The organism is Novosphingobium anseongense, assembly GCF_037482895.1.
GTDB lineage: Bacteria > Pseudomonadota > Alphaproteobacteria > Sphingomonadales > Sphingomonadaceae > Novosphingobium > Novosphingobium anseongense.
In genome coordinates this window covers 112679-168857 of the sequence record NZ_JBBHJZ010000003.1, presented here as the reverse complement: position 1 = coordinate 168857, position 56179 = coordinate 112679, and the positions used below count along the sequence as shown (strand labels likewise).

Sequence of the window (56179 nt, the reverse complement as noted above, 5' to 3'; positions counted from 1 at the left end):
CTACATTCCCAAGACTCTCGGCTCGCAATCCGAGCTGCTCGACATCGACAGGGTCGAGGTTTTCCGCGGCCCGCAGGGCCAGGCCTTCGGCCATACCGCCGCCGGCGGCGCCATCGTCATCTCGACGACCGTGCCCGACGAGACACCCAAGCTGCGCGCCACCGCCTCCTACGGCAACTACAACGACTGGCGCCTCGGCCTCGCCACCTCGGGACCGATCGGCAAGGATCTCTTCGCTTCACTCGCGGTCGGCTACCACAGCCGCGACGGCCTCGACCGGCATCTGGTGACCGGCAAGGGCGTCAACACGATCGATCACCTCGAAGGCCGCGCCAAGCTGCGCTGGGTGCCCGACGACAAGCTCGACATCCAGCTCTCGCTCTATGGCATCCGCGACCGATCGAGCGCGCGCGGCGTGCAGAACCTGCTGTTCGACGATCGCGACGCGCGCAACCAGCTCTATCCGGCCCAGAAATTCGACCAGCTGACCGGCAATCTCAAGATCGCCTACGACATCGACGATCACCTGCAACTGCAGTCGCTGACCGGCGCCTATGGCTGGCAGCAGATCGTCCTGTTCGACAACGTCGGCGAATTCTACGGCCGCGGCAGCCAGTGGGTCGACTATCAGGACCGCACCTACCAGGAAGAGCTCAAGCTGACCGGAACCTACGACCGGTTCCAGTTCACCACAGGCCTCTATTACTACCATGAATGGTGGTACACCAATCGCCGCGCCAATACGGCCGCGGCTTTCGTCAGCGGCACGACTTCGATCGCCAGCAGCAACGTCCGCAGCCAGGTCCGCTATCGCCCGGTCTATTCGCTGATCAAGCAGAAGACCGACAACTATGCCTGGTACGGTGAAGGCAAGTTCGAGCCGGTGCCCGCGCTGACCTTGACCGCCGGGCTGCGCCTGAACCACGAATGGCACGAGAACGACAACACCCTGTCGAACCTCTCCGCCACCACCGCCACGGCCGACAACTTCGTGCAAGTGCTGTTCAGCGATCCCACCGACGTGATCTGGTCGGTCAAGCCGAACAAGAGCTGGACCACCTGGCAGCCGCGCTTCTCGATCGACTACAAGTTCACCCCCGACGTCATCGGCTATGCCACCTATTCGCGCGGCGCCAAGTCGGGCGGCTACGAATTCCGCGCGCAGACGCCCACCGCCGCCGGCGCGCGCCAGGCGCTTCTGCCGATCAATCCCGAGAAGGTCACGAATTACGAGATAGGTCTCAAGACCAAGTGGCTCGACGGGCGCGTCACCGCGAACCTCACGGGCTTCTACCTGACCTTCGACGACATCCAGATCACCACGACCGACAGCAATCCGCCCGATGGCTCAAGCCCGATCACGCGGCGCTTCAACGCCGGTCGCGGATCGGCACGCGGGGTGGAGTTCGAAGGCCAGGTGATCCCCGCCGAGGGCCTCGTCTTCGACCTGCAGGGCAGCTATCTCAAGACGCGGCTCGACCGGTACATCGGCGGCGCCAACGTGCCAACGGTCATCCCGGCCAACGCCTATTTCCCCAACGGCGCCACGATCAACAGCAACCCCTTCGTCGGCGCGCCGCTGGTCTATGCGCCCGAGTGGTCGGGCCGCGCCTCGGTCACCTGGGACCTGCCGCTAGCACTTCCCGGCAATCTCGTCGTCAATGCCGACCTCAACTACCAGAGCGAGTCCTATTCGAGCGGCAATGCCGCGATCACATCGCTGATCCCCGGGCAGACCTTCGTCAACGCGCGGCTAGCCTATACCACCAAGGACGAACGCTGGACCGCCTCGGTCACCGCGCGCAACCTGTTCAACAAGCAGTACGCGAACAACCCCGGCTACACGGTGGATGGAAATTCGGGCGCGGCGCGGCTGCCCGCCTGGCGGACCGCGAACTACAACGATCCGCGGACCGTGCTGTTCACCATCGCCTACAAGCGATAGCGACGCAAAAAGGCCGGCGCATCCGATGGGATGCGCCGGCCTTTTCCGTAACGTCTAACCGATCGCGGCGATCAGAACGCCAGCGCCATCACGCGCTTGACGCCCGGCAGCTTGCAGGCCTGGTCGAGCACAGCGGCCGGAACCGCGCTGTCGACCGAGGTCAGCAGCACCGCCTCGCCGCCCGCTTCACGACGGCCGAGGTTGAACGTGCCGATGTTGATGCCGTTCTCGCCGAGCAGGGTGCCGATACGGCCGATGAAGCCGGGCGCGTCCTCGTTGACGATGTACATCATCGGACCGGCCAGTTCGGCCTCGACCTTGATGCCGAACAGCTGGACGAGGCGCGGCTCGGAATTGTTGAACAGCGTGCCGGCCACCGAACGCTCGCCGTCTTCGGTCTTCACCGAAACGCGGATCAGCGTGTGGTAGTCACCCTCGCGCTCGGTCTTGATCTCGCGCACTTCCATGCCGCGCTCCTTGGCTAGGAACGGCGCATTGACCATGTTCACGCTGTCCGACTGGACGCGCAGGAAACCCGCCAGAACGGCCGCGGTGATCGGCTTGATGTTCAGCTCGGTCGCGGCGCCCTCGGTGTGGATCGAGATGCGCGGGATCGAACCCGTGGTGAGCTGGCCCACCAGCGAACCCAGCTTCTCGGCCAGCGCCATGTAGGGCTTGAGCTTGGGCGCTTCCTCCGCGCTCAGGCTCGGCATGTTGAGCGCGTTGGTGACGCCGCCGTTGACCAGATAGTCGGCCATCTGCTCGGCCACCTGCAGCGCGACGTTGACCTGGGCTTCGTTGGTCGAGGCGCCCAGGTGCGGCGTCGCCACGAAGTTGGGCGTGCCGAACAGCGGGTGCTCCTTGGCGGGCTCGGTGACGAACACGTCGAGCGCGGCGCCGGCGACATGCCCGCTGTCGAGCGCATCCTTGAGCGCCGCCTCGTCGATCAGGCCGCCGCGCGCGCAGTTGACGATGCGCACGCCCTTCTTGGTCTTGGCGAGGTTTTCCTTCGAGAGGATGTTGCGCGTCTGGTCGGTCAGCGGCGTGTGCAAGGTGATGAAGTCGGCACGATCGAGCAGCTGGTCGAGCTCGACCTTCTCGACGCCCATGTCGACGGCGCGCTCGGGGCTGAGGAACGGATCGAAGGCAACGACCTTCATGCGCAGCCCCAGGGCACGATCGGCGACGATCGAGCCGATGTTGCCCGCACCGATCAGGCCCAGCGTCTTGCCGGTCATCTCGACGCCCATGAAGCGGTTCTTTTCCCACTTGCCCGCCTGGGTCGACAGGTCGGCCTCGGGGAGCTGGCGGGCGAGCGCGAACATCAGTGCGATGGCGTGTTCGGCGGTGGTGATCGAATTGCCGAAGGGCGTGTTCATCACGACGATGCCCTTGGCCGAGGCGGCCGGGATGTCGACGTTGTCGACGCCGATGCCGGCACGGCCGATGACCTTGAGGTTGGTCGCGGCGTCGATGATCTCCTGCGTCGCCTTGGTCGAGCTGCGGATCGCGAGGCCATCGTACTGGCCGATGATCGCCTTCAGCTCTTCGGGCGTCTTGCCAGTGATCTCGTCGACTTCGCAGCCGCGCATGCGGAAGATCGCGGCGGCATTGGGGTCCATCTTGTCGGAAATGAGGACTTTGGGCTTGGTCATGTCAATGTTCCTTCGTCACCCCGGACCTGATCCGGGGTCCCGCTTGTCGGCGCGGGCGAGGTGAGGAAGCGGGACCCCGGCGCAAGGCCGGGGTGACGCCAATCTTACTTCTTGAGGCTCGCGTAGGCCCAGTCGAGCCAGGGGCCGAGCGCTTCGATATCGGCGGTGTCGACCGTGGCGCCGCACCAGATGCGCAGGCCCGCAGGAGCATCGCGATAGCCGGCCACGTCATAGGCCGCGCCTTCCTTCTCGAGCAGTCCGGCGAACTGTTTGATGAAGTCGGCGTCGGCGCCTTCGACGGTCAGGCAGACCGAGGTCTTCGAGCGGATGGCTTCGTCCTCGGCGAGATGGCCGAGCCACGAGCGCTCGGCGACGATCTTGTCGAGCGCGGCGGCATTGGCGTTCGAGCGCGCCTGCAGCCCTTCGAGACCGCCGAGACCCTTGGCCCATTCGAGCGCGAAGATCGCGTCTTCGACCGCGAGCATCGACGGGGTGTTGATCGTCTCGCCCTTGAACACGCCCTCGGCGAGCTTGCCCTTCGAAACGAGGCGGAACACCTTGGGCAGTGGCCAGGCGGGGGTGTAGCTTTCGAGGCGCTCGACCGCACGGGGGCCGAGGATCAGCACGCCGTGGCCACCTTCGCCGCCCAGAACCTTCTGCCAGGAGAAGGTGGCGACGTCGATCTTCGCCCAGTCGATGTCGTAGGCGAAGACCGCCGAGGTCGCGTCGGCGAAGGTCAGGCCTTCGCGATCGGCGGGGATCCATTCGGCGTTCGGCACGCGCGCACCCGAAGTCGTGCCGTTCCAGGTGAACAGGACGTCGGTGGTGAAGTCGACCTGGCTCAGATCAGGGACCTGGCCGTAGTCGGCACGGATCACCGTGGGATCGAGCTTCAGCTGCTTGGCGGCATCGGTGACCCAACCTTCACCGAAGCTTTCCCAGGCCAGCGTGGTCACGCCGCGCGCGCCCAGCATCGTCCACATCGCCATTTCGAAAGCGCCCGTGTCCGAACCGGGCACGATGCCGATACGGTGCGTCTCGGGCAGCTGCAGCACTTCGCGCATCAGGTCGATCGCGTATTGCAGACGCGTCTTGCCGATCTTGGCGCGGTGCGAGCGGCCCAGCGATTCGGTGGCGAGTTTTTCGGGGGCATATCCGGGCGGCTTGGCGCAGGGACCGGAAGAGAAGAACGGGCGCGCAGGCTTGCGCGCCGGGTACGTTACGTCAGACATTTAAGTCTCTCCTTGCAGAGAGCACGCGCGGCGTTGGGACCGCGTGGCCCAGCGCCGCGTTTAGAGGCACGAGGGCGCAAGTCAAGTCATGCGCACAAGTTCTGCCGGGAACTCATCCGCATCCCGCCTGCAGGCAACGGTTCGCCGCAACGTCAATATCTTATTAACCACGATCGCGGAAATTCCCTGCGTCATGCGGCGAATTCTCTCTCTTCTTCCGCTTCTCGCAGTCCTTGGCGGCTGCATGGACATTCCGCAGGCTTCGGCGCCCAAGCGCCAGGCGGTGCGGCAATCGACGCAGAGCTTCACGCCGCGCCCCGAGGCGCGCCAGTGTCTCGCGAGCCTGGGCATGACCAAGGCCAGTTTCACGCCGCTGCCCGACCAGTATTTCGGCGCCGGCTGTTCGACCGTGAACACCGTGCGGCTCGCCAGCCTGCAGGGCGACAATGCGGCTTTCGCGCTGTCCAACCTCGGCCCGGTCGCCTGTCCTCTGGCCAACACCTTCGCCGCCTGGGCGCGCTTCGGCGCCGATCGCGCGGCCCGCCAGATCCTCGGCTCTGCCCTGGTGCGGATCGAGACGATGGGCTCCTACAATTGCCGCAATGTCGCCGGATCGAGCCGGCGCTCCGCCCATGCCACGGCCGAGGCGATCGACGTATCCGCCTTCGTCCTTGCCGACGGCCGCCGGATCAGCGTGCTCGACGACTGGCGCGGCGGCTCACCCGCCGAACGCCAGTTCCTCCAGACCGTCCACGCCAGCGCCTGCAAGCGCTTCGGCACGACGCTGGGCCCGAACTACAACGCGGCCCATGCCAACCATTTCCACGTCGAACTGAGCGGCAGCAGCTTCTGCCGCTGATACGAAAAAGCCCCCTCCCGACAGGGAGAGGGCTGATCGCGTTCCAGCCTTTCGGCGTGGATCAGAACGTCAGGTTGTAGAACCGCACCGGGTTGTCCTGCAGAACCTTCTTGGCGGTCGCCTTGTCGTAGCCCGCGAAGACGTCCTTTAGGTGCTCCTGCACGCCCGGATAGAGCGAGGTCGGGTGCGGGAAGTCGGTTTCGAACATGACGTTGTCGACGCCGATCGTCTCGAGCAGCAGCTTGGGACCGACCTTCTCGAACCAGAAGCTGCACATGAACTGGTCGTGGAAATATTCCCACGGGCGGCGCTGCAGCGTCTTCGAGAAGCGCGGCAGCATCTCGTTGAACTGGTGTTCGAGCGCTTCGACCGCGAAAGGCACCCAGCCCATGCCGCTCTCGATCAGGCCGATCTTGAGCTTGGGGTACTGGTCGAGACGGCCCGAGACCATCCAGTTGCCGAGCGTGGCGGCATTGCCGATCGAGAACATCGTCGCGACGACCGACAGCGTCTGTTCGAACTGGAAGCCTTCCCAGGTCAACGTGTTGGGATCGACTGCCGAGTTGAGGTGGAAGTTCAGCGAGGTTCCGGTCGACTCGCACATTTCGAGCACGCCGTCCCAGTAGTCGTGGCTAAAGCTGGGCACGCCGACGCGCTCGGGCGTGTCGGGCAGGACCAGGCCCTTGAGGCCCATGTCGATGCAACGGCGCAGTTCCGTTTCCATGTCCTTCTTGTTCCAGAAGGGCAGATGGATCATGTTGAAGATGCGCTGGCCGCTCTCTTCCTGGAAATCGCGCGAGGCGTCGTTGTAGAGCTGGACGATCGTCTTCGCGAGATCGAGATCGCCGAGGCTCATCAGCGAACCGGCCTGGGTGACGCCCGAATTCTGGAAGGCGATCTGGGCGTAGATGCCCATGTCGTCCATCGCCTGGAGGCGTTCCTTGACGAGGTGGCCGCCGGGATGCGCCTGCTCGAGCTTCGGGAAGGCCAGGCGGCCGAGCAGCTTGTTCTTGTCGGCGCGGATGACGTTGCCGCCCATCGAACCGAAGTTGCGGTCGCCGACATACCAACGCTCGACGCCGTCGGCATCCAGCTTCACGTGGGGGACCTTGTCCTTCAGCGCCGCGGGTGCGCGGCTGGTGAAGAGGTCGGGCGCCTCGGTGATGTGGGTGTCGCAGTCGACGATCTTGATGCCGGCGAACTCGGGGAACAGACCGCCCGACTGGGTGGCATAGTCCACTTCGCGGATCACGCCGCCTTCGGTGTAACCTTCGGCAGACCAGTATTTCCTGGCGTTCTGCGCAATCTCCTGAGTGTCGACATCATCGGCCATGACCGTTCTCCCGGAATGAGGAATTAATGGGGTCCATGTCGCAGTCCGGCGCCGCGATTTCAATGGACATGCCAACGCCGAAGCGATGATTCACCGCCGTGGACAGGTAAAATGCTCTATGGAGCGGCGTGATGAAACCCGACTCCCGCCGCTCCGCCCCCGCGACCCAGCGCAATCGCGACCCGATTCTCGACGTGCTCCGAACACTCCTGCCCGAGACCGGGCTGGCGCTGGAGGTCGCAAGCGGCACGGGCGAGCACGTGATCCATTTCGCGCGGGCCTTTCCCTATCTGCGCTGGCAGCCGAGCGATCCCACACCCGACGCGCGTGCTTCGATCGCCGCCTGGACGGAGACAAACGGCCTGATGAACGTGCTGCCGCCGCTCGATCTCGATGCCGCAGCCGATGCCTGGCCGGTCGCGAGCGCTGACGCCCTGCTATGCATCAACATGATCCACATCAGCCCCTGGGAAGCCACGGAGGGGTTGATGCGCGGCGCAGGACGCCTGCTGAACGCCGGGCAGCCGGTCTATCTCTACGGCCCCTATCGCCGCGCCGATCGTCCGCTCGCACCGAGCAACGCCGCTTTCGACGCCGATCTCAAACGACGCGACTCGCGATGGGGCCTGCGCGAGCTCGATGACGTGGTAACCTGCGCCGAAGCCGAGGGGCTTGCGCTCGAAGCCGTGATCGAAATGCCGGCGAACAATCTCTCGGTGATCTTCCGCAAGCGCTAGCGCCTCGTCGCGCGCAGAACTCCGTTCATCGTGGTTTGCAATTTGATGAACAGGTGGCTCCGCAGCCGTTCAGGCGAGTCGAACGATAAGTTCCTCAACGACCGCACAAACGTGGAGGATCTTATGCGTAAGCTCATTCTTGGTGCAGCGATGGCCGCGCTGCTTTCCCCGCTCGCCGCTACGGCGGCCTCGGCCCAGCCCTATGGCTACGGATATCGCGGCGGCAGCAACGAAGTGCGTCGCGAGGTGCGCGAGTGCCAGCGCGAGTTGCGCCGCGCCGACAGCCGCCGCGAATACGAGCGCGAACGCCGCGAATGCCGTCGCGAGATTTCGCAGGCTCGCCGCGAAGTCCGTCGCGATCATCGCGACTGGCGCCGCGATCGCGACCGGTACGGTTATGGCTACAGCAACAACAACGGTTACTATCGCGGCTGGTAAAGCCGCATGACGCAGAGGCCGGAGCGATGCTCCGGCCTTTTTGTCAGAACACCAAGGCCGCGCCTTGGGCGCCGGCCAGAACCTTGCCTGCATCGATCAGCGACTGCTCGGCGGTCAGGAAGTGGGCGTTGCCGGCCTGGATGTCGCGGACGGTCCGCTGGATACGGCTGCCGTTTCGCACCGCATGCGTCGTGCTGGACGCGAAGGCCCTCTGCGCCACCCGCGTCGCAACCACAAAGGCGTGACTGGTCGACAGGCGGCCATCGAGCCGCAGATCGTCGACCAGTGCTTCGCCAGCGAGCGCGGCGGCGTACAACCTCGCGAACGTTCCGCGGAACCAGGCTTCGGCCGCGCGGAGATCGGCGCACGCCACGGCGAAGTCGCGCTGGAAGGCCTCGCTCTCGGACATCGGCTTGCCGTTGCCACGCGGCTTGCCCTTGGCGAAGGCCAGCCATTCGTCGAGCGCGCGCCGCGCCGCGCCGATCGCGAAAGCGCCGTGCGAGATGCAGGGCAGCGCCATGAAGCCCATGCGATAGAGCGCGCCGCCGCGGCGATGCAGGGGCGCCGCCGTGTTGTGGAAGAAGTCCTCGTGGAGGAGCTGCTCGGCCACTTCGAAATCGTAGGAGCCGGTGCCGCGCAGGCCGATCACATCCCAGTTGCCGAGGAAGCGGACGGTCTCGCGCGGCGCCAGACCGATCAGCATGACCGGCGCGCCGTGGTCCGACAGCACCGGCCTGATGCCATCCGGGCCATCCTCGTGCAGAACATAGCCGCCGACGATGAACTGCGCGTGCGGCGTGCCCGATCCGAACGAATAGCGGCCCGAAATCCGATAGTGATCGCCCTCGCGCACGGCCTTGCCCGTCGGCGCGGCCTGGCCGGCGGCGCGGACGAACTTGCCGCCCGGGAAGATCGCTTCCACGGCCTTGTCGCCGAGGAAAGCGCCGGCGACCGAGCCGCCGGTCATCACCGCATGGGCATACCAGCCCGCCGAACCGTCCCAGTAGGACAGCTCCGAAATGACGTCGATCAGCTCGGTCGGCGTCGCCTCGCTGCCGCCGACGTCGCGCGGCGCCATCATCGCGAAGACGCCGAGATCGTCGAGCATTCCGACCACTGCCGGCGACAGCTCGGTCGCCAGCGGATCGTCAGCCGCGGCCTGGTCGATTGCAGGACCGATCGCGCGGACCTTGTCGAGCCAGCTCATGCGGCCGTGAACGCGATCGGCAGGCCCTTCATGCCCCAGACGCCGGGAAACGGCCGCCAGCCGATCTCTCCCGCGAAGCGCGGTTCTAGCATGCGCTTGGCGATCGCGTGGATGCCTTCCTGCAGCTGCGTGCGGGCAATGTACTGGCCGAGGCACATGTGCTTGCCGAGGCCGAAGGCGATATGGCGCTTTTCCGCGACGATGGTGCGATCGGGATCGAACGCGTCGGGCCGGTCGAACACGTTCGGATCGTGCCCCGAAATGCTCAGCGGAAAGAACAGCATCGTGTCCTTGGGGATCAGCACCTCGCGATATTCGACATCGGTGGCGGTGCAGCGGAACGAGGTGCCCGGATTGAAGAAGCGCAGCGTCTCTTCCACCACCTTGCGGCAATATTCGATATCCTCGGCGCAGCGTCGATAGATGTCGGGCTGCTCGATCATCAGCGTCATCATGTAGGTGAGGACATTCTTCGAGGTATCGTAGCCGGCGACGAACAGGAAGATCAGCAGGTCGACGATCTGGCGGCGGGAGATATCGTTCTCGCGCCCCGCTTCGAGCAGCATGTCGAGCAGATCAGGCTCGCTACCTTCAGGCTGCGGATTCGCCTCGCGCTCGGCCAGCAAGGTACTGGCGAAGTCATCCATGTGGAGGAAGGCCTTGTCGAGCGCGGGCACGCGGGTCGGGTCCATGCTGAAGGCGAGGCCCAGGGTTTCCATCGACTGGCGCAGACCAGGAATCACGCTGACCGGCGCGCCGGCCATACGGGCGGTGACCGAGATCGGATAGTAGGAGGCGAATTCCTCGAAATCGATGCGTTCGCGCGGAGTCCATTCGTCGAGCAACCGTTCGATCGCTTCCTGCATCACAGGACGGAGCGAATTGGCATAGCGCGGCGAGAACTTCAGCGCGAAGGCCCGCCGCAGGACTGCATGCTCGCGGCTCGGCAGAGCCAGCATCTGCTCTTCGGCGAAACGGCCCCAGGGCGATCCCTTGCACCCCATGATGTCGACCACGCCGTCGAACGACGGGCGCATGTGATCGTCCTGGATATAGAGCGCCCGGATTGCCTGGTAATCGAACACCACGTAGCCGGCATCGCATTTCGCGATCCACGGATGCTGGGCGCGGGCCTTGGCGAATTCGGGCAGCGGGTCGGCCGCGAAGGCGGGCTCTTCCCAGCGCAGATGATAGAGATCGAGATCGGCGAGCGCCTGCATGGGGTGGTTCCTCCGGCTTCCTCAAGGTCTCGTTTGTGAGACTCGTTGGCTCGGATGTGCCGCAAGCCACGCCCCGGCGAAAGCGCGAATGCACGCAAGGCGGCGTCGGAATGGCGAGACTGCGGCCCGGATCAATCGGCGTGGGCCGAGGCTTCGGCCGGACGCCAACTTGCCTAGCGATCACAAGGCGATAGGATGGCCAAAAGGGGCGGCATCCGCCACCCGCGGAGTGCTTGGATTGACCGCGACCATCGATCTCGAACGCCTGAGAGGCCTGCGCCTCTTCATCGGCACGCCGATGTATTCGGGGCAATGCTGTTCGGTCTTCGCGCTGTCGCTCGCGCAGCTCACGGCGCTCTGCACCCAGATCGGCGTCGAGCTACGCTTCTTCTTCGCCTGTCACGAGGCGCTGATCACCAAGGCGCGCAACGTCACGGCCGACGAATTCCTGCGCTCGGGCGACGACGCGCTGATGTTCATCGACGCCGACATCGGCTTCGATCCGCAGGACGTCCTCCGGCTGCTGGCGTTGCAGACGGGGCGCGAAGGTGCCGCCTTCGACGTCATCGCCGCGCCCTATCCGGTCAAGACGATCGCCTGGGAGAACCTGCGCGAGGCGGCCAAGCGCGGCTTCGCGGATGGCGATGCCGGCGCGCTCGCGCGCTTTGCCAGCCCGGTCGCGGTGAGCCCCGCGCGAGACGCCCCTTTCGCGCTCGACCATCCCGTCGAGGTCAGCCAGGCCGGAACCGGCTTCATGATGATCCGCCGCGCGACCTTCGAGCGCTACCGCCAGGCCTGGCCGCTGCGGCGCTATCGCCCCGAACGGATCGGCATAAGCCTTGACGCCTCGGACGAGATCCCCGCCTTCTTCGAGACCGAGATCGACAGCAAGCACGACAACCTGCTTGCCGAGATGCGCGCCTATCGCGCGCGCTTCCCGCAGGCCACGGCCGACGAACTGGCCGCCTTCCTCGAAAGCGAGGATTCGGCGGTACGCGAATACAGCGCCATGCACGTCTCGGAGGACTATGCCTTCTGCCGGCGCGTGCGCGAGGCCGGCATGCAGGTCTGGTTGTGCCCGTGGATGGAGCTGACCCATACGGGCGAACAGACCTTCGTCGGCCGTCTGGCCGATCTCGCAACGATCGACGCCGTCTGATGAAGATCGGATTGATCGGCGCCGGCCGCATGGGCCGGCCGATTCTCGACCGCCTGGCCGCTGCCGGACACGCAACCAAGGTTCTGGTGCGCCAACCCGAGGCGCGCGAGGCAGCCCTCGCCGCCGAGCTCGATTTCGCCACCACCATCGTCGATACCGTGCGCGAGGCCGACATAGTGTTTTGCGTGGTGCTCAACGACGCCCAGGTCCGTGAGGTCTGCCTGGGCCCCCGCGGTGCGATCGCGGCGATGAAGCCCGGCGCCGTGCTCGTGCAACACACGACCTCCGACCCCGAAACCGCACAGCTCCTCGGCGTGGCGGCGGCGGAACGCGGCGTGCACGTCCTCGACGCCGCGCTCTCGGGCGGACCGCACGACATCGCCGCGGCCCGGCTGACGCTGTGGGTCGGCGGCGACGCGGCGCTGCTCGACGAACTCCGGCCGGTCCTCGCGGCCTATGCCGAGCCGATCCTCTTCGTCGGCCCGCTGGGCAACGGGCAGAAGGTCAAGCTGGTCAACAATGCCCTGTTCGTTTCGCAGGTCGGCCTCGCGGTCGAAGCGGTGCGGCTGGCCGGCGCGCTGGGCATCGACGAAGCAGCGATCCTAGCCGCGCTCCAGCATGGCAGCGGTGCCAGCCGCGGCCTCGCCGTCGTCGCGAGCGGCGGCTCGGTCGCCGCCCTCGCGCCGCGGATCGGCGCGCTCATGGCCAAGGACGTCGCGACGGTGCGCGCGGTCGCGCAGAATGCTGGCGTGGACCTGGGCGTGATCGGCACAGTGCTCGCCTCCGATACGGTCGGACGCGACGTGCTCGGCGGCTGAAGCCTAGTCGGCCGCGGGCGGCAGGTCGAAGCTGTAATCGGGCAGCGATACGAAGGCGCGGCGCAGCGCCTCGCCCCAGGTGGACGAGATCGCGCGGAAGTAAGGATCGCCCACTTCGATGCGGCGCTCGTGCAAGGGCTCGAACTTGTCCTTCTCGATCACCAGCAGATCGAGCGGCAGGCCGACCGAGAGGTTCGCCTTGATCGTCGAATCGAAGCTGACCATCATCAGCTTGACCGCGTCCTCGAAGGTCATGTCGGGTTCGTAGCCGCGCAGGATGATCGGGCGACCGTACTTGGTCTCGCCGATCTGGAAGAAGGGCGTGTCGGGCTGTGCCTCGATGAAATTGCCTTCGGGATAGATCAGGAAGATCCGCGGCTCCATGCCCTTGATCTGACCGGCGACGATGATCGAAGCCGTAAACTGGCCCGATCCGGTCATGCCGTTGTCGGCGTCACGCTCGTGGATCGTCTCGCGCAACAGCTTGCCGACGATCGAGGCCACCTGGAACATCGTCGGCGCTTCGAGCACGGTGTTGTGCCGCTCCGATGGTGCCTTGTTGCGCTCTTCGAGCTTGGAGATCACCGACTGGGTGGTCGCGAGGTTACCAGCAGTCATGATCGCGACGACGCGCTCGCCGGGCATCGACCAGTGGTGCATCTTGCGAAAGATCGAGATGTTGTCGACGCCCGAATTGGTCCGCGTGTCGCTCATCAGGACGAGCCCGCGCTCGAGCATCATGCCACAGCAATAGGTCATGCGCGCGATTCCCCTTTTCGTCCCCCTGGGTTCGCTACTGCCCCATCATCTGCTGCGCAACGGCCAAGCGCACTTCGAGCGCGGTTTGACCGGCGCCGACGCTGATTCCGGTGATCGGTGCGGCATCGCGATAGTCGCATCCCGTGGCCAGACGGACATAGCGTTCGTCGGGGCTGATCGCATTGGAAACGTCGAAGCCGACCCAGCCGAGGCCGGGGATATGAACCTCGGCCCAGGCGTGCCCGGCCTCCTGGTCGATGCGGTCGTTCATCATCAGGTAGCCGCTGACATAGCGCGCAGGCCGTCCCAGCAGCCGCGCCGCGCCGATGAATATGTGGGCGTGATCCTGACAGACACCTTGCGCAGCGCCCAGCGACTCTTCCGCACTGGTTCCGACGTCGGTCGCGCCGATCGTATAGGCCACCGTATCGCGGACCGCCGTGCTCAGCGCGTGCAGCGTCTCAAGCGGTTGCGCGCGAGCGGCGTCGAGCCCCGCGACCAGCGCGCGCAGCCGCGGACCGGGCCGCGTCAGCTCGGTCTGGCCGAGAAAGTGCCAGAGCGGCAGATGGCCGACATGCTCGCCGACGATGCCGGCGCTGTCGGCCGTGTCCACCGTGCCGCTGCACACGACGGTGACGGCAGTGGCTCCCGGCTCCACCGAGACCAGGGCCGTGCGATTGCGGTGATGATCGTCGTACTCAGCCTCGAGCCGAACGCCCTCGAAGTCCATCGTCCAGTCGATCACGCTCTGCCCGTGCGAGCTCTTCGGCGTCAGCCGCAACCGCTGCAGGCCGTGGGCTACGGGCTGCGAGAAGCCGTAGCGGGTGGTGTGGCTGATCGAGAGACGCATGGGCCGGGCTCTACTCTATGAAACGGTATTCGGCGGCGATCGCCTGATTGATACGACCGGTATCGGCGATGAATTCGGTGATGAATTCGTGCAGACCCCGTTCGATCACGCGGTCGATCGTCGCCTGCTGGAGCTTGGCGCGCGCGGCCTGGAGCAGCGCGTGCGCCCGCGTCTCGCCGCCGTACTGCCGTGCGAGACCGGCCATGTTACTCGCCAGCTTCTCGTAGGCAAAGGCGAGACTGCGCGGGAAGCGGCCGTCGAGAATCAGGAACTGGGCAATGCCGCGCGGATCGAGCCGGCCGGCGTTGAGCCAGCGATAGGCCCGGTCGCCGGCGACCGAGCGCAGCACCGTCTCCCATTGCGCATTGTCGAGGCTCGAGCCCACCCAAGACAGCGAGGGCAGCAGCACGTAGTATTTGACGTCGAGGATGCGCGCGGTGTTGTCGGCACGCTCGATGAAAGTGCCGAGCCGCGCGAAGTTGAACACCTCGTTGCGCAGCATCGTGCCGTCCATCGCGCCGCGCACCTGCGTAGTCTGGCCGCGGATCGCCGAGATCACCTCGCCGATATTCCCCTCGCGCACGGGCCGCGCGAGCAGGTCGCGCAGTTGCATCCAGGCCTCGTTGGTCGCTTCCCAGGATTCGCGCGTGAGGCCGGTGCGCACCGTGCGGGCATTGCTCCGCGCATTGTCGAGCATGCACAGGACCGATGCGGGGTTGTCGGGGCCGCGCAGAATGAAATTGAAAACCTGGGTGCCGACATAGTCGTCGAACCTTGCGCGATAGCCGGCGTCCTGGCCGATCGTGACGAGCACCGAGCGCCACTCCTCGCTCGCCGCCTGCGGCCCGCGGGTCAGCGCCATGCGGAAGCCGACCTCGAGCAGACGCGCGGTGTTCTCGGCCCGCTCGAGATAGCGGGTCATCCAGTAGATGCCGTTGGCGCTTCTTCCCAGCATCAGTCTTCCAGTACCCAGCTATCCTTGGTGCCGCCGCCTTGGGACGAGTTCACCACCAGCGAACCTTTCTTGAGCGCGACGCGGGTCAGCCCGCCCGGCGTGATGTCGATCCCGCCCGGCGAGACGAGCACGAAAGGCCGCAGATCGACGTGCCGCGGCGCGAGCCCGGCCTTGGTGAAGATCGGTACGGTCGAGAGCGACAGCGTCGGCTGGGCAATGTAGTTCTCGGGCCGCGCACGCAGCTTCTTGGCGAAGCGGGCGATCTCGCCCTTCGACGAGGTCGGGCCGATCAGCATGCCGTAGCCGCCCGAACCGTGGACTTCCTTGACCACCAGCTCTTTGAGATTGTCGAGCACATAGGCCAGCGAGTCCGGCTCGCTGCAGCGCCAGGTCGGCACGTTCTGGAGGATCGGCTTCTCGCCGGTATAGAACTCGACGATCTCGGGCATGAACGAGTAGATCGCCTTGTCGTCGGCGATGCCCGTGCCCGGCGCATTGGCGATCGTCACGCGACCGGCGCGATAGACGTCCATGATCCCGGCGACGCCGAGCGCCGAGTCCTTGTTGAAGGTCAGCGGATCGAGATAGTCGTCGTCGACGCGGCGATAGATCACGTCGACCGGGCGATAGCCCGTGGTCGTGCGCATGGCGATGCGCCCGTCGACGACGCGAAGATCGCTGCCCTCGACCAGTTCGGCGCCCATCTGGTCGGCAAGGAAAGCATGTTCGAAATAGGCCGAGTTGTAGATGCCCGGCGTCAGCACGGCGACCACCGGCCGCTGGCTCGCGCAACTGGGCGCGCAGGCGGCGAGGCTGCGCGCGAGCCGGCGCGGATAGTCGGAGACCGGACGCACCGCCACCCGGCTGAACAGCTCGGGGAACATCGCCATCATCGTCTCGCGATTCTCGAGCATGTAGGACACGCCCGAGGGCGTGCGCGCGTTGTCCTCGAGCACCATGAATTCGTCGGGCCCGGTGCGAACGAGGTCGATGCCGACCACATGGGTGTAGACGTCGCCCGGCGGGGTGAAGCCCGCCATCTGCGGCAGGAAGGCATCGTTGCCCTGGAGCAGGCGCTCGGGCAGACGACCCGAGCGGACGATCTCCTGCCGGTGGTAGAGATCGTGAAGGAAGGCGTTGAGCGCGCGCACCCGCTGCTCGATCCCGCGCGAGAGCTTGCGCCACTCGTTCGCGGTGATGATCCGCGGGATCATGTCGAAAGGGATCAGCCGCTCTTCCGCCGCGTCGTCGCCATAGACGTTGAAGGTGATGCCGGTGCGACGGAAAAAGCGCTCGGCCTCGCTGTCCTGCCGCTTGAGCCAGCCGCTGTCCTGCGCGTCGTACCAATTGCGAAAGCCGGCGTAAGCTGGCCTCACCGACCCGTCCGGATCGAGCATCTCATCGTACTGCGCGCGGCTGCCTGACTGCATTGCGACTCCCTGATGGCAGGACGATGCCGCAACATCGGGAGCTTGCCAAGCGATTATGCTGCACCTGCGAAACAGGCGCTCCTAGCCACATGAAACGATCGAACGCCGATGGCGTTGCAGATCCGATTCAGCGCTGTCGCATCTGGTAATCGATCCGAATGCGTACCCATTCGCCGACACGGTACTGGCCGCCGACGCGCGGGGGGCGCACGCGGAATTGCCAGGCCGCGGCGAGCACGGCGCGGGCGATGTTCGATCCGTTCGGATATTCATCTACCCTGACGCAATCCTCGACGCGATAGTCGGGCGCCGTGCGACAGGCAATCAGCCCCCAGCCCGGCCCCGTCGCGGTCGAGAGGTAGCCGTTCAGTTCGTCGGGATAGGGCTCGCGATACCAGGCCGCGGCATAGAGCGGCTCGCCGTTCGGCCCCGAACCCGAGACGCGCGCACTGTCGGCCGGCCCGGGGCGGGTATCGACCGGCCCCATGCGCGAGCGCGCCGGCGCCGAGGGCGGGCTCGGTGCGCGGCTGATGTCGGAAGCCGTCATCTGCGACGGCGAAAGCGGGATCAGCGCCGGCGCGGGCGGCTGCGGGCGCGGCTGAGGCTGGACCGGCGTCGGCTCCTCGCGCTCGGGAGTCCGGCTCGCCTGTTCGGCCGGCCGCTGGATCGTTTCCTTGCGCGGCTGCTGCTCTTCTTCGGTAGTCTGCGCCTGCTTCTGCTCGGGCGCGGCGCGGAAGCGGATCGACACCAAGCCCTTCTCGCTGCCCTCCGGGCCGGAGATCGCCGAGCCTATCGACAGGACAACGAGCACGAGCAGCGCCTCGACCGCCACAGCGAGCAGTACGCCCATGGGGCGCACGCGCCTAGGCTTGCGCTGACGATCCGAAAATGCCGCCCCGGCGCGGAATGACTCGAACAGAAAACCTCGACCTTGAAAGTCGCGGGAACCCTGTCGGCACCCGCAGCGGCAGGCCTCGCGTTAGGCCCGCCGCGGATCGAGCACAAGCAACCTTGACGGGACGTGTACCGGTGGACCGGCGCGCCCGCTCAGGCGTCTTCGAAAACCTTGGCCTCACCCTCCTCGAAGGTGAGCGGCAGGCCCTTGAGGCCCCAGGCGCCGTAGAACGGACGATGCCCGACCGTGCCTGCGAGCTTGGGATGCTTCATGCGCTGGGCGATCTGGTGGAGCGCCTCCTGAAGCTGCGCGCGCGCGATGTATTGACCGAGGCACATGTGCTTGCCGAGCGCAAAGGCGATCTGGCGCTTCTTGGGATCGATCGCGCGATCGGGGTCGAAGCGGTCGGGCTCGTCGTAGCTGCCGGGATCTCGGCCCGAGACGCTGAGCGGGAAGAACATCATCTGATCCTTGGGGAAGACGACGTCGCGATAGGTGAATTCCTTGTCGACGAAGCGCGCGACCGTGCTCGGGTTGAAATAGCGCAGCCCCTCTTCGATCACCTTGCGGCAATAGTCGTGATCCTGCGCACAACGTTCGTAGATCTCCGGATAGTCGAGCAAGGTGTACATCAGATAGGTCAGGACGTTCTTCGACGTGTCATAGCCGGCGAGGAAGAAGAACACGATGAGATCGGCGAGCTGCTGGTGCGTGACGTTACCGTCGTCGCTCGTGTTGATCAGCAGGTCGAGCAGATCCTCCTGCTTCTCGTGCGGATCAGCTCGGCGCTCGGCTATGATCCTCTCGACGTAGGCTTCGAGGCGCACCATGCCCGCCTGGATGCGCGGGAAGAGGTCGTCCTGATAGGAGTGCGCCAGGCCGATGACCTCGAGATCGTCGCGCAGCTGGGCGATGTCGTCCTGTGGCGCGCCGACCAGCGCGAACATGACCGAGATCGGGAAGTTCGCCGCGAATTCCTCGAAGTCGATGTTCTCGCGCGGCGCCCACTGATCGAGCAGCTTGGTGATGTTGGCACGCATCAGCGGGCGCAGTTCGTTGGCGTTGCGCGGGGTGAACTTGGCAGCGAAGGTGTCGCGCAGGAAGCGATGGGTTTCCGCCGGCAGCGCGATCATCTGCCGCTCGGTGAAATCGCCCCAGGGCGTGTTCTCCTGGCCGAGCACCTTGACCACGTCGGCATAGGGCGCGCGCAGTTCCTCGCGGCCGAACAGGTCACGCATGGCCTGGTACTCGGTAACGACGATGCCCAGGTCCGTGCGCGCAAGGAAGGGGTGCTTGGCGCGCGCCTCGGCGAAATGGGGATAGGGATCTGCCGCCAGAGCCGGATTGGTATACTCGAGGTAAGGCAGGTCGAGCTCGCCCAGAGTCTGCATTCGCGAATCCTTCTCCCAGCGCCTTCCGAGCGCTTGCTGACCAACTTATTAGCATCGGGGCTGGCCATGTCAATCTGAGGCGGCTAGGCAGGATCAAGGCTAACAGGAGATCGGTACGACATGGCGACGCGCAGGATGGGACTGGAGAATTCCTCCTCGCGCACGGCGCTGATGGACGGCGTCGAAGCGGTGATGCGCGAGGACGGCTATGCCGCCCTCACCGCGCGCAGCGTGGCCGAACGTGCGGGCCTCAAGCACCAGCTCGTCTACTACTACTTCCAGACGATGGACGACCTGCTGATGGCGACATACCAGCGCCACATCGCCCGTGTGCAGGAGCAGATCGAGACGGCATTTCGGGATCCGCGGCCGCTGCATGCCTTCTGGGATGTCTGCTCGAACCCGCACGACGCGCGGCTCAACATGGAATTCATGGCCATGGCCAACCACAACGCCGCGATTCGCGCGGAGACGGTCCGTTTTGGCGAGCACATTCGCCAGGTCGGGCTCGACCAAGTCGGCGCGCAGATCGAGACCTCGCCACATCGTGAGGAAGTATTCTCGCCGCGCGCAGTGACTCAGGCCATCGCGGCGATCGGCAGCACCGTCGGCATCGAGGGTGCACTGGGTATCGCCGGCGGCCACGACGAGACGCGCGCGATGGTCGCATGGTGGCTCGATCGGCTCGAGCCGGAGTGAGCCCTTAGCGCTCGGGCTTCCAGCCCGGCAATTCGGCCGGCCCTGCGCAGGCCGCTTCGGCGCCGAGCGCCAGGCGATCCTGCCATTGCAATTCGTGCCAGCCGAGCACGCGGTCGTCGTGGCCGCGGATGGTGATCTGGCCGATCGGCCGGTGATCGCGCTTGTCGACGAGCACCGGGTTCGACGGCACGCCGAGCCCATGCTTCTCGCCCCATTGGCGCAGGGCGAGCATGGCCGGCAGCAAGTCCACGCCCTTCTCGGTCAGCCTGTATTCGACCTTCCGGCGATCCTCTGGGCACGGCTCGCGACGCATGATCTCGTGCTCGACCAGTTTGGCCAGGCGGTTCGACAGGATGTTGCGGGCAATGCCGAGCACGCCGAGGAACTCCTCGAAATGGCAGACTCCATTGAAGGCGGCGCGCAGGATCATGAACGACCAGCGCTCTCCCATCACTTCGAGAGCCAATGGCAGCCCGCAGGTGGCGCCGATTTCCTCCAGCGGTTCGCGCAATTTCGTCATCCAGCCATCACCCTACTCGATTTCGCGCGCGATGCGCGACCCAAAATACATTTCTAGTTGCAACTTAAAACCTAATATCATAAGTTGCGAATCGCAACTGGTTTAGGGAACCTCCGATGCGCACGAATTTGAAGGCACTGGCCGCGGCAGGCCTCGTCGCGGCGAAGCTGGCGCTTGTCGTCACGCTTGTCGGCCATCATCCGGTCGAGGCGGCAGCGCGTGGCGGCAGCAATGTCGTCTCGCTGACCAATCCGCTCGAAGCGCCACGCCAGGCGATCGTCGGAGGCGTCCTGTGGAAATGCGCGGGTTCGAACTGCGCCGCGCCGGCCGACGGCTCGCGACCGGTGCTGGTCTGCCAGCGCGTCGCCAAGACTTTCGGGCCGATCGCCCGCTTCACCTCGCCCGCGGGCGAGCTCTCGAGCGAAGATCTGTCACGCTGTAACGGCCAGAGCTGATCCCCCAATCGGGACGGTCGCCCCCTCGCCGTTCCGAGCCCCGGCTCTGGTAAGGCCCCCGCCTCGCGGGGGCCTTTTCGTATCAAGCCCGAAAAATCAGGCGATCAGGCCCCGCGCGCGCAGGTCGGCGGCGAGCGTTTCGGCGTCGTGGAAGTGGTGCGCCTGCCAGCCACAGGCGCGGGCGCTCTCGATGTTGTCGCGGTTGTCGTCGATGAACAGCATGGCTTCAGGCGCATGGCCGAAGCGCCTGGCGGCAAGCGCGTAGATCGCGGGATCGGGCTTGACCAGCTTCTCGACGCCCGAGACGACGACGTCGCGGAAGCGGTCGAACACCGGCTGGGTCGGACGGAACACCTGCCAGAACTCGTCGCCGAAATTGGTGATGGCATAGAGCGGCACGCCTGCCGCATCGAGCGCCTCGACCAGTTCGAGACTGCCGGGCACGGGGCCGGGAATGGTCTCGTTGAAGCGCTGGGTATAGGCCTGGATCAGATGACCGTGATCGGGGAACAGCGCGGTGCGCTCGGCCGCCATGTCGGCGAGCAGGCGACCGGCGTCATGCTCGAAGTGCCATTCGACGGTGACGACGTTCGCGAGGAACCAGTCGAGCTCCGCCGGATCATCGATCAGCTTCTCGAACAGGCAGCGCAGTTCCCACTGGAACAGCACCTTGCCGACGTCGAAGACGACGGCTTCGATCGGTCCGCTCGATAGGGTCATGCCCGAGATCCCCGATTGTCTTCCCGGTCCGGAAGCGGCACCAGCCCGCTCCCCCACCTCGCCGCCCGACGTGCCGGGGCCGCGAAATGGGGAAGCGGGCTGGAACTATGCGAGGTCAAAGGCGAAGCCCCCGACCGTCAGCATCAATGGATCAGCCCTGACGCGCCTTGAAGCGGCGGTTGGTCTTGTTGATCACATAGGTGCGGCCACGACGGCGAATCACGCGGTTGTCCCGGTGGCGGTCCTTGAGCGACTTGAGGCTGTTGCGAATCTTCATGACTATCTCTTCCAAGGGCGCGTACCGCCCGAAAATCGAAGCCGGGCCGTTAGGGGGCGAATCGCTCGAAGTCAAGCCGGGGACCGTGCTGCGAACGCATTTGCGGCTGTTCATTCGCGGGCAAGCGGGAAAGGCCTAGCGCCGGTTTCCGGGGAAGGCGATGCCCGCTTGTTGGAGCTTCTATGCGCGATCGATCGATATTTGCCCTCCTCGCCGTCCTGGCCGCTGCCGCCGCTCCGGCCACGGCCATGGCGCGCCCCGGCGGCTGGGACGGACCGAGCTGGGGTGACTCGCGCTGGGACAGGCCCGGCTGGCAAGACAACCGCTCCTCTGCGCGGAGACTCGAAAGCCGCCGCAGCGATGAAGGTCGAGTCCAGGTCGCGCGCTTCGTCGCCGAGGGCGATGCCGCGCAGGCGCTCGGCCACGGCGCAATCGCCGTCGCCTCGGGCACCGAGGGCCAGGACTACGTGCCGCAGGGCAACCGCGCCGCCTATGAGGCCGCGGTCGTCGATCAGCTCGTCCACGCCGGCTACGAGACCGCCAAGGCCAGCCAGACCGACGGCCAGCTCGCCGAGCTCACCGTCACCCGCACCGTGATCCAGCCGGCCGAGGCCAAGCGCAACCCGGTCAGCGGCGAGGCGGCCGTCTCGGTCGGCAATCGCGGCACGGCCTATGGCCTTGCAGTCAACGTCGACTTTACCAAGCCGCTGCCGCCGCTGGTCTCGACCCGGCTCGAAGCCCGCATCCGCGACCGCGCGACCAACACCGTGCTCTGGGAGGGCCGCGCCGAAGTCGCCTCGCGCGAAGGCGCTGACGGCTGGGGCGAGCAGGAGATCGCCGCGCGCCTCGCCGAAGCGCTGTTCGACGGATTTCCGCGCGCAAGCGATTCGCCCCGGCTTGGTGGCTGAGGGCTCGGCGGATGAGCACGCTCTTGCGCTCGCGCGCCGCAGGCCGCACATCTGGCGCCGTAATGACCAAGTCGCTCAGCCTCGCCGCTCTCCTCGCGCTCGCCCTCACCGGCTGCGTCGCGCCGGTCGGCCCGGTCGAAGTGACGCGCTTCGTCGCACCGAACGGCCCCGGCCTGGCGCGCGGCACGATCGCGGTCGAGCCCGCGCCGGGCATGGTGGCCGACAGTCTCGAATGGCGGACCTATGCGGCCGCAGTCGGGCGGCAACTGGCCCTGCTCGGCTATGGCGAACAGGCGCCCGGTAATGGCACGCAGGTGGCGCTCGTCCGGCTCCAGCGGCAGACCTATCGCCCCGAGCGTAGCCGCGGCCCGGTCTCGGTCGGGGTCGGCGGTTCGGCCGGCAGCTACGGTTCGGGCGTCGGGCTCGGCATTGGTTTCGATCTCTCGGGCCCACCTGCCGACGTGGTCGAGACCGAGCTTGCGGTGACGATCAAGGACCGCGCCAGCGGCCAGTCGCTGTGGGAAGGCCGCGCGGCTTTCACGGTCACGGCCAAGTCACCGCTTGCCAACAGCCAGCTCGGCGCGGCGAAGATGAGCGAAGCGCTGTTCAAGGGCTTCCCCGGCCGCTCGGGCGAAACTATCCAGGTGAAATGACCGACATCCAGATCACCAGCGCGTTCGATTCCGGCAACATCGAGGTCGTCCAGATCTCCGGTGCCAAGGCGGTGCTGAACATCCGCCGCGACCAGGATTCGGATTTCTTCCAGTGGTTTCACTTCCGCGTCAGCGGCGGCAAGGGGCGTGAACTCCAGCTCCGCCTCTCGGGCCTGGCCGAGGCCGCCTATCCGATGGGCTGGCCCGGCTATCGCGCCGCGGTCTCCGAAGACCGGCTCTACTGGGGCCGTGCCGAAACGACCTGGGACGAAAAGCTCGACGGCGGCACCCTGACGATCCGCTACACGCCCGGCTCCGACGTCTGCTGGTTCGCCTATTTCGCGCCCTATTCGATGGAGCGGCACCACGACCTCGTCGCCGAGGCCGCGGCGAGCGAGGGCGTCGACTATCGCTGCCTCGGCACCAGCCTCGACGGCCAGCCGATCGACTGCCTCGAAATGGGCGAAGGCCCGACGCAGGTCTGGCTCTACGCGCGCCAGCACCCCGGCGAATCGATGGCCGAGTGGTGGATGGAAGGCGCGCTAGAAGCCCTGACCGATCCGGCCGATCCCGTCGGTCGCCTGCTGCGCAACAAGTGCCGGCTCCATGTCGTGCCCAATGCCAATCCCGACGGCTCGCGCCGCGGCCACCTGCGCACCAATGCGGCGGGCGTGAACCTCAACCGCGAATGGGACAACCCGACCGCCGAGCGCGCGCCCGAAGTGGTCGCGCTGCTGCAGGCGATGGATGCCAGCGGCGTCGATTTCTCGATGGACGTCCACGGCGACGAAGCGATTCCCGCGGTGTTCCTCGCTGGCTTCGAGGGGATACCCTCGATCAAGGAAGAACAGCTTGCGGGCTATCACCGCTATCGCGAGCTCCTGACACGGCGCACGCCCGACTTCCAGATGAAGCGCGGCTATCCGGTGACCCCGCCGGGCCGCGCCAACCTGGCCATGTCGACCAACCAGGTCGCCCACCGCTTCGGCGCCGTGGCGATGACCCTGGAAATGCCGTTCAAGGACAACGACGACCTGCCCGATCCCGCCCAGGGCTGGAGCCCCGAGCGCAGCCGCCTGCTGGGCCGCGAATGCCTGGCCGCGCTCGTCGAATGGCTCGAAACGCGCTGAGCCCGCGGGGTCTGCGCGTCAGACCTTCTTGGCGAACCAGATGGTGTGCTTGGGACCCTTGCCATTGTCGCGGGCGCGAACGAACACCTCGGACACCTCGAACCCGACATCGGCCAGCCGGCGCGTGAACTTGGGATCGGCCTGTGCGGACCAGATGGCGAGGATACCGCCCCGCGTAAGCGCCTGCTTCGCCGCCTTAAGTCCGCGGCGCGAATAGATCCGGTCGTTGGCCTCGCGCGTGATGCCGTCGGGCCCATTATCGACATCGAGCAGGATTGCGTCGTAGTCCTCGTCGCCCCCGTCGATGATCAGCGCGACGTCGGCCTGGAGCAAGGTCACGCGCGGATCGTCGAGGCAGCCGGCGGTGAGTTCGGCCATCGGCCCGCGCGCCCACTGGATGATCTCGGGGACGATCTCGGCCACCGTCGCGCGCGCGCCGGTATCGAGCACTTCGAGGGCGGCGCGCAGGGTGAAGCCCATGCCGTAGCCGCCGATCAGCAGGTGCGGCGACTTGCGCCCGCCCAGCCGCTCGATCGTCATCGTCGCGAGCGCCTTTTCCGAGCCGCTCATGCGCGTGGACATAAGGTCCGAGCGCTGCAGCGTGATCATGAAGTCGCGGCCGTGGCTGTAGAGCTGCAGCTCTTCGCCATCGGGCACCCGCGCGGTACCGAGCAGTTCACGGATAAGCATGGCGGCGCTGATACACGCCCCGGGCAAGGAGGCAAAGGCTGTGCTAATCGGCCTGCGGCACCCGCACGCAGACCGTCAGGCCGCCCGCGGCCGCGGGCACGAACGACAGTTCGCCGCCGAAGCGGCGCAGCAGCAGATGCGCGGTCGGGATTCCCAGGCCGAAGCCTGCGGTCGTGCGGCGACGCGCATCGTCGAGCCGGAAGAACGGCGCGAGCACGTCCTCGAAATGATCGGGCGGGATGCCGGGGCCGTCGTCGCTGATCGCGATGATCCAGTCGCGGCCGTCGCGGTCGATCACCACCTCGGCCTGATCGGCGAAGCGGCTGGCGTTCTCGATCAGCGCGCGCAGCGCGAGCAGCAGCGGCTCGCGATAGGTGCGCAGCTGCGCGTGATGCGGAACGGCCAGCCGCACTCTGTCGCCATAAGGCGCGACGAGGTCCCGCACCGCCGCGCCGAGATCGACCAGTTCGGGCTCGGCGGTCAGGTGCTGCGCGCGGAGGAACTGCTGGAGCGACTGCAGCAACGCTTCCATTTCGTCGGCGCTGTCCTCGACGATCTCGCGGATTTCGGTATCGGCGATGAGTCCGGCGGCGACCTTCTGCCGCGCGAGCGGCGTGCGCAGGTCGTGGCTGATCGCCTCGAACGACTTGGCCTGATCCTCCATCAGCTTGGCGATGCGGTCCTGCATCTCGTTCATTGCATGGGCAAGGTCACGCAGGTCGGCCGGACCGTTCTCGCGAATGGTCACCCGGCGTCCCTGGCCGATCGCCTCGGCGGCTTCGGACATGCGGCGCAGCGGCTGAGTCAGCAGGCGGATCGCGATCAGCCCGACACCGAGGCAGGCCGCAAAGGTCAGCAACGTCATGATCATGGCGCTCAGCGCGATCGGCCACATCGTCGATATGTCGTGCGACTGGAAGTTGAGCCAGGACCCGTCGGCCACCTGCATAGAGCCGACGAGATGCTGTCGCCCGCCACGCTCGCGCAGCAGCGCCAGGTGCAGCGGACGCTTTGCCAGGCCCGGCTCCCAGGCGATGATCTGCCGCGTGATCGGCGCGAGCGATTCCTGCGAATGCGTCACGTTCGGGCGCGCGGCGACGGCAATCCGCAGATGTCGAGATGTCATGATCGCAGCAGCCAGGGTGCCGTCGCGCAGATAGACGCGGTCGCTCACCACCAGCAGTTCGGCGATGCGGCGCGCGTGGTCCTCTCGCAGGGTCTGCTTATCGATCGCCTGGTAGAACAGCAGGCTGCCAACAAGCTGGATCACGCCGACGACAAGAAGGAGCAGCGCTGCATATGCTGACAGCCGCCTAGGTTGCAGCCTGGCCAATCGCTTTGCTTCCTCTCCCAACGCCCGTCCGGCTCTCTTCCGGCGCGCCTGCTTCGTCAATCGCGCCGTACGCGCAGCAACGATTTGACACAGGAGTGCAGCATAGCACACGAGCGGTGCAAAGCCCCGCGATTGTTCCTAGATAGGCGCCATGGCCGATCTCTTCGCCGGCGACATGCCGGCCCAGCCCAAAACCGACGAACCCAGCGCCGACGCTCCACTGGCGGACCGTTTGCGCCCGCGCGACCTGTCCGAAGTCGTCGGGCAGGAGCACATCACCGGCCCCGAAGGCGCGATCGGGCGCATGGTCGCGGCTGGCCGCCTCTCTTCGATGATCCTCTGGGGTCCGCCGGGCACGGGCAAGACCAGTACCGCCCGGCTGCTCGCCGATTCGGTGGGTATGCGCTTCGTCGCGATCTCGGCGGTGTTCTCGGGCGTCGCCGATCTGAAGAAAGCCTTCGCCGAGGCCGAGGTCGCTACGAAGGCCGGCCAGCGCACCCTGCTGTTCGTCGACGAGATTCACCGCTTCAATCGCGCGCAACAGGACGGCTTCCTGCCCTTCGTGGAGAAAGGCACGGTGACCCTGGTCGGCGCGACCACCGAGAACCCGAGTTTCGAACTCAACGCCGCGCTCTTGTCGCGCGCACAGGTGCTGATCCTGCGCCGGCTCGACGCCGATGCCCTCGGCCGCCTGCTCGACAAGGCGGAAGCGCTCGAAGGCCCGCTGCCGATCACGCCCGCGGCGCGCGAGGCGCTGATCCAGTCGGCCGATGGTGACGGCCGCTTCCTGCTCAACCAGGCCGAGACGCTCTATGCGGCGAAGATCAAGGAACCGCTCGATCCCGCGGGGCTCGGCGCGTTCCTCCAGCGCCGCGTCGCGGTCTACGACAAGGACCGCGAGGGGCACTACAACCTGATCTCGGCGCTGCACAAATCCTTGCGCGGCTCCGACCCGCAGGCCGCGCTCTACTACATGGCGCGGATGCTGACCGCGGGCGAGGAACCGCTCTACGTGCTGCGCCGGCTCGTCCGCTTCGCCAGCGAGGACGTCGGCCTCGCCGATCCCGAAGCGCTGGTCCAATGCCTCGCCGCCAAGGAGGCCTACGACTTTCTCGGCTCGCCCGAGGGCGAGCTGGCGATCGTCCAGGCCTGCCTCTATCTGGCGACCGCGCCCAAGTCGAACGCGGCCTATGCGGCGCAGAAGGCGGCGTGGAAGAGCGCGCGCGAGACTGGTTCGCTGATGCCGCCGCAGAACATCCTCAACGCGCCGACCAAGCTGATGAAGGACATCGGCTACGGCAAGGACTATGCCTACGACCACGACGCCGACGAGGGATTCTCGGGCGCGGACTACTGGCCCGAGGACATGGCACCACAGACCTTTTACAAGCCGGTAGAGCGCGGCTTCGAGCGTCAGGTGATCGAACGCATGGCCTATTGGGACAAGCTGAGCGCCAAGCGGCGCGGGGAGTGACGGAGCGCTTCCAGCATTATGCCGCGATCGACTGGTCAGGCGCCGTGGGCGAGCGGCACAAGGGCATTGCTGTGGCGATCTGCGCAACGGGTGATGCGGCGCCCGAACTCGTCCGCCCCGGTCACCGCTGGTCGCGACCAGAGGTGCTGCAATGGCTGACCGAGGACCTGCCCGCCGACACGCTCGTCGGCATGGATCTCGGCATTTCGCTGGCCTTCGCCGATCGCAGTAGTTTCTTTCCCGGCTGGACCGACAGCCCCGCCGACGCCCGCACGCTCTGGGCCCTGATCGATCGGACCTGCGCCGACGATCCTCATCTCTCGGTCTCGAGTTTCGTCGACCACGCTGAGATCGCCCGCCACTTCCGCCGTCACGGCGGGCGCGAGGGCGATCTATTCGGCGGCGGCAGAGGCCGCTTCCGCGTGGCCGAGACCGCGCAGCAGGCGATGGGCTGCAAGCCCTACAGCAATTTCAACCTCGTCGGCGCGGCGCAGGTCGGCAAGTCGAGCCTCTCGGGGATGCGGCTGTTGCATCGACTCGCGGGTCGACTGCCCGTCTGGCCGATCCATCCACTGCCCGAGCGCGGCTCGGTGCTGGTCGAAATCTATACGACGATCGCGGCGATGGCGGCGGGCCGCCGCCCCGAACGCTCGAAGATCCGCACGGTCGAGGAATTGAACCGGGCGCTCGCCGCACTCGGCAGCCGGCGCGTGGCATACGAGGGCGCAATCGACGACCACAAGAGCGACGCGCTGATCACAGCCGCCTGGCTGCGCCGCGACGCCCACCGCGCGGAACTGTGGAACCCTCGCGGACTGACTTCCGAAATCGCGCGGACGGAGGGCTGGACCTTCGGCGCGGAATGACAGAAGTGTAAGCAACAATTCGCGCACCCCGGGGAGAACCATACGATGAACCGCACGCTGCTTTCGGGCCTGGCCGGACTGGCGCTCGCCACGGGCATGGCCGGCCCCGCCCTCGCCGCCACGCCCAAGACGCAGGCCCAACCCGGCCTCGCCTGGAAGGACTACGTCGCCAAGACGATCGCCGACTGGATGGCGATCTCGCCCGCCGATGCCGTCTATCAGGGCGCCCACCAGTACGACGGCAAGATGCCCGACTGGAGCGAGGCCGGGCTCAAGGCCAGCGCCGATTTCTACCGCCAGGCGATCGCCGGCGCGAAGGCCTATCGCAGCCTGACCGGCGCCGAGGCCTTCGAGCGCGACTATCTGGTCCAGGTCTTCGCGGGCAAGCTGTTCTGGATCGAGGATGCCGACCAGCCGCACACCAATCCGGCGTTCTATGTCGGCGGCGGGCTCGATCCCAACGTCTACGTCAGCCGCGACTATGCCGACAAGCCGACGCGGATGAAGGCGATGATCGCCTTCTTCGAGACGATCCCGGCCGCCGCGCGCAACATCCGCGCGAACCTCAACAAGCCCCTGCCCGCCAGCTTCATCAAATACGGCGTCGCCGGCTTCGGCGGCTTCGGCGAATACTATCGCGGCGATGCCCGCGCGGCTTTCGCCGACGTGCAGGACCCGGCGCTGCAGGCGAAGTTCCGCACAACTTCGGAAGCTGCCGGACAGGCGATGGCAGACCTGTCGACCTGGCTCAAGGCGCAGCCCCCCGCGCCCGAGGGCAGCTATGCGCTCGGCGCCGATCGCTTCGCGCGGATGGTCAAGGCAACCGAGGGCGTCGACGTGCCGCTGGCCGAACTCGAGCGCGTCGGCCGCGCCGATCTCAAGCGCAACCAGGATGCGCTCAAGGTGGCCTGCAACCAGTTCGCCCCGGGCGCGACGATCATCGCCTGCTTCGACAAGCTCAACGCCGACAAGCCCAAGGAAGGCCCGGTAGCGGCAGCGACGCGGCAAATCCCCGAGCTCAACGCCTTCGTCCGCCAGCACGATCTGGTGACGATCCCCGGCACCGAACAGGCGCTCGTGCGCGAATCGCCGCCCTACAACCGCCAGAACAGCGCCTACATCGATCCCGCCGGCCCGCTCGAGAAGGGGATTCCCTCGATCTACTACATCTCGCCGCCCGATCCGGCTTGGTCGCAGGAAAAGCAGCTCGAATACATTCCCGGCGAGAAGGACCTGCTGTTCACTTCGGTGCACGAGGTCATGCCGGGCCACTTCCTCCAATTCCTCCACTCGAACCGCACGCCCTCGCAGGTCGGTCGGCTCTTCGTCGGCTATGCCTTCGCCGAAGGTTGGGCGCACTACAGCGAGGAGATGATGGTCGAAGCCGGGCTCGACGGCGGCGCCGCGGTCACCCGGGTCGGCCAGATCTCGAACGCGCTGCTGCGCAATTGCCGCTATCTCTCGGCGATCGGGCTGCACAGCGGGACCCTGACCCAGGCGCAGTCGGACGAGATGTTCCGCAAGGAATGCTACCAGGGCGCGGGCACGGCCGAACAGCAGGCAGCGCGCGGGACCTACGATCCGGCCTACCTGAACTACACGCTGGGCAAGCTGATGATCCGCAAGCTGCGCACCGACTGGACCGCGAAGCACGGCGGGCGCGGGGCGTGGAAGGCGTTCCACGACCAGTTCCTGTCCTACGGCGGCCCGCCGGTGCCGCTGGTGCGCAAGGCTATGATGCAGGAGCCGACCGCGAAGGCGGTGTTCTAGGGGATAACATCCTCTCCGCTCGCGGGGAGGTGGCAGCGGCGCAGCCGCTGACGGAGGGGTGTAACCGCCGGCGGGGACACCCCTCCACCACCGCCTACGGCGGCGGTCCCCCTCCCCTTACAGGGGAGGATCTTTCAGCTCAGAACACCCGCGTCAGCATATAGAACGCCGCGCCCACCGCGGCGGAGGCCGGGATCGTGATGACCCAGGCCACGACCACGCTCTGTGCCACGCCCCAGCGAATCGCCGAAGCGCGCCTGGCCGTGCCCGCACCGATGACACAGCCGGTGATCGTGTGCGTGGTCGAGACCGGGATGCCGAGCAGCGAGGCCGAGAAGACCATGATCGAGCCGCCGGTCGAAGCGGCGAAGCCCTGGTGCTGCGAGAGCTTGGTGATGCGGCTGCCCATCGTCTCGATGATCTTCCAGCCGCCGGACATCGTGCCGAGCGCGATGGCGATGTAGCACGAGATCGCCACCCAGTGCGGCACCTCGAACTTACCCGAGAGATAGCCGGTCGAGTAGAGCAGCACGGTGATGATGCCCATCGTCTTCTGCGCGTCGTTGAGCCCGTGGCTCAGCGAATAGGCGGCCGAAGAGAACAGGTGAAGGAAGCGGAACGAGCTTTCCGCCGTGCGCGAGGTCGAATTGCGGAAGGCCCAGGAGGTCAGCAGCATGATGAACATCGAGAGGATCATGCCGAGCACCGGCGAAAGCACGATCGCGATCAGCGTCTTGTTGAGCCCCGACCACTGGATGCCCTCGATGCCGGCATGGGCCGTGCCCGCGCCGATCAGCCCGCCGATCAGCGCGTGGCTGCTCGACGAGGGAATGCCCTTGAGCCAGGTGACGACGTTCCAGAACATCGCCCCGATCAGCGCGCCGAAGACCACGCCCGGCGTGACCAGATGCTGCTCGATCAGGCCCGAGCCGATCGTCTCGGCCACCTTGTGCAGGGCGGGAAACATGATCGAGAGGAAATAGGCGGCGAAGTTGAACACCGCCGCGAAGATGACGGCCTTGACCGGGCTCAGCAGCTTGGTCGCCACCACGGTCGCGATCGAATTTGCCGCGTCGTGGAGGCCGTTGAGAAAATCGAAGGCCAGCGCGACGAGGATCAGCCCGACAAGCAGCGGGAACGCCAACTCGTGCGTCATGCGTGATCGATCACGATGCCGTCGATCTCGTTGGCGACGTCCTCGAGCGCGTCGACGATCCGCTCGAGATGCTTGTAGACCTCGCGCACGACGATGAACTTCATCGTCTCGTTCTCGCCGCACTGGGAGAACGCCTTCTTGAGGCCGCGATCGTGAATCTCGTCGGCATGGCCTTCCATGCGCACCAGCCGCTCGGTCAGCTCGTGCAGCCGCGGGCCGTTGCGCGCGACGTCGCGCAGCAGCGGAATCGCCTCGGCGGTGACGCGCGCGGCATCGACGATGATCGCGGTCATGTCGCGCATCTCTTCGCTGAAATCGACGAAATCGTAGAGCGCGACCGCACCGGCAGCAGCGTTCATCTCATCCACGGCATCGTCCATCGCACCGATCAGACTGGTGATCGCACCGCGGTCGAACGGGGTCAGGAAGGTCTTGCGGACCGTCTGCAACACCTCGCGGATGATGTTGTCCGCGTCGTGCTCGCGTTCGTGGATCTCGCGGATGTGATCGACCCGCGCGCCGCCACCCTGGAACAGACGCGCCAGCGCATCGGCCGCAGCGACGATCGTCACCGCATGGGCCTCGAACATATCGAAGAAATTACCGGTTTTCGGCAGGAGCCGCTGAAACCACGCGAACATGTTACTCACCTTGGATTTTTGCGCGACGAGGTGGAACACGCCCGTGCGCCTCGCCGCTGCTTTGAATTCCGATGACGCGAAGGTGCGCATGAGGTCGCGCAGGTCGGTCTCGTCGACCGCCTCCGCCGCCTCGGGCAGCGAGAACCAGCGCCGCTCGCGCTGCCCCTGCTCCTTCCACTGGTCGAACTCGTCGGTCACCGCGAGCGGGAACACGTCGACGTCGACCATCAGCGACGCACCATTGTTGCGCCGCTTGCGATAGCGATAGGAGCCGAGCGGAATCGGGCAGACCGATCCCGCGATGCCGGCTTCCTCCTCGGCCTCCAGCGCCGCAGCGGCGTGTGGCGTTACGCCCGTGGGGACGTTGCCTTTGGGAATCACCCACCGCCCCGTGCCGCGCGAGGTGATCAGCAGAATCCGCACCGACGCGTCGAGCGCTGATCCTTCGGTGCGATAGGGCAAGGCGGCAATCTGGCGGATGCGGGTTTCCCGTGGGCGTTGAGTCCCTTGAACGCGCCGTTGCCCCAAACCGTTCAATGTTACAATTTTATTGCAGCATCAAACTGTGCGAAATCGGGCCGGACTGGCGCAGGACGCATCCTGGAGCCATAATGGGTTCAATGGAATCCGATATTGCCACTCTCGGCCTGCTCGACGACGAAGAGATCGAACTCGACAACGCCGCACTTCTGCTCAGCGAGCTCGATCACGACGGCATCGCGCTCGAACCCTACTATGCGATGCTCGACGACATCGGCGATCGCCTCGCCGCCTTCGACATGGCCGATACGCCCGCCGAACAGGGCGAAGCCCTGGCGCAGGTGTTCTTCGACGAGTTCGGCTTCACCGGCGATGCCGACAGCTACGACGCGCCGCTCAACGCCGATCTGATTCGCGTGCTCGACCGCAAGCGGGGTCTGCCCGTCAGCCTCTCGCTGCTCTATGTCGCGGCCGCGCGGCGCATGGGCTGGACCGCGCATGCGACCGATACGCCGGGCCACGTGCTCGTGCGGCTGGGCGACGGCCCGCCCTATCTGATCGACCCGTTCCACGACGGTGAGCCCGTGCCGGGCGATCGCCTCGCTGCGCTGCTCGAGGGCGCGCTTGGGCCTGGTGGCAAGCCGGGTCCGCAGCATGTCGCGCCGATGTCAAACCGCGCGACACTGGTAAGGCTGCTGCTGAACCAGGCGACGCGCGCCGAACGCGGTGGTGACGCGCTGCGTGCGCTGGCGCTTTACGAACGCATGACCGCGGTCGCGCCCGACCATGCCGACGCCTGGTGGGAACTCGCGCGGCTGCAGCTCCAGTTGCAGAATGTCGACGCCGCGCGCGGCAGCCTCAGCGCCATGCTCGAGGTGACGCGCGACCCGAAGAAGCGCGAGCTGATCACCACCACCCTGCGGGCGATCGCCGAAAGCTAGGAAATACGCGGGCCCACCGTGCCGCGCCGGAACCAGAAGCTCCACACCGCGAGGCTGCCGAGCAGGACCAGCGCCAGGCCCACGGCGGTCATCACCAGACGATAGACCAGCCCGCCGACCTTCGCCGCGTGCAGCGGATAGAAGGTGTAATAGCCGCGCACAGGCGCCGGCAGCGCCAGGGCATCGCGCGCTTCGACCAGCCGGCCGCTGTCGGCGGCGAAGTAGAGCATCGTGCGGCCATTGGGCAGCCACTCGCCGGGCTGTTTCATGCGCAGTGTGACGAGGCCGTTGTTCTGGCGCGGCAGACTCAGCGTGCGCAGTTGCGCGTCGGGGAAGCGGGCATGTGCGGTGGCGATCACCGCCTGCCAGTCGTACCGCTCGGCCAGCTCGGTCTTCTCGACCTTCGGCGCCTTGCCGGCCTTGGCGATGGCCGCAGGCGCCGAGGGACCGAGCACCAGCGCGCTCACCGGACGAAACACCATCGCGGCGCCGGTGAAGGTGACGAGCAGGACCAGCGGAGCCACGACGATGCCGAGATCGCGATGCTGGCGCACGATCGCCGGTCGGCTGATACGCCTCGGCCAAAGGCGGAACTCGAAGGTCTTGCGTGTGCGCCACCAGAGGAACACGCCGCTTACCGCGAAGAACACGCCGGCGAGCCCCGCCAGGCCGACCACGATCTCACCGGTATCGCCGGCGAAGAGGTGGTGGTGGAAATCGAACAGCCACAGTTCGGGCCGCTCCCACTGGCTCGACCAGCGCGTGACCAGGTTGCCCGCCTGGTCGACATAGGCGCCAGCATCGTCCTTGAAGGACAGGCGATGCAGGCCGAAGTCGTCGCTCGCGAAGCTGATGCTGCGCGGGCGCGCCGCCGGGTCGGCCATGATCCGCTCGACCGTCGCCGCGATCTGCGCGCTATCGGCGACGCGCGCATCGCCGGCATGCGGGAGCATGATCCAGACGTCCTCGTGCACAAGGATCGCCCCCGACAGCCCGAGCAGCGCCAGCACCAGCCCGAAGATACCGCCGATCCAGCGGTGGAGGAGGTCGAGCGTCTTCAGAACCTGTAGTCCCACGACAGTGTGAAGGTCCGGCCGCGGCCCGCGAAGAAGGCGAGGTTGTCGGTCGGCAGGCGCGTGTCGCTCGAATAGTCGATGTAGAACCTGTCGAACAGGTTCTGCACGCTCAGCGTCAGACCGCCCAGACCCTCGGTCTGATAACGGATCGAGGCGTCGGTGACGTTGTAGCCGCCGAAGTTGTTGCGCTGGTCGGGCCGCGGCTTGGTCGCATCGGCATTGAAGGTGCGCGATAGATAAAACTGCGACTGCAGCAGCGCCGAGATCGGCCCCTTGACGAAAGTCGCCGAAAGATTGACGCGATCGGGCGAGATGTTGACGCCATCGAGATCGGTATCGACGATCCCGTCCGCCTGCGACACGCCGTTGACGACGCGGGCCGCATCGCTATCGAACCGTCCCTTGATATGGGCATAGCCGATGCCGAGCTTGAGCCCGTCGATCGGGGTCTGCGTGCGCAGGTTGACCTCGACGCCCTCGATCTCGACCCGCTGGCGCTGCACGTCGAAATTGCGGTCGGCGCCCTGGATCAGCAGTTGGCCCTTGTCGCTCGACGACCAGAAATAGGTCGCCGAAGCGTCGAGCGGACCGCGCTTGACCTCCAGGCCGATCTCGCGGTTATTCGAGATGATCGGTTCGATGTCGAGCGCATTGTCGATGTCGATCCCGGTCGTGCTGAAGGCACGGGTGATACGGCCGATATCGGGGACGGTGAAGCCCTCGGCATAGGAGGCATAGGCACGGATGCCTTCCCACGGCTCGACGATGACGCCGCCGTTGATCAGCGCATCAGAGAACTTCGGCTTGCCGCCCGAGACCGCGACGCCGCCATAGGTCGACAGGCCGCAATTCGTCGTGACGGTCGCGGAGCATGCGACATAGGTGGTCGAAGCCAGCGTACGGAAGTCGTCGATCTTGATCTGGACGTTCTCCCAGCGCACGCCGCCGGCGAGGCGCAGCTTGCCGTCGAACAGCTTGAGGTTGGCCTGGCCGAACGGCGCGAGGCTGCGGAAATCGCTCGGCGGCACCCAGACGCGGCCCGTGGCGATCAGCGCCTGCTCGGTCTTGTCGAACAGCGCGTCGAAGCCGATCGTCGTGGTCAGCGCATCGAGGATCGTGCGCTCGTAGCTGAACTTGGCGCCGAGCTTGCGCGAGCGGTTCTGCGACTGGTCGAACAGCGTGTTCTGCGGCGCGATCGTCGGGTCCTGGAAGGTCGCCTGGATCGCCACCTCGCCGCCGAAGGTGTCGCGGCTGCGGTTGAAGAACACCTGGCTCATGAAATTGCCGCCAAGGAAATCGCTGTCGGCATAAGTCAGCGAAACGGACTCGGTGCGGTTGGCCGCCGGCTTGCCCGGAGGCGCGCCCGCCACCGCGCTCGTGGGTACGCCCGTGGTGCGATTGCCCGCAAGCGGGACGAAATCGCCGTCGACCTTCATCTCGAATCGGCTGGCGATCAGGTCGAGCCGCCCGCTCGGCGTCACCTGATAGCCGAGCCGCGCGAACAGGTTCGTCGTGTTCGAATCCTGCGTCTCACCCTGCGTCAGGTTGAGGCCGACGCGGCGGTTGTCGCCGTCGTAGAACACGCCGCGCTTCTCGTAGACCGCACCCACGGTCACGTCGAAAGCGCCGGCCTTGTACTGCAGCAGGCCGCCACCCTTGTAGCCGATGCCGTCGCCGGTGAAGCCGTTGTCCGCCGTCGCCTGGAGCAGGGTGCGCCCCGACAGGCCCTCCTCGCGCGGCGCGCCGACCGTCACCTGGTTGACGATGCCGCCCGTGCCGCCGATGCCCTGGAGCGCGTTCGAGCCGAAGATCAGCTCGACGCGGTCGATGAAGAATCCGTCGATGGTGAAGCCGTCGCGGCTGCCGTCGCGCAGCGGGGTCGACTGCGGGATGCCGTTGATCGCGTAGAGCGGCGAGCGGCCGCGCAGGGTCTCGCCCGCGCCCGAAAGCTTCTGCCGCGTCGGCGAGAACGAGGGCGTCAGGGTCGCGACGGCATCGGTCACCGAGCCGCCGATCGTCATCTGCTGGTCGAGCACGTCGCGGCCGATGATGTCCACGGTCAGCGGCAGCGCGTTGAGCGGCAGCGCTGTCCGCGCGGCTGTGACGATGATCGTCTCGCTGGGCGCGAGCACCGCGTCCTGCGCAAAGGCAGGCGCAGCGGTTATCGCGATCAGCGCGGAGGAGACGAGGAAAGACGAGCGAAGCATGGCGGACACCCCTGGAAATCAGGGGCCGCCTAAACCTCAGCCGATGCTAATGCAATCGACTCTCATTAACCGCCAGCACCACGCCAGCGACTGTGGCAAATTCACAACAATGTCAGCTGCGCGCGCCGAGATCGCCCTGGCCCAAAGTGCCGCTGGCCATCTCCAGCATGGCGTCGAGGCTCTTCTTCGCGGCGAGGCGCAGGCCTTCCTCGATCTCGATCCGCGGCGTCAGGTCGCGCAGCGCGAGGTAGAGCTTTTCCAGCGTGTTGAGCGCCATGTAGGGGCAGATGTTGCAATTGCAGTTACCGTCGGCCCCCGGCGCGCCGATGAAGGTCTTGTTCGGCAGCGACTTTTCCATCTGATGGATGATGTGCGGCTCGGTCGCGACGATCAGCTTGTCGCCGGGCATCGTGTTGGCATATTGCAGGATGCCGCTGGTCGAACCGACATAGTCGGCGTGATCGACGATGTGCGGCGGGCATTCGGGATGCGCGGCGATCGGTGCTTCGGGATGCTCGGCCTTGAGCTTGAGCAGTTCGCGCTCGCTGAACGCCTCGTGGACGATGCAGACGCCGGGCCAGAGCAACATCTCGCGGTCGAACTTGCGGCTCAGATAGCCGCCGAGGTGGCGGTCGGGACCGAAGATGATCTTCTGGTCGCGCGGGATCTGCGAGAGGATCGTCTCGGCGCTCGACGAGGTGACGATGATGTCGCTGAGCGCCTTCACCTCGGTCGAGCAGTTGATGTAGGTCAGCGCGATGTGATCGGGATGCGCCTCGCGGAAGGCCTTGAACTTCTCGGGCGGGCACGAATCCTCAAGGCTGCAGCCGGCGTCGAGATCGGGCAGGACGACGATCTTCTGCGGGCTCAGAATCTTGGCGGTATCGGCCATGAACTTGACGCCGCAGAAGGCGATGACTTCGGCATCGGTCGCCGCAGCCTTGCGGCTCAGTTCGAGCGAATCCCCGACGAAATCGGCTAGGTCCTGGATCTCGGGCTTCTGGTAATAGTGCGCCAGGATCACCGCGTTGCGCTCCTTGCGCAGGCGGTCGATCTCGGCGCGCAGGTCGAGGCCGGTGAGATTCACGTTCTGGACGGTCATCGGAAGCTTTTCATCCCTCGGATCTTTGCCGGGCAGATAGGGACTGACGGCGCGGTTCCCAAGGAGAAAATGCGGCTCAGACGACCACCATGCCCTCGGCCAGCGCGATCCAGGCGGGTATCCGCGCCACGGCTTCGACCACCACATGCGAGAGCGTGACCACCAGCATGGCCGCCAGGGTCGCAGGATGGACATGGCCGAGCACCTTGCGATCGTGCCGCATGACGATGGCGAAGACGCCGAGCTGGATCGCCAGGACCAGCCATTCGCCCCAGGGCATGATGAAAGGCATCGGCAGAAGCCGTCCCAGCGCCGGCTCCATGATCATGATCAGCGCGCCGAGCATCAGCCGGCGATGCCATTCGGTCTGCCGCCGGCGCACCACCGCGAAGGCGACCAGCGCCGCGAAGAAGGCAATGCCGATCTGGGTGAGCGCGAGGAAATAGCCGGGCGAGAAGAACGGCGGCTGGCGCCCCGTCTCGATCGCGCGCAGCCCGGCGTAGGAACCCGTGACGACCACGGCCGCGGCGAGCAGGACGCCGATCCAGCCGAGCCGGCGATGGAGCGCCAGGTTGTCGCGCTGGATCAGCGCGGCCTGGACGATCGACAGCCCCAGCCAGGACAGCATGACGAGGCCGTGCAGATGAACGTGGATCGGCGCCTGCGCGGGCTGGACGAAGCCGCGCAAGGCGAACTGCGCGAAACCGAAGACGATGAACACGGCGATGCCGATCATCATCTTCTGCCAGAACGATTGATCGACGGCCGTTGCCGGCGCGAGCGTTGCCATGATGAAGTCCCCCAACCCCAATTGTGCCGCGGATATTACCGCAGACCGGACCGGAGACAAAGGGCTTTCAGCCGGGCGCGGGCTCGCCGTCGAAGCGCACTTCGACCGTCACCGCGCCGAAGCCCGCGACCTGGAGCGGGATCGCCAGGTTCTGGCGCACGGCCTCCTTGGCGGCGGCGCGGGCGAGGCCCATCAGCACGGGGTTCGCCGCCTCGGCCGCGGCCTGGCGCTCGGCGAGCTGGGTGTTGGCCTTGGTCAGCCGCGCCTGCGCGCCCTGGGTGATCCAGACGCCCTCGCGCAGATACTGGGCGCGCCCCTCGTCGAGATTGGGCCGGCCGATCTGCAAGGCCGGCAGCCGCACGTCCATGCGTTTCGCCTGCGGGTCCCAGGTCAACCGATCGTGGCTCATCACCGAGAGGTCGACCGCATAGTCGACCCGTGTCGGGATCACCGCGACCTGGCGCGACTTGATCAGGCCGAACACCTGCTCGTCGTCGTTCGAGACCACGGGCGAAACCTGCGCCGAGAACACCGTCAGCCGGTTCTGCTTCTCGAAGGCGGTCAGGGTCGTCGCCAGCGGATCGCCCGCCGGCCGGGGACCATAGGCCGACCAGGCCAGCCAGGCGGCGAGCGCCAGTGCGACGACGAAGAGCAGCCAGGGCAGCGCCGCGGCCCGAGCGGGTGGGCGGGCCGCGGCCTTGGGCTGCGAGGAATCCGGGGGCGGGTTCAGGCGGCTGTCGTCCATACGTCATCCGAACGGACGACTCGGCCCCGGCGTTCCAGATCGATCAGATGCGCGAGCACCGAACGCTCGGCCGCGGGCCAGAGCCGCGGGTCGACCGCCTTGTACATCTGCGGCACCATGTCGGCGATCGTGTGCGTGCCGCCCTCGATGTGGCGGACGATCTGGTTCTCGCGCTGGCGGCGATGGCCGATCATGCCGCGCACGAGCTGCTGCGGCTTGGTCACCGCCGCGCCGTGCGCCGGGTAATAGACCCGGTCGGTGCGTTCGTAGAGCTTGGCGAGGCTCGCCATATAGGCGGTCATGTCGCCGTCGGGGGGCGAGACCACCGAGGTCGACCAGCCCATGACGTGATCGCCGGTGAACAGCGCCCCGCTCTCCTCGAGCGCGAAGCACAGGTGGTTCGAGGTGTGCCCCGGCGTCGCCACCGCGGTCAGCGTCCAGCCCTCGCCCGAAATCTGCTCGCCGTCGGCCACCACGCGGTCGGGCGCATAGTCGGGATCGAAGCTCGCGTCGGAGCGCGGGCCGTCGTCCGCGAGCACCAGCGGCGCGCAGCCGACGATCGGCGCCCCGGTCAGCGCCTTGAGCGGCGCGGCGGCGGGCGAATGGTCCTTGTGGGTGTGCGTGCAGACGATCGCGACGACCTTCGCGTCACCGATCGCCGCGACCAGCGCCGCGAGGTGCGCCTCCTCGACCGGCCCCGGATCGATCACCGCGACCTCGCTGGCGCTACCGACGACGTAGCTCTGCGTGCCGGTGAAGGTGAAGGCCGAAGGATTGGCGGCGAGCACGCGGCGCACCAGCGGCTCGAGCGCCTCGGCCGTGCCGACGGGCCAGGGTTTGGCGGGGAATTCCATGGGGTGCGATATGGGGGGATGGGCCGGGGTTGTCGAGGGTGGGGCTAAGACGGCACCAACTGCCCCGACGTTCGCGCTGGACGCCAAAGGAAACCGCGCCGCACGGCCCGCAACATGCACCGCATGTTGCGGCCGGAACTACACTGAATCATAACTGCCTGCCCGGCCAATTGCCATACTCTCCGCAGGCGCATCCGGGCTATCTCCGACATTCGGAGACCAGATTGCCAAGCTCAGTTTACGCGAGATCACCCCCTCATTATCTACAGACGCATCGGGATCGATCCCTGCGACAATCGCGACTGCATGCGACGCCGGAATTTGAAGAAAGTTCACGCCGCCAAATTCGGGTTCGGCGGGAGTGGCAAATTCGATTCCCTCAAGATGCCCGTCATCGTCGTAGTAAAAAAACACCCCTTGCTCATGGTAATGGTCGGATGGGAACTTGCCGCCTCCTTCACCCCTCCCTCCTCTGAAAAACTTCTCCGGTGCGGCCTTCATAATAGACGCCACTTGCTCCGAGCTCATTCCAAATTCGATATTCTGGACGCCCCTCAAGGGATAAATCGTAAATTTCACTTTATGTACCCCTTATCTTTGGAATACTTCAACATTTGCTCGATATATTCATCATATATGTTGCCAAATTTTTCCCGAATATCATCAATATCCATTTGTTGAGCTCCGCGAAAATCGCCCTTGTCAATGAGCTCCTTCTGAAGCTTTCTGTGCCTTTTCGCACTAATCCAACTCCCCCAACTTGCTGTGTCTCTGTGATGCGGGATCGTCATGGGGATTGCGGGGCCTTCACCATATCTTAGGCCATTGACCGAGTCTGGAGGGATATGATTAGCTTCAGAACCCGGTGGTCTTGCCCTTACAACCTGAGCATGCGAGCCGCCTACGGCTCGATACTGGACCGTTGCGACATCAATAGCCTCTGTCGCGACTCTTGTACCAGCCCTCGCTAGGCCCGCTCTGGCGAGCCTACTCGCTATGCCGCCGAATGGAATGAAGTCCGCGAACGCAAGATAGTCACGAAGCTCGCCACGCCCGTTTACGATGTTGATCCCGCTGGCCGCCCAGTTGTACGGAGCCATTCCGGCTCGCAGGACCTCCCCAACTTCTCGGTCGGCAACCTTTGCCCTTTCTTCCAACAACACCCGATTGGCATCGAGTCGAGCCTGAAAATCATCCAGATCGGCCCGAACTGCTGCACTAGGGTTTGGCCCGGCCGCCTCGCGCAAGCGATTGAGTCCCGCCTGCCGCTTGTTCAGTTCGAAATATGTGTCAGCATTGCCAGCTTGCGCCGTGTTATCGCGCATGAACTCGCTGGTATATCCGGCGCTAACCTGCGCTGGTGGCTTGGGAATAGCCGCCTCTCGATCAGGCGAGTTCGACAAGGTTCGCCGCCGATGCCGGGCCCGCAATTGCCTTACCCCGACGGCTTCCTTGCGCTTGCCATCCGATTGGCTATCCCGCGCGACTGTAGCTCCCCAACTCACCGTCACGCCCGGCGCCGAAGTGAAGCGGCCAACTTCGTCGTGATACGGGTTGAACTTGCGCTCTTGTCGAGACAGCCACTCGGCTTTGGTCAGCCGCTGTCCGGTTCGAAGATAGTGATCGAAAGCGAGGCGATTGATGGATTTCTGCTCAGGAATACGGTCGATTGGCATGTGCATGCTCCCAGGCTCAACGGGAACATGACGAGAACAATCCTACATAACAATCGAAATTTACCGTATCGGTTATTTAAACTGGACGAATTGATCCAAAGTTGAGTTTGCAGAGTGCAAATCCCTACGTAAATCCCCAAAAACGGCCAGAGATCGCCCCGTTTCGTCACCCTCGCGAAGGCGGAGATCCATCGTGCGGGTTTCGCCAAGATTTGCAGTCTGGGCCGTCGGGCAACACCCGAGATGGATCCCCGCCTTCGCGGGGATGACGGGGTTGACAGAGCGAGCGTCCGCCACACCGGCCGCCTGCACACGAGAAAGTCTGGCCTTCCCCCGCCAGGAATGCTGAAACGCAGCCCGCAAACCGACGCGCGAGGGAGCAGGCATCATGACTAAGACCGACGACCTGATCCTCGTGCTCGACGCCGGCACCACCTCGACCCGCGCCATGGTGTTTGACCGCGCGGGCCGGCAGCGCGCGCTCGCGCAGCGGGCGCTGACGCAGTTCTATCCGCAGCCCGGCTGGGTCGAGCACGATGCCCAGGAGATCTGGGACGCGACGCTCGCCTGCGCGCGCGAGGTGCTCGGCCAGATTTCCGAGCAAGGGGGCGGTCCGGTAACCTGCCTCGGCATCACCAACCAGCGCGAGACCGTGGTCGCCTGGGACCGCGCAAGCGGCGTGCCGCTGGCGCGCGCGCTGGTCTGGCAGGATCGCCGCAGCGCCCAGACCTGCGCGGCGCTGCGCGAAGCGGGGCACGAGCCCGCGGTCCAGGCCGCGACCGGGCTGCTGCTCGATCCCTATTTCTCGGCGACCAAGATGCGCTGGCTGATCGGCCAGGTGCCCGAAGTCCGCGCCGCCGCCGAGACCGGGCGGCTGGCGCTGGGCACGGTCGAGTCCTGGCTGGCCTTCAAGCTGACCGGCGGAGCCCACGTCAGCGACGCGGCCAATGCCAGCCGCACGAGCCTGCTGCCGCTGAGTGGCGCCACCTGGGACGAAGGGCTCTGCGACCTGTTTGGCGTGCCGCTCGCGGCGCTGCCGCAGGTGGTCGACAATGCCGGGGCGATCGGCATGACCCTACCCGAATGGTTCGGTAATGCCATTCCGATCACCGGAATGGTTGGCGACCAGCAATCGGCGACTCTGGGCCAGGCCTGCCTGTCGCCCGGCGAGACAAAGGCGACCTACGGCACCGGCGCTTTCGTGCTCGCCAACATGGGCGAGACCGTGCCGCGCTCCGACAATCGCCTGCTCGGCACGGTGCTCTGCCAGATCGCCGGCCGGCGGACCTATGCGCTCGAAGGCTCGGTCTTCGTCGCGGGCAGCCTGATCCAGTGGCTGCGCGACGCGCTGGGGCTGATCGCCAGCGCGCAGGAGACCGAGGCGCTGGCGCGCTCGGTGCCCGACAGCGGCGGGCTGGTCATCGTTCCCGCGCTCTCGGGGCTCGGCGCGCCGCACTGGCGGCCCGAGGCGCGCGGGGCCATCACCGGCGCGAGCTTCGCCACGACCAAGGCCCACGTCGTGCGCGCCGCGCTCGAGGCGATGGCGCTGCAGACGCACGACCTGGCCGAGGCCTTCGCCCGCGACGGCGCGCGCTGGACCGCGCTGCGCATCGACGGTGGCATGAGCGCCAACGACTGGATCGCGCAGGACCTCGCCGACATGCTCGCCCTGCCCGTCGAGCGGCCCGACTTCGTCGAGACCACGGCGCTGGGCGCGGCGATGCTCGCGGGGCTCGGCGCGGGGCTGTTCGACTCGCTCGCCGAGGCGGCTGCGGCAATGCGCGGGGCGGTGCGGCGGTTCGAACCGGCGCTGGCCGGGAAGGCGCGCGCGGCGCGGCTGGGGCTGTGGGCCGCGGCGCTGGCGAAGGTGTGAGCCGCTTGATCCTCCCCGGCACGGGGAGGTGGCGCGCGCGGAGCGCGGGACGGAGGGGGTTCTCGACGGAACGCAGCTCTGGAGGATAGCCCCCTCCACCACCCGCTTCCCGGGCGGTCCCCCTCCCCGTTGCCGGGGAGGATCGCCTACCGGCTCGCCATCCGGATGCGCTCGCGCAGCGCGGCGATCGCGCTCGGGGCCTGGACGTCGTGCTCGCGCCAGCCGCAGTCGAGCCGCATCAGCCGCGCATAGAAGCGCTCGGTCGCGCCGATCAGCACGCGGATCTCGGGATCGAGCAGCGCCAGCCGTTCGGGCTCGCCACCTGCCGCATCGGGCGAGAGGCGGCCGTGGCGGCGCAGCTGGAACTCGCTGAGCTCGCCCATGAAATAGGCGCGGTGGTTGAGCAGCCAGGCGATGGCGTGCATCATCCGCGTGGTCGTGCGCAGCGCCTCGCAGGACAGGGCGATCCGCGCGAGGTCTTCCTCGCGGCCCGCGGTCTCGATCCGGCCCGAGAGCATGAAGGCGGCGCGTACCTCGTCCGACAGCACCAGCGCTTCGCTGTAGAGGGCATCGATGATGCGCGGATTGATCGTCACCGGTTCTGTCATGGTCACGCGGGAATAGGCCCGCGCGAGTCCCGGCCGCAACCGGGATTTATACCAATTATCGATTCAATTTGGGACTGTGCAAAAGTGGAACAGCGATGCTGCACGACTCGTCGCTCTGGCGAGTCTGGGCGGCGATCAGGCGATGATGTCGGGAATCAAATAGTCCTCGACGATCGCGATCTGGTCCTTGAGCCGCAACTTGCGCTTCTTGAGCCGCGCGATCTGCAACTGATCGTTCGCACCGGCGCTGGCCAGGGCATCGATCGCGGCGTCGAGGTCGCGGTGCTCGATCCGGAGCGCCTCCAGCCGCTTGCGCAGCTCATCATCGTTCACGCGGGCATTCTCCAAATCGCCGGCCTGGGAACCGCGAGGTTGCCGAGGCCGGAAAAGGCAACATCCCCACTCAACGCAGACTCGCCGCGTTTCGCCGAAATGTCACATTTACCACCTTCGCAAGATAGGCCGATTATGGTTGTCTGACAATCGCGCCGCACCCCTCGGGAACGAGTCGCTTCCCGGATGGTCGGCCCGATAAGGAGGACCAACCCAAATGGACGCATCGCATCTCAGCGCCCTGCAGCACAAGCATGCGGGCCTGGAACGGCAGATCCAGGCCGAATTGAACCGCCCTTTACCGGATGATACGGTCATTCAGTCGCTGAAGAAGCGCAAGCTCCGCATCAAGGAAGAGCTCTCCCATATCTAACGGACTTTTTGCAGCGAGAATGGTTGCGCAGGTCCGTGCCGCGTTTCCAAAGCCGTAGCTTTGGGCTAGTCGAGGCGCATGACCAGCGCAGCCGTCGCCGCCGCAAGAACGATCCTCAACCGCCTGCACGAGGTCATGGCCTCGCGCAGCCACGCCCAGGCCAAGCTCAACACCGTCGTCGAGGTGATCGGCGAGGGCCTCGATAGCGAGGTCTGCTCGATCTATCTGCTGCGCGAGGGCATGCTCGAGCTGTTCGCCACGCGTGGCCTGGCGCAGGAAGCCGTGCACGTCACGCGCATGGCGATCGGCGAAGGCCTGGTCGGCACGATCGCCGACAATATCGAAACGCTGAACCTCGCCGAGGCGGCGGCCCATCCCGACTTCATGTATCGCCCCGAAACGGGCGAGGACAAGTTCCACTCGTTCGCTGGCGTGCCGATCGTGCGCAAGGAGCGCTGCGTCGGCGTGCTCGGCGTCCAGCACGTCGAACCGCGCCGCTACGAAGAGGTCGAGATCGAGGCGCTGCAGACCGTGGCGATGGTCCTGTCCGAGCTCATCGCCAATGCCGAGCTCGTCGACGAGGACGACTATGCCACGACCGGCGCCCACACCGGGCCCGAGCTGCTCCGCGGGCTGACCTTGGTGAAGGGACTTGCCTCGGGCTGCGCGGTCTACCACCAGCCGCGCATCACCATCGAGCACGTCGTCGCCGAGGACACCGAGGCCGAGCGCCAGCGCGTGTTCCACGCCTTCGACAAGATGCGCGAGCAGATCGACCGCATGGCGGCGCAGGCCGAATTCGGCGTCGGCGGCGAGCACGAGGAGATTCTCGAGACCTACAAGATGTTCGCCTACGACGAAGGCTGGGCGCGCCGCATCAACGAGGCGATCGATTCCGGCCTGACCGCCGAGGCGGCGATCGAGCGCGTGCAGCAGCGCACGCGCATGCGCATGCGCCAGATCGACGATCCGCTGCTCGCCGATCGCATGCACGATCTGGAAGACCTGTCGAACCGGCTGCTGCGCATCGTCTCGGGCCAGCTCGGCTCGGCGGCGAGCAAGGGCCTGCGCAACGACACGATCCTGATCGCGCGCAACCTCGGCCCGGCCGAGCTGCTCGAATACGACAAGCGGCGTTTGAAGGGCGTGATCCTCGAGGAAGGCTCGCTGACCGCGCACGTCGTCATCGTCGCGCGCGCCATGGGCGTGCCCGTGCTCGGCCGCATCCGCGGCCTGCGCGGCCAGGTGCGCGAGGGCGACATCCTGCTGCTCGACGGCGACCAGGGCACCTGCACCGTCCGCCCGTCGCAGGCGCTGACCGAGGCCTTCGAGGCGCGCTTCGCCAAGAGCCGCGAGCGCCAGGCCGCCTATGCCGCGCTGCGCGACGTCGAGCCCGTGACCAAGGATGGCCAGCGCATCACCTTGATGATGAACGCCGGCCTGCGCGACGACATGCCCAACCTGGCGCTGACCGGCGCCGACGGCATCGGCCTGTTCCGCACCGAGTTCCAGTTCCTCGTCTCGGCCACCCTGCCCGCGCGCGAGCGGCAGACGCGGCTCTACCGCGAAGTGCTCGAAACCGCGGGCGACAAGCCCGTGGTGTTCCGCACGGTCGACATCGGCGGCGACAAGGTCCTGCCCTACCTGCGCCACGATGACGGCGAGGGCGAGGAGAACCCGGCAATGGGCTGGCGCGCGATCCGCGTCGCGCTCGAACGCGAGGGCCTGCTCAAGGCCCAGGCGCGCGCACTGCTCGAGGCCTCGGCCGGGCGCACGCTCAACGTCATGTTCCCGATGGTGTCCGAGCCCTGGGAGTTCGACGCGGCCAAGGCGGTGTTCGAAGGCCAGGTCGCTTTCCTCAAGGCGCGCAAGAAGCAGTTGCCCGAGGCGATCCGCTACGGCGCCATGCTCGAAGTGCCGGCTCTGGCCGAACAGCTCGACGTGCTTGCGCCCAGACTCTCGTTCCTGTCGATCGGTACCAACGACCTCACCCAGTTCCTCTTCGCCGCCGACCGTTCGAACCCCAAGCTGGCCGAGCGCTACGACTGGCTGAGCCCGTCGATCCTGCGCTTCATCCGCCGCATCGTTCGCTCGCTCGAGGGCCATGCCGTCGATCTCACGGTCTGCGGCGAGATGGGCGGCCGCCAGCTCGAAGCGCTGGCGCTGCTCGGCGTCGGCATCCGCCGGCTGTCGATCACCCCCGCGGCGATCGGGCCGATCAAGGAACTGGTCCGCAAGATCGACCTCGGCGGGATCCAGGCGGCGATGGACGGCTGGCTGGACGCGCCGCCGCCGAACCTGCGCGCCGCGCTCGAGGACTGGACCTGCCGTCACGGCATAACCTGCGACTGATCGCGCATGCCCGTCCGCCCGGCCGCACGCGCTTGTGCGCAACCCGCGGATCGACCAGGGGCGGGCTTGACTTGGCGGACGGGAGCGCGTTTCTCTGCGGCTCAGCACGGGCGCAAGCTTTGAACTCCGATCGGGACCCGGATGGCCGAACAGGATCTACATACGCCGCAGGTACCTTTCGATTTCCCGATGAGCGTGGGCGCACGACTGCGCCTCGCCCGTGAGAAGCAGCGGCTGAGCCGCGCAGATATCGCCGCACGCACCAAGATCGCCGAGCGCCATCTCGCCGCGATCGAGGAAGAGCGCTTCGCCGATCTCGCCTCGAGCACCTACGCCGTCGGCTTTTCGCGCGCCTATGCCCGCGCCGTGGGTATCGACGAGCGCGAGATCGCACAGGCCGTGCGCGTCGAACTGAACATGATCGACGAGGTCGAGACCCCGTCCAAACCGACCTTCGAGCCCGGCGACCCGGCCCGCGTGCCCAGCGTGCGTCTCGCCTGGGTGGCTGGCGCTGCCGCGCTTGCGGTCGTGGTCGCCGTGGTCGTATTCTGGGGAAGCTACATCTTCCCGGCCGTGTCGCTGCCCGACCTGATCAAGGATGCGCCCCCGCCCGCCGCCAAGAAGGTGGTGACCGCAGCACCGGTTGCGGCGGCGCCGACGGCACAGGGCGCGGTCGTGATCACCGCGAAGGAAGCCGGCGTCTGGGTGCGGATCACCGATGCCAGCGGCAAGAAGCTGCTCGAGAAGCAGCTTGCGCAAGGCGAAAGCTTCACCATTCCCGCCGACGCGGCCGAGCCCAAGCTGCGCACCGGCTGGCCCGATGCGCTGGCAGTGACAATCGGCGGACAACCGGTCGCGCCGCTCGCGGACAAGCGCGTGGTCACCACCGTGCCCGTCTCGGCCGCAGCCCTGCTCGCGCGCGGCCTACCGGTTCCGGCTCCCGTCGCGCCGCAGGCGCCTGCCCAGGCCGTGACGGCGCCCGCGCAGACCGCACCCGCTCCGCCCCCCGCGGCAACGCAGCGCAGCACGCCCGTTCCGGCAGCCCGGCCCACCACGCCCGTCGCCCGCCCCTCCGCGGCACCGACCGCGCGCGCCACACCGGCACCGCAACCTTCGCCCCGCGCGACGCGTCCGCCGCTGACGCTGCCGCCGATCACGCCGGAGCCGGCCCCCGCCGCACCGGCGGCCGAAGCTTCCCCAGCTTCACAATAACCAAGGCTCGACAGCGGGGCGTCGCTGCGGCAATCAGCTTGTGCGACCGTATGGTTAATGCTCGGTTCGGTCGCATGCTGGCAGGCCGTGGCCTGAGGATACGGGAACAGGTGCGATAATGACGACATGGCTCGGGCGGGTGCGCCCGGTGAAGGCGGCGACACTGTCCGCCCTGGCGGTGGTGCTGATCGGTTCGGCCCAGGTGGCCTTCGTGACTCCCGCCTTCGCGCAGGACACCATGGCCGAGGCGCGGATCCGCAAGATGGAAGCCGAAATCCGCGCGCTGCAGCGGCAGGTCTTCCCAGGCGGCGACGGCAAGTTCTTCACACCCGAGATCGGCTCCGGCCAGATTACGACGGCCACCCCCAACGCGCCCGCGAGCACACCCGTCACCGATCTGCTGACGCGGATGGAGACGCTGGAGACGCAGCTCCAGCGGCTGACCGCGCAGGTCGAGCAGACCGCAAACCGCGTGGCGCTGATCGAGGCGCGCCTGGGTCCGGCGCCGACCGATGCCGCGCCGGCGATCACCGTGCCCACGCCCGCGCCGGTTGCCGCCGTCGCGACGCCTGCTCCCACGCCAGCCGCGGTCGTCACCCCGACTCCGAAGCCGACTCCCGCGGCAACGCCGGTCGCGACGCGCCCCGCTGCGTCAACGGCGGCCGCCAGCGGCCCGGCCTCGGCCCAGCGCGTCGCCGCGGTCCGCGCGATCCAGAAGCCCGCGACCAACGACACGGGCGAGGACGAATATTCCTACGGCTTCCGTCTCTGGGAAGCGAAGTTCTATCCCGAAGCGCAGCAGCAGCTGAAGATGTACGTGGATCGCTACCCGCGCCACGCGAAGATCAGCTATGCGCGCAACCTGCTCGGCCGTGCCTATCTCGACGACGGCAAGCCGCGCGATGCGGCGACCTGGTTCCTGCAGAACTTCCAATCGGACAAGACCGGCGCGCGCGCCTCGGACAGCCTGCTGCTGCTCGCGGAATCGATGCGCCAGCTCAAGGACACCAGCCGCGCCTGCATCGCCCTCGCCGAATTCGCCGAGACCTATGCGAGCGAGGCCGCCGGACGGCTCAAGAGCCAGTACGACGTCACCCGCAACGGGGTGAAGTGCACCAAGTAAGGTGGCGGCTCTCGATCCCGCGCTGATCGGCCGCTTCGTTCGGGACCTGGAAGCGCTGCGGCGCGAGCCGGGCAAGCTGGGCCTCGCGGTCTCGGGCGGTCCAGACAGCCTGGCGCTGTTGCTGCTCGCCGCCGAGGCGCTGCCGGGCGCGATCGAAGCGGCAACGGTCGATCACGGTCTGCGCGCCGAAAGCGCCGCCGAAGCCACCGAGGTCGCGCAGCTGTGCGCTCAGCTCGGCGTGCCGCACGCAGTGCTTGCCGTCACCGTGGCTCATGGCAACGTCCAATCCGAAGCGCGGGCCGCGCGCTATGCGGCGCTCGCCGAATGGGCTGCGGCGCGCGGGCTCGATGCGGTGCTGACCGCGCATCATGCCGACGACCAGGCCGAGACGCTGCTGCTGCGGCTCAACCGCGCGAGCGGTGTCGCCGGGCTCGCAGGCGCGCGCGCACGCGGCCAGGTGCCAGGCACCGACATTTCGCTGCTTCGTCCGCTGCTCGCCTGGCGCAAGGCCGAGCTTGAGGCATTCGTCGCCGCGGCGGGCGTCACCGCCGCACAGGATCCGAGCAATGCCGACGATCGCTTCGATCGCGCGCGGCTGCGCAAGGCGCTGGCCGAAGCGGACTGGCTAGACGTTTCCGCCGTGGCCGAGAGCGCGGGCCATCTCGCCGACGCCGATGCCGCGCTCGACTGGGCGGCGCGGCGCGAGTGGAGCGAATGCGTCTCGGCCGAAGGCCTCGGTGTGACCTACCGTCCCCAGGCGCCGCGCGCGATCGCGCTGCGCGTACTGACGCGGATCGTCGTGCAGATGGACGGCGAGGAACCGCGCGGCAGCGCCGTGGCGCGGCTGTTCGACAGGCTGCTGGCAGGCGAGACCGCCTCGATCGGCAGCCTCGTCGTGCGGCCCGCGCGCGGCGTGTGGACTTTCATGAAAGCGCCGGTGCGGCGGGCGCCGAAGAAAGATCCTCCCCTGTAAGGGGAGGGGGACCGCTCGCGAAGCGAGTGGGGGAGGGGTGTCACGTCATCGAGAGGGGAACACCCCTCCGTCATTCACTACATGAATGCCACCTCCCCTTGCAGGGGAGGATCTCGAGAAAACTCAGCTCGTCAGCGAATCGCCCATGCCGACTTGCTTGCCGCGGGTGATGTAGACCTTGTCGCCGACCTTGGTGGTCTCGAACACCTTCTTGGCGAATTCGAGCGGCATCGAGATGCAGCCGTGGCTGGCATAGCCCCAGCGCACGTTGCTCGCGTGGAGCGCGACGCCGTCGTTGGTCAGTCGCTGCATATAGGGCATCTCGGCATCATAGAGGTTCGAGGTGTGCTGCGCCTTCTTCTGCATGATCGGGAAGACGCCGAGAGGGGTCGGCTTGTCCTGGGTGCCGAGCAGCACGGCCGAGGCACCGATCTCGTAGCCGCCCTTGAAGATCGAGAGCACGCGCGCATCGAGATCGACCGTGACGACGATCGGACCGTCGGGCACGTCCTTGTCGTCCCAGTGCCATTCGCCGTACTTGATCGCGCCCTCGATCGGCAGGATGCGCTTGATCGTGAAGCCCTCGTCGACCGCTGGGCTCGCGCTAGCCGCAGGCACGGGCGTGGCCGGGGCCGCCGCTGCCACCTGAACCGCAGCGCCCTTCCGTGCCACCGGCGGCGCCTTGTCCTGATGCGCGACGATCATCGTTCCGGCCACCGCGACCAGGCCGACGACAGCGGCTCCCAGCAGGACTCGTCCGTTGATCAGGCTCGGCATCGCGCGTCTCTCACAGGTTGGAACGGGCGCTTATGGCACGCCACGCGTTAACAGCCGCTAACCGTGCGCGCCGAAGGAATCGGCGATCGCCGTGGTGATCCGCAGCGCCAGACCCTGCGACCGCGCAAGCGGGTCGATGAAGTCGCGGTGGATCGCGGCATAGGAGGTCGCGCCCTCGTCGGGATAGTCGCTGGGCTGGGCCACGTCGAAATCGCCGATCTTGGGGAAGGAGATCGGGAAGGCGCGACGCAACTGACCCAGCGCCTCGTCGATGCGCAGGGTGAAGACCATCTCGATCACGTCTTCGCGGCTGATGTCGTTGGCCTGGCTGAACGGCGGCACCATCACCGCACGCAGGAACATGTGCTGGAGCAGCGCGATACGGATCGACTGGAGCACCCCGAGGTTGCGCCGCGCGTGCTCGCGATCGGCTAGCGGCGCCTCGTCGGGCAGCAGCGCCAACAGGCGGTGGAGCTTCAAGGAATCCACGCGCAGCCGCGAGGCGAAGCGGCGGAACACGCCGGCGCGATCGTCCTTGGTCAGGTATTCGCCCAAGGTCAGACAGGCATCGGTGATGTGCTGCTCGTTGCCGCGATAGGGGCGGCTGGCCCAATAGGCCGAGTTGAACAGCTCGCCATAGGCCGCGACGGTCTTGATAGAAGCGAGCGCGTTCGAGGCGCGCACGAGCCGGACGAGCTGACGCCCGCGCGGACTGTCGCGCAGCAAGGCGGCGATTTCCTCGCGGTTGCCCTCGGCCGCCGTGCCGATGCCCGCGATCACGTTCACCGGAAAACCGAGCTGCTGGAGGATCGCATTGTGCGGGATCGCGCGGATCTGGCGCAGGCTCATCGTCCGGTCGGCGGCGAGGTCCGACTGGCGCCGCGACTTGCGGCTGCCCGTATCGTTGAGCATGCCGAGCCCGAAGGCGGTCAAGGCGCGCGAATAGGTGGCGCTGCCCAGATGTTCTTGCTGAACTCTGCGCACGGCGCGGTAGAAATCGAGGCTGAGGTCGGTGCGGCGGTAGAACGCATCGGTCGGGGCCTGGGCGTCAGCCTCCCACAAAGGCTGCTCGGCAAAGCGCGTGAGCGTGGCGAAGGCCAGCTCGGGCGAACCGAAGAACAGGTAGCCGTCACCGCCCTGGAACGAGACCTCGGGTTCGAGCTTGATCCCCGCGCGCAGGAAGCGCCGCCGCGCCCAAGGCGACATCGGCCAGGCCAGGCGGTCTTCGAAGCTCGTGGGATGAGCGCCGCGCCCCATCGATTCGCCGTGGGTATTGAACACCAGCGCCGAGACGTCGGTCAGCCCGTTCGCGGCCATCGCCTCGGCCAGGCGACCCTGGAGGCGCTCGATCGCCAGTGCGGCGGGGATCTGGCCGACGAAGCGACCGGCGTCGGAAAAACCCGTCTGGATCGAGACCCGGCCGCGCTTGCGCGCGTAGTCGCGGTAGGCCTCTTCCTCGAGCACCGCATCGAGGAAACGCCCGCCGTGTTCGAGCGCGGACTCGGTCTCGAACAGCGGCGAGACATCGACCTTGTCCTCGATCCCGAACAGCCGCGCGAAATAGAGCGCGGCGAGCACCGTCGTCGGCTGCTCGCATTCGGCGACGAGCATGCGGATCGGCGCGTCGGCGTCGACGTGGGCGAGGATCTGCGCCATCGCGAGGAACTGGCGCACGGCGGTCGAGTTCTCGATCGCCAGGGCCGCAAAGTTCGAGCGCAGCGGCTTGGCCGCGGCCAGCATCTCGCGCATCTTCACCAGCGCCGCCTGGCTCGCGAGATCGAGCTTGCCCTCCGGGTCGATGCGACGGCGGATCGCGTTCTGCAGCTGCGAGCTGTTCACGCGGAAATGGATCCAGCCCATGCCGAGCCCGTCGGCACGCATCGCCGCGGCGGCGACGAGCAGCACGCGGGCGGTGTCGGCATCGGCGGTGCGCGCCTCGTCCTCGAGCTCGGCGATCACCGGCGCGAGGCTGACGAGGCGATCGGCGTGATCCTCGGTGAGCTGGTTGGCGGCGGCGGAAACCGCGGCGGGATCGGTCAGATCGCCGCCGAAGATCTCGACCATGCGGTCGGTGTGCGCACCGGCGCGCGCGAGCCGGTCGGCGATCGCGGGCGCGGCGTCGCGCAAGGTTCCGGCGTAGCGCGACAGACGCAGAGCCTTCTCGATCAGGCGATAGCGCACCGAGGTGGCCCAGCCGATATCGGTGCGGCCGTCCATGTCGTAGCCGACCCAGCTGGCCAGACGCACGGGCATCGGCTGGAACGAGCGCCAGCGCTTGGGCCAGCGCGCGGCGGCGACATCGAACAGCAGGCCGGCGATCCGGTCGCGCGCATCCTGTGCGCGCGCCATGGCGGCCATCGCCGCCTCGTGCTCGGTATCGAGCGTGATGTGATCGCGGTCGTGCGGCGCGACGCAGGTGGTCTGCTCGCTGATCTCGCCCGACGAAGCCGAGGCCGCGACCGCTTCGGTCTGCGCCTTGGTCAAAAGGAAGGTCGGGTGCGCGGTGAAGACGACATGCGCGAGCGGCCGCTGCCAGCGCGCGGCGAAGGCGACGAAGTCCTCCTCGCCGGCAAGCTCGCGCAGGCGCACGTCGTTGGCTTCGGGCTCGAGCGGCGCGACGAGCCGGTGCAGCCGCGCGGCGCGGGCGCGCAGTCCCTCGCATTCGAGCTCCGCCACCAGCCCCTCGACCGCGTCGAGCGAGAGCTCACCGCTTTCGAGCTGGCGCGAGAGTTCTAGCCCGAGCTGGAAGACCGGATTGAACAGTGGCGTTTCGGCAGTGCGAGCGTGGAGCTCCTGCAAGCGCCGATCGAGATCGTCGACCCCGAGAACCACCGAACTCATGCGCGGAGTCCGCTGGCGGCGCGTGCGGCGGTCTCGATCGCGGCGACGTCGGGCGCGCCCTTGGGTACGACCCACGAGCCGCCAACGCAGAGCACGGCATCGAGCGCGAGCCACTCGCGTGCCGAGGCGAAGCTGATCCCGCCGGTCGGGCAGAAGCGCGCCTCGCCAAAGACGCTCGCGAGCGCCGATAGGGTCGGGATCCCGCCCGATGCCACCGCCGGGAAGAACTTGAAGCGGTTGAGGCCCAGATCGAGCCCGCGCATGATGTCGCCCGCGTTCACCGTGCCCGGCAGGAACGGCACGTCGGCCGCGATCGCCGCCTTGCCCAGCGTTTCGGTCAGCCCCGGCGAGACGATGAACTCGCTACCGGCTTCGAGTGCGGCGTCGAGCTGGGCCGGATTGAGTACCGTGCCCGCGCCGACGATCGCGCCGGGCACCTGCTTCATCGCGCGAATCGCGTCGAGCGCAGCCGGGGTGCGCAGGGTGACTTCGAGCACGGGCAGGCCACCCGCGACCAGCGCCTGCGCGATCGGCACGGCGTGCGCGACGTCCTCGATCACCAGCACCGGGATCACGGGCGCGGTCAGCATGATGGTTTCGATGCGGCTCATGACGATGCGTGCTCCCTGGCAAAGGCGGCAGCGGCGCCGAACAGGCCCGGCTGCGGATGGGTGACGAGTTTGACCGGTACGGTCTCCATGCGCGCACGATAGCGCGCCTTGTCGCAGAACCGCGCGTGGAACCGACTGTCGGCGATCAGGTGCAACAGCCGGTTGGTGAGCCCGCCGGTCAGCGCCACGCCCATGGCGCCGTGCGCGAGCGAGAGATCGCCGGTGGCGGCGCCATAGCTCGCGAGAAACAGATCGAGTGCTTCGACGAGCACCGGTTCGCCGCCGGCGATGGCCGCTTCCCAGAGCGCCGCATCGTTGCGAGCGTCATCGGGCGAAAGCGCGCGCACCACGTCGCCGAGACCGGGACCCGAGACCACGCGTTCGACCGAGGTCCGGCCGTACTTCGCGCTGACGACCGCGCTGACCCGCTGTTCGGTCTCGTCGAGCGGCGCGAAATGGATGTGCGCGCCCTCGGTTTCGAGCACGACCGGCCCGCCAGCGGTGCGCTGGAGCACCGCGACGCCGAGCCCGGTGCCCGGTCCCAGTACCGAGATGGCCCCATGATCGGGCAGCGGGACGTCAGGGCCGCAGACGTGGACGAAATGCTCGGGGTCGAGCGCGTGGACCGCATGAGCCATGGCCCCGAAATCGTTGAGCAGCAGCACCTGGTCGAGGCCGAGGTCCTGCTCGATCGTATCGGGATAGACGATCCAGTCGGAGTTCTTGAAATCGACCGGCCCGCCCGTGACCGGTCCGGCAATCCCGAGCGAGGCAAGGCGCGGCAGGGGTTCGCCGAGTTGTTCGCCATAGGCCTGCCAGGCAGAGGGCAGCCCGGAATGCTGCTTGGTCGGCAGGATCACCGGTTCGCCGAGCGAGATCACGCGCCCCTGCGCGACCTCTGCCAATGCGAAGCGGGCATTGGTCCCGCCGATATCGCCAACGACGATGCGGGTCACCAGATCTTCCCCCACCTCACAGGCCGGCCATCTCCAACATCGCCGAACCGCCCTGCTCGGCGCCGCCGGCGAGATGGCGGAACACGGCAAAGAGCTCGCGC

General features: G+C 66.9%; 54 protein-coding genes (2 of these 54 cut by a window edge). 21 read left to right on the top strand and 33 right to left on the bottom strand.

What is annotated here, in order from left to right; all coding sequences use genetic code 11:
• Positions 1-1945 carry the 3' portion of a TonB-dependent receptor gene (locus WG901_RS14810; RefSeq protein WP_339587865.1) on the top strand. The gene continues 407 nt to the left of window position 1, outside the view, so only the last 1945 of its 2352 coding nucleotides appear in the window; its start codon lies beyond the left edge, outside the window; its stop codon occupies positions 1943-1945.
• Between the two features lie 71 nt (positions 1946-2016).
• Here WG901_RS14810 and serA read toward each other — a convergent pair whose 3' ends face one another.
• Together serA and WG901_RS14800 are read right to left on the bottom strand one after the other, a co-directional pair.
• On the bottom strand, positions 2017-3600 hold the full coding sequence (serA, locus tag WG901_RS14805; RefSeq protein ID WP_339587864.1) for a phosphoglycerate dehydrogenase: 1584 nt from the start codon (positions 3598-3600) through the stop codon (positions 2017-2019).
• 104 nt (positions 3601-3704) lie between these two features.
• Positions 3705-4832: a phosphoserine transaminase gene (locus tag WG901_RS14800; protein ID WP_339587863.1), complete on the bottom strand. Its 1128-nt coding sequence runs from the start codon at positions 4830-4832 to the stop codon at positions 3705-3707.
• Positions 4833-5076: 244 nt separating this feature from the next.
• Here WG901_RS14800 and WG901_RS14795 point away from each other — a divergent pair, with 244 nt between their 5' ends.
• Positions 5077-5691, top strand: a complete 615-nt coding sequence (locus WG901_RS14795; protein WP_339587862.1) for an extensin family protein — start codon at positions 5077-5079, stop codon at positions 5689-5691.
• A 61-nt stretch (positions 5692-5752) separates the two neighbouring features.
• On the opposite strand, the gene WG901_RS14790 is transcribed toward WG901_RS14795, so the two are convergent.
• Entirely contained in the window at positions 5753-7024 is a 1272-nt protein-coding gene (locus WG901_RS14790) for an amidohydrolase family protein (RefSeq protein WP_339587861.1), read from the bottom strand.
• Positions 7025-7155: 131 nt separating this feature from the next.
• Between WG901_RS14790 and WG901_RS14785 the strand changes: the two genes are divergently transcribed.
• The gene (locus tag WG901_RS14785; protein ID WP_339587860.1) at positions 7156-7761 is read left to right on the top strand and encodes a DUF938 domain-containing protein; all 606 of its coding nucleotides are present in this window, start codon (positions 7156-7158) and stop codon (positions 7759-7761) included.
• A 123-nt stretch (positions 7762-7884) separates the two neighbouring features.
• Positions 7885-8199, top strand: a complete 315-nt coding sequence (locus WG901_RS14780) for a hypothetical protein (protein WP_339587859.1) — start codon at positions 7885-7887, stop codon at positions 8197-8199.
• Between the two features lie 43 nt (positions 8200-8242).
• Here the strand turns inward: WG901_RS14780 and WG901_RS14775 are convergent, their stop codons facing one another.
• Positions 8243-9406 (bottom strand): acyl-CoA dehydrogenase family protein, encoded by a 1164-nt coding sequence (locus WG901_RS14775; RefSeq protein ID WP_339587858.1) that lies wholly within the window; start codon positions 9404-9406, stop codon positions 8243-8245.
• Positions 9403-10626 (bottom strand): cytochrome P450, encoded by a 1224-nt coding sequence (locus WG901_RS14770; RefSeq protein ID WP_339587857.1) that lies wholly within the window; start codon positions 10624-10626, stop codon positions 9403-9405. The genes WG901_RS14775 and WG901_RS14770 overlap by 4 nt, the downstream gene beginning before the upstream one ends.
• 238 nt (positions 10627-10864) lie before the next feature.
• Here WG901_RS14770 and WG901_RS14765 point away from each other — a divergent pair, with 238 nt between their 5' ends.
• Positions 10865-11785, top strand: coding sequence for a hypothetical protein (locus WG901_RS14765; RefSeq protein WP_339587856.1), 921 nt, complete (start codon positions 10865-10867; stop codon positions 11783-11785).
• Positions 11785-12603, top strand: a complete 819-nt coding sequence (locus WG901_RS14760; RefSeq protein WP_339587855.1) for an NAD(P)-dependent oxidoreductase — start codon at positions 11785-11787, stop codon at positions 12601-12603. The genes WG901_RS14765 and WG901_RS14760 overlap by 1 nt, the downstream gene beginning before the upstream one ends.
• Before the next feature lie 3 nt (positions 12604-12606).
• Here the strand turns inward: WG901_RS14760 and WG901_RS14755 are convergent, their stop codons facing one another.
• The 6 genes from WG901_RS14755 to WG901_RS14730 all read right to left on the bottom strand — a co-directional run bounded on the left by WG901_RS14755 (position 12607) and on the right by WG901_RS14730 (position 18883).
• Complete coding sequence (locus WG901_RS14755; RefSeq protein WP_339587854.1) at positions 12607-13362, bottom strand: proteasome-type protease; 756 nt, start codon at positions 13360-13362, stop codon at positions 12607-12609.
• A 34-nt stretch (positions 13363-13396) separates the two neighbouring features.
• Positions 13397-14212 (bottom strand): transglutaminase family protein, encoded by an 816-nt coding sequence (locus WG901_RS14750; RefSeq protein ID WP_339587853.1) that lies wholly within the window; start codon positions 14210-14212, stop codon positions 13397-13399.
• Between the two features lie 10 nt (positions 14213-14222).
• Positions 14223-15167, bottom strand: a complete 945-nt coding sequence (locus WG901_RS14745; RefSeq protein WP_339587852.1) for an alpha-E domain-containing protein — start codon at positions 15165-15167, stop codon at positions 14223-14225.
• Complete coding sequence (locus tag WG901_RS14740) at positions 15167-16597, bottom strand: circularly permuted type 2 ATP-grasp protein (protein WP_339587851.1); 1431 nt, start codon at positions 16595-16597, stop codon at positions 15167-15169. Before WG901_RS14740 ends, WG901_RS14745 begins: the two co-directional genes overlap by 1 nt.
• A gap of 127 nt (positions 16598-16724) precedes the next feature.
• Positions 16725-17447, bottom strand: a complete 723-nt coding sequence (locus tag WG901_RS14735) for a hypothetical protein (RefSeq protein ID WP_339587850.1) — start codon at positions 17445-17447, stop codon at positions 16725-16727.
• A 197-nt stretch (positions 17448-17644) separates the two neighbouring features.
• Entirely contained in the window at positions 17645-18883 is a 1239-nt protein-coding gene (locus tag WG901_RS14730; protein ID WP_339587849.1) for a cytochrome P450, read from the bottom strand.
• Between the two features lie 120 nt (positions 18884-19003).
• Here WG901_RS14730 and WG901_RS14725 point away from each other — a divergent pair, with 120 nt between their 5' ends.
• A complete protein-coding gene (locus WG901_RS14725) occupies positions 19004-19582 on the top strand; it encodes a TetR/AcrR family transcriptional regulator (protein WP_339587848.1) in 579 nt (192 codons plus the stop codon).
• Positions 19583-19586: 4 nt separating this feature from the next.
• On the opposite strand, the gene WG901_RS14720 is transcribed toward WG901_RS14725, so the two are convergent.
• Positions 19587-20102: a winged helix-turn-helix transcriptional regulator gene (locus WG901_RS14720; RefSeq protein ID WP_339587847.1), complete on the bottom strand. Its 516-nt coding sequence runs from the start codon at positions 20100-20102 to the stop codon at positions 19587-19589.
• 116 nt (positions 20103-20218) lie between these two features.
• On the opposite strand from WG901_RS14720, the gene WG901_RS14715 reads away from it, so the two are divergent.
• Positions 20219-20557 (top strand): CC_3452 family protein, encoded by a 339-nt coding sequence (locus WG901_RS14715; protein WP_339587846.1) that lies wholly within the window; start codon positions 20219-20221, stop codon positions 20555-20557.
• 96 nt (positions 20558-20653) lie between these two features.
• Here WG901_RS14715 and WG901_RS14710 read toward each other — a convergent pair whose 3' ends face one another.
• A complete protein-coding gene (locus WG901_RS14710; RefSeq protein WP_339587845.1) occupies positions 20654-21277 on the bottom strand; it encodes an HAD family hydrolase in 624 nt (207 codons plus the stop codon).
• 151 nt (positions 21278-21428) lie between these two features.
• The gene (ykgO, locus tag WG901_RS14705) at positions 21429-21554 is read right to left on the bottom strand and encodes a type B 50S ribosomal protein L36 (protein WP_003046794.1); all 126 of its coding nucleotides are present in this window, start codon (positions 21552-21554) and stop codon (positions 21429-21431) included.
• 182 nt (positions 21555-21736) lie between these two features.
• Between ykgO and WG901_RS14700 the strand changes: the two genes are divergently transcribed.
• The 3 genes from WG901_RS14700 to WG901_RS14690 are packed head-to-tail and all read left to right on the top strand — an operon-like array spanning position 21737 to position 24245.
• On the top strand, positions 21737-22462 hold the full coding sequence (locus WG901_RS14700) for a DUF4136 domain-containing protein (RefSeq protein ID WP_339587844.1): 726 nt from the start codon (positions 21737-21739) through the stop codon (positions 22460-22462).
• Between the two features lie 11 nt (positions 22463-22473).
• Positions 22474-23115, top strand: a complete 642-nt coding sequence (locus WG901_RS14695; protein ID WP_339587843.1) for a DUF4136 domain-containing protein — start codon at positions 22474-22476, stop codon at positions 23113-23115.
• Positions 23112-24245 (top strand): M14 family metallopeptidase, encoded by a 1134-nt coding sequence (locus WG901_RS14690; protein ID WP_339587842.1) that lies wholly within the window; start codon positions 23112-23114, stop codon positions 24243-24245. The genes WG901_RS14695 and WG901_RS14690 overlap by 4 nt, the downstream gene beginning before the upstream one ends.
• 18 nt (positions 24246-24263) lie before the next feature.
• Here the strand turns inward: WG901_RS14690 and WG901_RS14685 are convergent, their stop codons facing one another.
• Positions 24264-24935, bottom strand: coding sequence for a spermidine synthase (locus tag WG901_RS14685; protein WP_339587841.1), 672 nt, complete (start codon positions 24933-24935; stop codon positions 24264-24266).
• A 43-nt stretch (positions 24936-24978) separates the two neighbouring features.
• A complete protein-coding gene (locus WG901_RS14680; protein ID WP_339587840.1) occupies positions 24979-26205 on the bottom strand; it encodes a sensor histidine kinase in 1227 nt (408 codons plus the stop codon).
• A gap of 214 nt (positions 26206-26419) precedes the next feature.
• Between WG901_RS14680 and WG901_RS14675 the strand changes: the two genes are divergently transcribed.
• Genes WG901_RS14675 through WG901_RS14665 form a run of 3 tightly spaced genes read left to right on the top strand, consistent with a single transcriptional unit; the run spans position 26420 to position 30378 of the window.
• Complete coding sequence (locus WG901_RS14675) at positions 26420-27742, top strand: replication-associated recombination protein A (protein ID WP_339587839.1); 1323 nt, start codon at positions 26420-26422, stop codon at positions 27740-27742.
• Positions 27739-28608 (top strand): hypothetical protein, encoded by an 870-nt coding sequence (locus tag WG901_RS14670; RefSeq protein ID WP_339587838.1) that lies wholly within the window; start codon positions 27739-27741, stop codon positions 28606-28608. Before WG901_RS14675 ends, WG901_RS14670 begins: the two co-directional genes overlap by 4 nt.
• Before the next feature lie 45 nt (positions 28609-28653).
• Positions 28654-30378: a DUF885 domain-containing protein gene (locus WG901_RS14665; protein ID WP_339587837.1), complete on the top strand. Its 1725-nt coding sequence runs from the start codon at positions 28654-28656 to the stop codon at positions 30376-30378.
• Between the two features lie 139 nt (positions 30379-30517).
• Here WG901_RS14665 and WG901_RS14660 read toward each other — a convergent pair whose 3' ends face one another.
• Both WG901_RS14660 and WG901_RS14655 read right to left on the bottom strand, forming a co-directional pair.
• Positions 30518-31534: an inorganic phosphate transporter gene (locus WG901_RS14660; RefSeq protein ID WP_339587836.1), complete on the bottom strand. Its 1017-nt coding sequence runs from the start codon at positions 31532-31534 to the stop codon at positions 30518-30520.
• Entirely contained in the window at positions 31531-32637 is a 1107-nt protein-coding gene (locus WG901_RS14655; RefSeq protein WP_339587835.1) for a DUF47 family protein, read from the bottom strand. The genes WG901_RS14660 and WG901_RS14655 overlap by 4 nt, the downstream gene beginning before the upstream one ends.
• Positions 32638-32795: 158 nt before the next feature.
• On the opposite strand from WG901_RS14655, the gene WG901_RS14650 reads away from it, so the two are divergent.
• A complete protein-coding gene (locus WG901_RS14650) occupies positions 32796-33596 on the top strand; it encodes a SirB1 family protein (RefSeq protein ID WP_339587834.1) in 801 nt (266 codons plus the stop codon).
• Here the strand turns inward: WG901_RS14650 and WG901_RS14645 are convergent.
• From WG901_RS14645 to WG901_RS14610, 8 genes are all read right to left on the bottom strand, one after another.
• On the bottom strand, positions 33593-34657 hold the full coding sequence (locus WG901_RS14645) for a PepSY-associated TM helix domain-containing protein (RefSeq protein ID WP_339588419.1): 1065 nt from the start codon (positions 34655-34657) through the stop codon (positions 33593-33595). The genes WG901_RS14650 and WG901_RS14645 overlap by 4 nt on opposite strands.
• Positions 34654-36879, bottom strand: a complete 2226-nt coding sequence (locus tag WG901_RS14640) for a TonB-dependent receptor (protein WP_339587833.1) — start codon at positions 36877-36879, stop codon at positions 34654-34656. The genes WG901_RS14645 and WG901_RS14640 overlap by 4 nt, the downstream gene beginning before the upstream one ends.
• A 112-nt stretch (positions 36880-36991) precedes the next feature.
• Positions 36992-37981, bottom strand: a complete 990-nt coding sequence (gene nadA, locus WG901_RS14635; protein ID WP_339587832.1) for a quinolinate synthase NadA — start codon at positions 37979-37981, stop codon at positions 36992-36994.
• Between the two features lie 76 nt (positions 37982-38057).
• The gene (locus WG901_RS14630; RefSeq protein WP_339587831.1) at positions 38058-38771 is read right to left on the bottom strand and encodes a hypothetical protein; all 714 of its coding nucleotides are present in this window, start codon (positions 38769-38771) and stop codon (positions 38058-38060) included.
• A 67-nt stretch (positions 38772-38838) separates the two neighbouring features.
• The gene (locus tag WG901_RS14625; RefSeq protein ID WP_339587830.1) at positions 38839-39516 is read right to left on the bottom strand and encodes a DUF4230 domain-containing protein; all 678 of its coding nucleotides are present in this window, start codon (positions 39514-39516) and stop codon (positions 38839-38841) included.
• Positions 39498-40370: an MBL fold metallo-hydrolase gene (locus WG901_RS14620; protein WP_339587829.1), complete on the bottom strand. Its 873-nt coding sequence runs from the start codon at positions 40368-40370 to the stop codon at positions 39498-39500. Before WG901_RS14620 ends, WG901_RS14625 begins: the two co-directional genes overlap by 19 nt.
• 138 nt (positions 40371-40508) lie before the next feature.
• Positions 40509-40949, bottom strand: coding sequence for a hypothetical protein (locus tag WG901_RS14615; RefSeq protein ID WP_339587828.1), 441 nt, complete (start codon positions 40947-40949; stop codon positions 40509-40511).
• Positions 40946-42046 carry a hypothetical protein gene (locus tag WG901_RS14610; protein WP_339587827.1) on the bottom strand — a complete coding sequence of 367 codons (1101 nt, stop codon included), beginning with the start codon at positions 42044-42046 and terminating at the stop codon, positions 40946-40948. Before WG901_RS14610 ends, WG901_RS14615 begins: the two co-directional genes overlap by 4 nt.
• A 388-nt stretch (positions 42047-42434) precedes the next feature.
• On the opposite strand from WG901_RS14610, the gene glpK reads away from it, so the two are divergent.
• Positions 42435-43919, top strand: coding sequence for a glycerol kinase GlpK (glpK, locus tag WG901_RS14605; RefSeq protein ID WP_339587826.1), 1485 nt, complete (start codon positions 42435-42437; stop codon positions 43917-43919).
• Positions 43920-44065: 146 nt separating this feature from the next.
• Here the strand turns inward: glpK and WG901_RS14600 are convergent, their stop codons facing one another.
• Together WG901_RS14600 and WG901_RS14595 are read right to left on the bottom strand one after the other, a co-directional pair.
• The gene (locus tag WG901_RS14600; protein WP_339588418.1) at positions 44066-44527 is read right to left on the bottom strand and encodes a DUF1465 family protein; all 462 of its coding nucleotides are present in this window, start codon (positions 44525-44527) and stop codon (positions 44066-44068) included.
• A 135-nt stretch (positions 44528-44662) separates the two neighbouring features.
• Entirely contained in the window at positions 44663-44860 is a 198-nt protein-coding gene (locus WG901_RS14595; protein ID WP_339587825.1) for a YdcH family protein, read from the bottom strand.
• 217 nt (positions 44861-45077) lie between these two features.
• On the opposite strand from WG901_RS14595, the gene WG901_RS14590 reads away from it, so the two are divergent.
• From WG901_RS14590 to tilS, 5 genes are all read left to right on the top strand, one after another.
• Positions 45078-45233, top strand: a complete 156-nt coding sequence (locus WG901_RS14590; RefSeq protein ID WP_339587824.1) for a YdcH family protein — start codon at positions 45078-45080, stop codon at positions 45231-45233.
• A 78-nt stretch (positions 45234-45311) separates the two neighbouring features.
• A complete protein-coding gene (ptsP, locus tag WG901_RS14585; RefSeq protein ID WP_339587823.1) occupies positions 45312-47585 on the top strand; it encodes a phosphoenolpyruvate--protein phosphotransferase in 2274 nt (757 codons plus the stop codon).
• Positions 47586-47774: 189 nt separating this feature from the next.
• Positions 47775-48797: a helix-turn-helix domain-containing protein gene (locus WG901_RS14580; protein ID WP_339587822.1), complete on the top strand. Its 1023-nt coding sequence runs from the start codon at positions 47775-47777 to the stop codon at positions 48795-48797.
• 118 nt (positions 48798-48915) lie between these two features.
• Entirely contained in the window at positions 48916-49920 is a 1005-nt protein-coding gene (locus WG901_RS14575) for a tetratricopeptide repeat protein (RefSeq protein WP_339587821.1), read from the top strand.
• Between the two features lies 1 nt (position 49921).
• Positions 49922-50893 (top strand): tRNA lysidine(34) synthetase TilS, encoded by a 972-nt coding sequence (gene tilS / locus WG901_RS14570; protein ID WP_339587820.1) that lies wholly within the window; start codon positions 49922-49924, stop codon positions 50891-50893.
• A 123-nt stretch (positions 50894-51016) separates the two neighbouring features.
• Here the strand turns inward: tilS and WG901_RS14565 are convergent, their stop codons facing one another.
• The 5 genes in view from WG901_RS14565 to edd are tightly spaced (at most 57 nt apart) and all read right to left on the bottom strand, a layout consistent with a single transcriptional unit that may run on beyond the window.
• Positions 51017-51670, bottom strand: a complete 654-nt coding sequence (locus WG901_RS14565) for a L,D-transpeptidase family protein (protein ID WP_339587819.1) — start codon at positions 51668-51670, stop codon at positions 51017-51019.
• Between the two features lie 57 nt (positions 51671-51727).
• The gene (locus WG901_RS14560; RefSeq protein WP_339587818.1) at positions 51728-54511 is read right to left on the bottom strand and encodes a phosphoenolpyruvate carboxylase; all 2784 of its coding nucleotides are present in this window, start codon (positions 54509-54511) and stop codon (positions 51728-51730) included.
• Entirely contained in the window at positions 54508-55122 is a 615-nt protein-coding gene (gene eda / locus WG901_RS14555) for a bifunctional 4-hydroxy-2-oxoglutarate aldolase/2-dehydro-3-deoxy-phosphogluconate aldolase (RefSeq protein WP_339587817.1), read from the bottom strand. Before eda ends, WG901_RS14560 begins: the two co-directional genes overlap by 4 nt.
• Positions 55119-56078: a glucokinase gene (locus WG901_RS14550; protein ID WP_339587816.1), complete on the bottom strand. Its 960-nt coding sequence runs from the start codon at positions 56076-56078 to the stop codon at positions 55119-55121. The genes eda and WG901_RS14550 overlap by 4 nt, the downstream gene beginning before the upstream one ends.
• 16 nt (positions 56079-56094) lie before the next feature.
• Positions 56095-56179: the final stretch of a phosphogluconate dehydratase gene (gene edd / locus WG901_RS14545; RefSeq protein ID WP_339587815.1), read on the bottom strand. Its footprint extends 1730 nt past the window's final position; only the last 85 of its 1815 coding nucleotides appear in the window; the start codon falls outside the window, past its right edge; its stop codon occupies positions 56095-56097.

Bases quoted from the DNA above. Each gene is read 5' to 3' on its own strand.
- serA (WP_339587864.1), bottom strand. From the start codon at position 3,600: ATGACCAAGCCCAAAGTCCTCATTTCCGACAAGATGGACCCCAATGCC.
- WG901_RS14800 (WP_339587863.1), bottom strand. From the start codon at position 4,832: ATGTCTGACGTAACGTACCCGGCGCGCAAGCCTGCGCGCCCGTTCTTC.
- WG901_RS14795 (WP_339587862.1), top strand. From the start codon at position 5,077: ATGGACATTCCGCAGGCTTCGGCGCCCAAGCGCCAGGCGGTGCGGCAA.
- WG901_RS14790 (WP_339587861.1), bottom strand. From the start codon at position 7,024: ATGGCCGATGATGTCGACACTCAGGAGATTGCGCAGAACGCCAGGAAA.
- WG901_RS14785 (WP_339587860.1), top strand. From the start codon at position 7,156: ATGAAACCCGACTCCCGCCGCTCCGCCCCCGCGACCCAGCGCAATCGC.
- WG901_RS14780 (WP_339587859.1), top strand. From the start codon at position 7,885: ATGCGTAAGCTCATTCTTGGTGCAGCGATGGCCGCGCTGCTTTCCCCG.
- WG901_RS14775 (WP_339587858.1), bottom strand. From the start codon at position 9,406: ATGAGCTGGCTCGACAAGGTCCGCGCGATCGGTCCTGCAATCGACCAG.
- WG901_RS14770 (WP_339587857.1), bottom strand. From the start codon at position 10,626: ATGCAGGCGCTCGCCGATCTCGATCTCTATCATCTGCGCTGGGAAGAG.
- WG901_RS14760 (WP_339587855.1), top strand. From the start codon at position 11,785: ATGAAGATCGGATTGATCGGCGCCGGCCGCATGGGCCGGCCGATTCTC.
- WG901_RS14755 (WP_339587854.1), bottom strand. From the start codon at position 13,362: ATGACCTATTGCTGTGGCATGATGCTCGAGCGCGGGCTCGTCCTGATG.
- WG901_RS14750 (WP_339587853.1), bottom strand. From the start codon at position 14,212: ATGCGTCTCTCGATCAGCCACACCACCCGCTACGGCTTCTCGCAGCCC.
- WG901_RS14745 (WP_339587852.1), bottom strand. From the start codon at position 15,167: ATGCTGGGAAGAAGCGCCAACGGCATCTACTGGATGACCCGCTATCTC.
- WG901_RS14740 (WP_339587851.1), bottom strand. From the start codon at position 16,597: ATGCAGTCAGGCAGCCGCGCGCAGTACGATGAGATGCTCGATCCGGAC.
- WG901_RS14735 (WP_339587850.1), bottom strand. From the start codon at position 17,447: ATGGGCGTACTGCTCGCTGTGGCGGTCGAGGCGCTGCTCGTGCTCGTT.
- WG901_RS14730 (WP_339587849.1), bottom strand. From the start codon at position 18,883: ATGCAGACTCTGGGCGAGCTCGACCTGCCTTACCTCGAGTATACCAAT.
- WG901_RS14725 (WP_339587848.1), top strand. From the start codon at position 19,004: ATGGCGACGCGCAGGATGGGACTGGAGAATTCCTCCTCGCGCACGGCG.
- WG901_RS14720 (WP_339587847.1), bottom strand. From the start codon at position 20,102: ATGACGAAATTGCGCGAACCGCTGGAGGAAATCGGCGCCACCTGCGGG.
- WG901_RS14715 (WP_339587846.1), top strand. From the start codon at position 20,219: ATGCGCACGAATTTGAAGGCACTGGCCGCGGCAGGCCTCGTCGCGGCG.
- WG901_RS14710 (WP_339587845.1), bottom strand. From the start codon at position 21,277: ATGACCCTATCGAGCGGACCGATCGAAGCCGTCGTCTTCGACGTCGGC.
- ykgO (WP_003046794.1), bottom strand. From the start codon at position 21,554: ATGAAGATTCGCAACAGCCTCAAGTCGCTCAAGGACCGCCACCGGGAC.
- WG901_RS14700 (WP_339587844.1), top strand. From the start codon at position 21,737: ATGCGCGATCGATCGATATTTGCCCTCCTCGCCGTCCTGGCCGCTGCC.
- WG901_RS14695 (WP_339587843.1), top strand. From the start codon at position 22,474: ATGAGCACGCTCTTGCGCTCGCGCGCCGCAGGCCGCACATCTGGCGCC.
- WG901_RS14690 (WP_339587842.1), top strand. From the start codon at position 23,112: ATGACCGACATCCAGATCACCAGCGCGTTCGATTCCGGCAACATCGAG.
- WG901_RS14685 (WP_339587841.1), bottom strand. From the start codon at position 24,935: ATGCTTATCCGTGAACTGCTCGGTACCGCGCGGGTGCCCGATGGCGAA.
- WG901_RS14675 (WP_339587839.1), top strand. From the start codon at position 26,420: ATGGCCGATCTCTTCGCCGGCGACATGCCGGCCCAGCCCAAAACCGAC.
- WG901_RS14665 (WP_339587837.1), top strand. From the start codon at position 28,654: ATGAACCGCACGCTGCTTTCGGGCCTGGCCGGACTGGCGCTCGCCACG.
- WG901_RS14660 (WP_339587836.1), bottom strand. From the start codon at position 31,534: ATGACGCACGAGTTGGCGTTCCCGCTGCTTGTCGGGCTGATCCTCGTC.
- WG901_RS14650 (WP_339587834.1), top strand. From the start codon at position 32,796: ATGGAATCCGATATTGCCACTCTCGGCCTGCTCGACGACGAAGAGATC.
- WG901_RS14640 (WP_339587833.1), bottom strand. From the start codon at position 36,879: ATGCTTCGCTCGTCTTTCCTCGTCTCCTCCGCGCTGATCGCGATAACC.
- nadA (WP_339587832.1), bottom strand. From the start codon at position 37,981: ATGACCGTCCAGAACGTGAATCTCACCGGCCTCGACCTGCGCGCCGAG.
- WG901_RS14630 (WP_339587831.1), bottom strand. From the start codon at position 38,771: ATGGCAACGCTCGCGCCGGCAACGGCCGTCGATCAATCGTTCTGGCAG.
- WG901_RS14625 (WP_339587830.1), bottom strand. From the start codon at position 39,516: ATGGACGACAGCCGCCTGAACCCGCCCCCGGATTCCTCGCAGCCCAAG.
- WG901_RS14620 (WP_339587829.1), bottom strand. From the start codon at position 40,370: ATGGAATTCCCCGCCAAACCCTGGCCCGTCGGCACGGCCGAGGCGCTC.
- WG901_RS14610 (WP_339587827.1), bottom strand. From the start codon at position 42,046: ATGCCAATCGACCGTATTCCTGAGCAGAAATCCATCAATCGCCTCGCT.
- glpK (WP_339587826.1), top strand. From the start codon at position 42,435: ATGACTAAGACCGACGACCTGATCCTCGTGCTCGACGCCGGCACCACC.
- WG901_RS14600 (WP_339588418.1), bottom strand. From the start codon at position 44,527: ATGACAGAACCGGTGACGATCAATCCGCGCATCATCGATGCCCTCTAC.
- WG901_RS14590 (WP_339587824.1), top strand. From the start codon at position 45,078: ATGGACGCATCGCATCTCAGCGCCCTGCAGCACAAGCATGCGGGCCTG.
- ptsP (WP_339587823.1), top strand. From the start codon at position 45,312: ATGACCAGCGCAGCCGTCGCCGCCGCAAGAACGATCCTCAACCGCCTG.
- WG901_RS14580 (WP_339587822.1), top strand. From the start codon at position 47,775: ATGAGCGTGGGCGCACGACTGCGCCTCGCCCGTGAGAAGCAGCGGCTG.
- WG901_RS14575 (WP_339587821.1), top strand. From the start codon at position 48,916: ATGACGACATGGCTCGGGCGGGTGCGCCCGGTGAAGGCGGCGACACTG.
- WG901_RS14565 (WP_339587819.1), bottom strand. From the start codon at position 51,670: ATGCCGAGCCTGATCAACGGACGAGTCCTGCTGGGAGCCGCTGTCGTC.
- WG901_RS14560 (WP_339587818.1), bottom strand. From the start codon at position 54,511: ATGAGTTCGGTGGTTCTCGGGGTCGACGATCTCGATCGGCGCTTGCAG.
- eda (WP_339587817.1), bottom strand. From the start codon at position 55,122: ATGAGCCGCATCGAAACCATCATGCTGACCGCGCCCGTGATCCCGGTG.